This window comes from Ruegeria sp. AE4, from assembly GCF_056542185.1.
This window is the reverse complement of the sequence record NZ_JBQFZK010000015.1, coordinates 1-57,036: the sequence shown is the minus strand read 5'-3', so window position 1 is coordinate 57,036 and position 57,036 is coordinate 1. Positions and strand designations below refer to the sequence as shown.

The 57,036-nt window shown below is 56.5% G+C and carries 53 protein-coding genes and 1 pseudogene (1 of these 54 only partly in view); 19 read left to right on the top strand and 35 right to left on the bottom strand.

The window, feature by feature from the left end; translation table 11 throughout:
* From ACR0EK_RS16215 to ACR0EK_RS16175, 9 genes are all read right to left on the bottom strand, one after another.
* A protein-coding gene (locus tag ACR0EK_RS16215; protein ID WP_480900635.1) for an SDR family NAD(P)-dependent oxidoreductase crosses the window boundary here: on the bottom strand, window positions 1-553 show its 5' portion. 215 nt of this gene lie to the left of the window's left edge; the window shows 553 of its 768 coding nt (coding positions 1-553); the start codon lies at window positions 551-553; the stop codon falls past the left edge of the window.
* 1 nt (window position 554) lies between these two features.
* A complete protein-coding gene (locus tag ACR0EK_RS16210) occupies window positions 555-1,604 on the bottom strand; it encodes an ester cyclase (protein ID WP_480900637.1) in 1,050 nt (349 codons plus the stop codon).
* An 83-nt stretch (window positions 1,605-1,687) separates the two neighbouring features.
* The gene (hisD, locus tag ACR0EK_RS16205) at window positions 1,688-3,028 is read right to left on the bottom strand and encodes a histidinol dehydrogenase (RefSeq protein WP_480773470.1); all 1,341 of its coding nucleotides are present in this window, start codon (window positions 3,026-3,028) and stop codon (window positions 1,688-1,690) included.
* Between the two features lie 11 nt (window positions 3,029-3,039).
* On the bottom strand, window positions 3,040-3,570 hold the full coding sequence (locus ACR0EK_RS16200; protein WP_480773471.1) for an ester cyclase: 531 nt from the start codon (window positions 3,568-3,570) through the stop codon (window positions 3,040-3,042).
* Window positions 3,571-3,702: 132 nt separating this feature from the next.
* A complete protein-coding gene (locus tag ACR0EK_RS16195) occupies window positions 3,703-4,731 on the bottom strand; it encodes an ester cyclase (RefSeq protein WP_480900639.1) in 1,029 nt (342 codons plus the stop codon).
* 179 nt (window positions 4,732-4,910) lie between these two features.
* On the bottom strand, window positions 4,911-5,792 hold the full coding sequence (locus tag ACR0EK_RS16190; protein WP_209507350.1) for a carbohydrate ABC transporter permease: 882 nt from the start codon (window positions 5,790-5,792) through the stop codon (window positions 4,911-4,913).
* A 1-nt stretch (window position 5,793) separates the two neighbouring features.
* Entirely contained in the window at window positions 5,794-6,822 is a 1,029-nt protein-coding gene (locus ACR0EK_RS16185; RefSeq protein ID WP_480833447.1) for a carbohydrate ABC transporter permease, read from the bottom strand.
* Between the two features lie 65 nt (window positions 6,823-6,887).
* A complete protein-coding gene (locus tag ACR0EK_RS16180; RefSeq protein ID WP_480773473.1) occupies window positions 6,888-8,114 on the bottom strand; it encodes an ABC transporter substrate-binding protein in 1,227 nt (408 codons plus the stop codon).
* Between the two features lie 82 nt (window positions 8,115-8,196).
* Complete coding sequence (locus ACR0EK_RS16175) at window positions 8,197-9,246, bottom strand: ABC transporter ATP-binding protein (protein ID WP_209599329.1); 1,050 nt, start codon at window positions 9,244-9,246, stop codon at window positions 8,197-8,199.
* A gap of 160 nt (window positions 9,247-9,406) precedes the next feature.
* On the opposite strand from ACR0EK_RS16175, the gene ACR0EK_RS16170 reads away from it, so the two are divergent.
* Both ACR0EK_RS16170 and ACR0EK_RS16165 read left to right on the top strand, forming a co-directional pair.
* Window positions 9,407-10,408, top strand: a complete 1,002-nt coding sequence (locus tag ACR0EK_RS16170) for a nuclear transport factor 2 family protein (RefSeq protein ID WP_480967944.1) — start codon at window positions 9,407-9,409, stop codon at window positions 10,406-10,408.
* Window positions 10,405-11,289, top strand: a complete 885-nt coding sequence (locus ACR0EK_RS16165) for an amidohydrolase family protein (protein WP_480900642.1) — start codon at window positions 10,405-10,407, stop codon at window positions 11,287-11,289. Before ACR0EK_RS16170 ends, ACR0EK_RS16165 begins: the two co-directional genes overlap by 4 nt.
* A 75-nt stretch (window positions 11,290-11,364) precedes the next feature.
* Here ACR0EK_RS16165 and ACR0EK_RS16160 read toward each other — a convergent pair whose 3' ends face one another.
* From ACR0EK_RS16160 to cuyA (ACR0EK_RS16125), 8 genes are all read right to left on the bottom strand, one after another.
* Entirely contained in the window at window positions 11,365-11,553 is a 189-nt protein-coding gene (locus ACR0EK_RS16160) for an integrase core domain-containing protein (protein ID WP_480484748.1), read from the bottom strand.
* Between the two features lie 304 nt (window positions 11,554-11,857).
* Window positions 11,858-12,901 carry an IS110 family RNA-guided transposase gene (locus ACR0EK_RS16155; RefSeq protein ID WP_480871577.1) on the bottom strand — a complete coding sequence of 348 codons (1,044 nt, stop codon included), beginning with the start codon at window positions 12,899-12,901 and terminating at the stop codon, window positions 11,858-11,860.
* A 136-nt stretch (window positions 12,902-13,037) separates the two neighbouring features.
* Window positions 13,038-13,721: an IS6 family transposase gene (locus ACR0EK_RS16150; protein ID WP_480773478.1), complete on the bottom strand. Its 684-nt coding sequence runs from the start codon at window positions 13,719-13,721 to the stop codon at window positions 13,038-13,040.
* Window positions 13,722-14,215: 494 nt separating this feature from the next.
* A complete protein-coding gene (locus ACR0EK_RS16145) occupies window positions 14,216-14,944 on the bottom strand; it encodes an amino acid ABC transporter ATP-binding protein (protein WP_480484725.1) in 729 nt (242 codons plus the stop codon).
* On the bottom strand, window positions 14,941-15,597 hold the full coding sequence (locus tag ACR0EK_RS16140; RefSeq protein ID WP_480484726.1) for an amino acid ABC transporter permease: 657 nt from the start codon (window positions 15,595-15,597) through the stop codon (window positions 14,941-14,943). Before ACR0EK_RS16140 ends, ACR0EK_RS16145 begins: the two co-directional genes overlap by 4 nt.
* A gap of 3 nt (window positions 15,598-15,600) precedes the next feature.
* Window positions 15,601-16,317 carry an amino acid ABC transporter permease gene (locus tag ACR0EK_RS16135; RefSeq protein WP_480484727.1) on the bottom strand — a complete coding sequence of 239 codons (717 nt, stop codon included), beginning with the start codon at window positions 16,315-16,317 and terminating at the stop codon, window positions 15,601-15,603.
* A 76-nt stretch (window positions 16,318-16,393) separates the two neighbouring features.
* On the bottom strand, window positions 16,394-17,257 hold the full coding sequence (locus tag ACR0EK_RS16130; RefSeq protein ID WP_480484728.1) for an amino acid ABC transporter substrate-binding protein: 864 nt from the start codon (window positions 17,255-17,257) through the stop codon (window positions 16,394-16,396).
* Window positions 17,258-17,287: 30 nt separating this feature from the next.
* Window positions 17,288-18,334, bottom strand: coding sequence for a D-cysteate sulfo-lyase (gene cuyA / locus ACR0EK_RS16125; protein ID WP_480484749.1), 1,047 nt, complete (start codon window positions 18,332-18,334; stop codon window positions 17,288-17,290).
* A gap of 129 nt (window positions 18,335-18,463) precedes the next feature.
* On the opposite strand from cuyA (ACR0EK_RS16125), the gene ACR0EK_RS16120 reads away from it, so the two are divergent.
* The gene (locus ACR0EK_RS16120) at window positions 18,464-19,351 is read left to right on the top strand and encodes a LysR family transcriptional regulator (RefSeq protein ID WP_480484729.1); all 888 of its coding nucleotides are present in this window, start codon (window positions 18,464-18,466) and stop codon (window positions 19,349-19,351) included.
* Between the two features lie 57 nt (window positions 19,352-19,408).
* Here the strand turns inward: ACR0EK_RS16120 and ACR0EK_RS16115 are convergent, their stop codons facing one another.
* Window positions 19,409-20,302, bottom strand: coding sequence for a LysR family transcriptional regulator (locus ACR0EK_RS16115; RefSeq protein WP_480484730.1), 894 nt, complete (start codon window positions 20,300-20,302; stop codon window positions 19,409-19,411).
* A 181-nt stretch (window positions 20,303-20,483) separates the two neighbouring features.
* Here ACR0EK_RS16115 and ACR0EK_RS16110 point away from each other — a divergent pair, with 181 nt between their 5' ends.
* The 3 genes from ACR0EK_RS16110 to ACR0EK_RS16100 all read left to right on the top strand — a co-directional run bounded on the left by ACR0EK_RS16110 (window position 20,484) and on the right by ACR0EK_RS16100 (window position 24,764).
* The gene (locus tag ACR0EK_RS16110) at window positions 20,484-21,881 is read left to right on the top strand and encodes an aspartate ammonia-lyase (RefSeq protein WP_480484731.1); all 1,398 of its coding nucleotides are present in this window, start codon (window positions 20,484-20,486) and stop codon (window positions 21,879-21,881) included.
* Complete coding sequence (cuyB, locus tag ACR0EK_RS16105) at window positions 21,878-23,311, top strand: cysteate racemase (RefSeq protein WP_480773482.1); 1,434 nt, start codon at window positions 21,878-21,880, stop codon at window positions 23,309-23,311. Before ACR0EK_RS16110 ends, cuyB begins: the two co-directional genes overlap by 4 nt.
* Window positions 23,312-23,447: 136 nt before the next feature.
* Complete coding sequence (locus tag ACR0EK_RS16100) at window positions 23,448-24,764, top strand: dicarboxylate/amino acid:cation symporter (RefSeq protein WP_480488911.1); 1,317 nt, start codon at window positions 23,448-23,450, stop codon at window positions 24,762-24,764.
* A gap of 232 nt (window positions 24,765-24,996) precedes the next feature.
* Here ACR0EK_RS16100 and ACR0EK_RS16095 read toward each other — a convergent pair whose 3' ends face one another.
* Window positions 24,997-25,893, bottom strand: coding sequence for a LysR family transcriptional regulator (locus ACR0EK_RS16095; RefSeq protein ID WP_480484734.1), 897 nt, complete (start codon window positions 25,891-25,893; stop codon window positions 24,997-24,999).
* 121 nt (window positions 25,894-26,014) lie between these two features.
* Between ACR0EK_RS16095 and cuyA (ACR0EK_RS16090) the strand changes: the two genes are divergently transcribed.
* A complete protein-coding gene (cuyA, locus tag ACR0EK_RS16090; protein ID WP_480484735.1) occupies window positions 26,015-27,031 on the top strand; it encodes a D-cysteate sulfo-lyase in 1,017 nt (338 codons plus the stop codon).
* Window positions 27,032-27,110: 79 nt separating this feature from the next.
* Entirely contained in the window at window positions 27,111-28,097 is a 987-nt protein-coding gene (locus tag ACR0EK_RS16085; protein WP_480900647.1) for a YeiH family protein, read from the top strand.
* A gap of 53 nt (window positions 28,098-28,150) precedes the next feature.
* Here the strand turns inward: ACR0EK_RS16085 and ACR0EK_RS16080 are convergent, their stop codons facing one another.
* From ACR0EK_RS16080 to ACR0EK_RS16070, 3 genes and pseudogenes are all read right to left on the bottom strand, one after another.
* A complete protein-coding gene (locus tag ACR0EK_RS16080; RefSeq protein ID WP_480967943.1) occupies window positions 28,151-29,110 on the bottom strand; it encodes an IS5 family transposase in 960 nt (319 codons plus the stop codon).
* Between the two features lie 71 nt (window positions 29,111-29,181).
* Window positions 29,182-29,346: pseudogene (locus ACR0EK_RS16075) on the bottom strand (IS110 family transposase); the annotation flags it as partial.
* Window positions 29,347-29,704: 358 nt separating this feature from the next.
* Window positions 29,705-30,100, bottom strand: a complete 396-nt coding sequence (locus ACR0EK_RS16070) for a GFA family protein (RefSeq protein ID WP_480484739.1) — start codon at window positions 30,098-30,100, stop codon at window positions 29,705-29,707.
* Between the two features lie 806 nt (window positions 30,101-30,906).
* Here ACR0EK_RS16070 and ACR0EK_RS16065 point away from each other — a divergent pair.
* Complete coding sequence (locus tag ACR0EK_RS16065) at window positions 30,907-31,539, top strand: hypothetical protein (RefSeq protein ID WP_480900651.1); 633 nt, start codon at window positions 30,907-30,909, stop codon at window positions 31,537-31,539.
* Window positions 31,540-31,920: 381 nt separating this feature from the next.
* On the top strand, window positions 31,921-32,166 hold the full coding sequence (locus tag ACR0EK_RS16060; protein ID WP_480560612.1) for a hypothetical protein: 246 nt from the start codon (window positions 31,921-31,923) through the stop codon (window positions 32,164-32,166).
* Between the two features lie 349 nt (window positions 32,167-32,515).
* Here the strand turns inward: ACR0EK_RS16060 and ACR0EK_RS16055 are convergent, their stop codons facing one another.
* The 3 genes from ACR0EK_RS16055 to ACR0EK_RS16045 are packed head-to-tail and all read right to left on the bottom strand — an operon-like array spanning window position 32,516 to window position 36,375.
* Window positions 32,516-34,234, bottom strand: a complete 1,719-nt coding sequence (locus tag ACR0EK_RS16055) for an alkaline phosphatase family protein (protein ID WP_480900653.1) — start codon at window positions 34,232-34,234, stop codon at window positions 32,516-32,518.
* Window positions 34,235-34,289: 55 nt separating this feature from the next.
* Complete coding sequence (locus ACR0EK_RS16050) at window positions 34,290-35,291, bottom strand: DUF1214 domain-containing protein (protein WP_480833496.1); 1,002 nt, start codon at window positions 35,289-35,291, stop codon at window positions 34,290-34,292.
* A gap of 16 nt (window positions 35,292-35,307) precedes the next feature.
* On the bottom strand, window positions 35,308-36,375 hold the full coding sequence (locus ACR0EK_RS16045) for a DUF1214 domain-containing protein (protein ID WP_480623897.1): 1,068 nt from the start codon (window positions 36,373-36,375) through the stop codon (window positions 35,308-35,310).
* Window positions 36,376-36,450: 75 nt separating this feature from the next.
* Here ACR0EK_RS16045 and ACR0EK_RS16040 point away from each other — a divergent pair, with 75 nt between their 5' ends.
* Complete coding sequence (locus tag ACR0EK_RS16040; protein WP_480529167.1) at window positions 36,451-37,470, top strand: helix-turn-helix transcriptional regulator; 1,020 nt, start codon at window positions 36,451-36,453, stop codon at window positions 37,468-37,470.
* Between the two features lie 467 nt (window positions 37,471-37,937).
* On the opposite strand, the gene tcuB is transcribed toward ACR0EK_RS16040, so the two are convergent.
* From tcuB to ACR0EK_RS16025, 3 genes are read right to left on the bottom strand one after another with little or no spacing between them, the layout of a single operon-like run.
* The gene (gene tcuB, locus ACR0EK_RS16035) at window positions 37,938-39,017 is read right to left on the bottom strand and encodes a tricarballylate utilization 4Fe-4S protein TcuB (RefSeq protein WP_480484173.1); all 1,080 of its coding nucleotides are present in this window, start codon (window positions 39,015-39,017) and stop codon (window positions 37,938-37,940) included.
* Window positions 39,007-40,401, bottom strand: coding sequence for an FAD-dependent tricarballylate dehydrogenase TcuA (gene tcuA, locus ACR0EK_RS16030; protein WP_480900655.1), 1,395 nt, complete (start codon window positions 40,399-40,401; stop codon window positions 39,007-39,009). Before tcuA ends, tcuB begins: the two co-directional genes overlap by 11 nt.
* A gap of 11 nt (window positions 40,402-40,412) precedes the next feature.
* Window positions 40,413-41,093, bottom strand: a complete 681-nt coding sequence (locus ACR0EK_RS16025) for a GntR family transcriptional regulator (RefSeq protein ID WP_480505573.1) — start codon at window positions 41,091-41,093, stop codon at window positions 40,413-40,415.
* Window positions 41,094-41,171: 78 nt separating this feature from the next.
* Between ACR0EK_RS16025 and ACR0EK_RS16020 the strand changes: the two genes are divergently transcribed.
* Entirely contained in the window at window positions 41,172-42,236 is a 1,065-nt protein-coding gene (locus ACR0EK_RS16020) for an AbrB family transcriptional regulator (protein ID WP_480900657.1), read from the top strand.
* Here the strand turns inward: ACR0EK_RS16020 and ACR0EK_RS16015 are convergent.
* From ACR0EK_RS16015 to ACR0EK_RS15995, 5 genes are all read right to left on the bottom strand, one after another.
* A complete protein-coding gene (locus tag ACR0EK_RS16015; RefSeq protein ID WP_480900659.1) occupies window positions 42,205-43,185 on the bottom strand; it encodes a D-2-hydroxyacid dehydrogenase family protein in 981 nt (326 codons plus the stop codon). The two genes, ACR0EK_RS16020 and ACR0EK_RS16015, sit on opposite strands and share 32 nt — an antisense overlap.
* Entirely contained in the window at window positions 43,182-43,418 is a 237-nt protein-coding gene (locus tag ACR0EK_RS16010; RefSeq protein ID WP_480487414.1) for a hypothetical protein, read from the bottom strand. The genes ACR0EK_RS16015 and ACR0EK_RS16010 overlap by 4 nt, the downstream gene beginning before the upstream one ends.
* 51 nt (window positions 43,419-43,469) lie before the next feature.
* The gene (locus ACR0EK_RS16005) at window positions 43,470-44,558 is read right to left on the bottom strand and encodes a 4-oxalomesaconate tautomerase (RefSeq protein ID WP_480487412.1); all 1,089 of its coding nucleotides are present in this window, start codon (window positions 44,556-44,558) and stop codon (window positions 43,470-43,472) included.
* Window positions 44,559-44,568: 10 nt separating this feature from the next.
* Window positions 44,569-46,599 carry a tripartite tricarboxylate transporter permease gene (locus ACR0EK_RS16000; protein WP_209194861.1) on the bottom strand — a complete coding sequence of 677 codons (2,031 nt, stop codon included), beginning with the start codon at window positions 46,597-46,599 and terminating at the stop codon, window positions 44,569-44,571.
* A 74-nt stretch (window positions 46,600-46,673) separates the two neighbouring features.
* Window positions 46,674-47,762, bottom strand: coding sequence for a tricarboxylate transporter (locus tag ACR0EK_RS15995; protein ID WP_480505561.1), 1,089 nt, complete (start codon window positions 47,760-47,762; stop codon window positions 46,674-46,676).
* A 139-nt stretch (window positions 47,763-47,901) separates the two neighbouring features.
* Between ACR0EK_RS15995 and ACR0EK_RS15990 the strand changes: the two genes are divergently transcribed.
* From ACR0EK_RS15990 to ACR0EK_RS15975, 4 genes are all read left to right on the top strand, one after another.
* Window positions 47,902-48,570 (top strand): response regulator transcription factor, encoded by a 669-nt coding sequence (locus ACR0EK_RS15990; protein ID WP_480505559.1) that lies wholly within the window; start codon window positions 47,902-47,904, stop codon window positions 48,568-48,570.
* Complete coding sequence (locus ACR0EK_RS15985; RefSeq protein WP_480900662.1) at window positions 48,567-49,934, top strand: sensor histidine kinase; 1,368 nt, start codon at window positions 48,567-48,569, stop codon at window positions 49,932-49,934. Before ACR0EK_RS15990 ends, ACR0EK_RS15985 begins: the two co-directional genes overlap by 4 nt.
* 433 nt (window positions 49,935-50,367) lie before the next feature.
* Window positions 50,368-51,087 carry an NYN domain-containing protein gene (locus ACR0EK_RS15980; RefSeq protein WP_113789668.1) on the top strand — a complete coding sequence of 240 codons (720 nt, stop codon included), beginning with the start codon at window positions 50,368-50,370 and terminating at the stop codon, window positions 51,085-51,087.
* Between the two features lie 631 nt (window positions 51,088-51,718).
* Window positions 51,719-52,855, top strand: coding sequence for an MFS transporter (locus ACR0EK_RS15975; RefSeq protein ID WP_480871540.1), 1,137 nt, complete (start codon window positions 51,719-51,721; stop codon window positions 52,853-52,855).
* Window positions 52,856-53,242: 387 nt separating this feature from the next.
* Here the strand turns inward: ACR0EK_RS15975 and ACR0EK_RS15970 are convergent, their stop codons facing one another.
* On the bottom strand, window positions 53,243-53,545 hold the full coding sequence (locus ACR0EK_RS15970; RefSeq protein WP_480609275.1) for an SH3 domain-containing protein: 303 nt from the start codon (window positions 53,543-53,545) through the stop codon (window positions 53,243-53,245).
* A 102-nt stretch (window positions 53,546-53,647) separates the two neighbouring features.
* Window positions 53,648-54,040, bottom strand: coding sequence for a GFA family protein (locus ACR0EK_RS15965; RefSeq protein WP_171722476.1), 393 nt, complete (start codon window positions 54,038-54,040; stop codon window positions 53,648-53,650).
* A 287-nt stretch (window positions 54,041-54,327) separates the two neighbouring features.
* Between ACR0EK_RS15965 and ACR0EK_RS15960 the strand changes: the two genes are divergently transcribed.
* The 3 genes from ACR0EK_RS15960 to ACR0EK_RS15950 all read left to right on the top strand — a co-directional run bounded on the left by ACR0EK_RS15960 (window position 54,328) and on the right by ACR0EK_RS15950 (window position 56,978).
* A complete protein-coding gene (locus ACR0EK_RS15960; protein ID WP_480900666.1) occupies window positions 54,328-54,597 on the top strand; it encodes a WGR domain-containing protein in 270 nt (89 codons plus the stop codon).
* 518 nt (window positions 54,598-55,115) lie between these two features.
* Window positions 55,116-55,526, top strand: a complete 411-nt coding sequence (locus tag ACR0EK_RS15955) for a DUF3768 domain-containing protein (protein ID WP_480900668.1) — start codon at window positions 55,116-55,118, stop codon at window positions 55,524-55,526.
* Between the two features lie 324 nt (window positions 55,527-55,850).
* Window positions 55,851-56,978, top strand: a complete 1,128-nt coding sequence (locus tag ACR0EK_RS15950) for a ParB/RepB/Spo0J family partition protein (RefSeq protein ID WP_480967942.1) — start codon at window positions 55,851-55,853, stop codon at window positions 56,976-56,978.
* The last annotated feature ends 58 nt before the right edge of the window (window positions 56,979-57,036 follow it).

Sequence of the window (57,036 nt, the reverse complement as noted above, 5' to 3'; positions counted from 1 at the left end):
CCCGGATCTTTGCCGGTCCGAACTCAAGCGCCATCGCCTTGGTGAAGCCTTCGACCGCGAATTTCGACGCACAATAAACCGCGCGTTCGCGACCACCAACATGGCCCATCTGGCTAGAGATATTGATCAGCGAACCGGGGCGGCCAGCGTCGAGCAGGCCTTTGGCAACAGCCTGGGTCAGGAAATAAGCACCTTTGACATTGACGCCTATCACCGCATCGAAATCTTCCGGCTGTGTTTCCACGGCCTTGCTGTGTCGGGCAAGCCCGGCTGAGTTCAGCAGAATATCGAACGGCCCAATTTGCGCCACGGCTTCAGCGGTTGCCGCCACATCCGAAACATCCAGTTCCAGAACTCTGGCAGACCATCCCTGCGCCGACATTTCTTTTGCAATATCCTGAAGCGCACCAGCACGGCGCGCCGCCAAAGTGACCTCAGCACCATGTTCCGCCAGCGCCACAGCGCAGGCCATGCCTATGCCCGACGAGGCTCCGGCGACCAAAGCTCGCTTGCCGCTCAGGTCGAAACTGGGGGTGCTGGGAAAATGTGGCATATCAGACCTCGCCGACCGGGAATGGGATGGTGCCGGGTACACGTGCCTTATTGAACTCACGCAGTCGGGCAAAAACATCTACGCCCAATTGCCGATACACATCCAGCAGATCGACCAACACCCAATTCTCGCGGATCAGCCCACTTTCCAGACGCCAGAAATCAAGTGACTTCAAAGTGATCCGTTTGCCCGAAGGCGCAATCCCCATCCAGCCGTCATGGGTGACGGTCTGGATCATGTTCGGCCAGCCGGTCACAGCGGCGTAGTCGCCATCACCAAAAAAGTGAAAGGTGATCTCGTCGGCATACTGACCACGATCGGGCGTTCCGTTGAGGAAGGGAATCTGGTGCCAGTTGCGGAATCCCGCGATACCGCGCGCTGTCCCGATCCCTGCGGGACCGTACCAGTTCATGCGCGGATGCCAGAACCGCTCCATCTCCATCACTTCGGGCCCACCCTGGCTGGGGTGTTTCTCAAGATGTTTCAGCATGTCGACGATATGATTGCACGAGGCCAGAGATTTCACCTCATCCCACGGTCCGGACACAACGCCATCCAGAGTCGCCGGGCCGGGAATGCAGAACTCCAGCCCCAGAGACGGGGCCATTGGCCAGGCATTCGCCTGCATCATGACTTCGGGAACGTCCCAGAGTGCCTGAATCTCGACAACCTTGCCATTTTCAAAGCGGTAGAATTCGTGGAACCGCATGTGGGTCAGATGCCCGGTCGGCGGGATGTCCAGCCAGGGGGCGACGAAGGTGCCGAAGTAGTGGCCGCCGCAGCCAACCCAGTCGTTGCCCTGTTCTGTCCGACCACCCATGACGATCCAATCGCGACGCTCAAGATCGGGCATGGATTTCAGAAGTGGCGCGTAACAGGTGTCATAGAGTTCCTGCGGGCCGGTCAGATCTCCGAATGGATACAACATGTGGATGGCAGCATCGGGCGCGATCACCGCCTCCAGCGCCGCTCGTACTCCGGCTTCGTCGAATTTATACATTGCCTCGCGCAGGGGCGCGATCAGGACCTTGTGGGTAGAGTGAGTATCCATTGCGAAATCTCGCATTATTTTAACTTCTTATCCAAAAAATTCTGTAGGGCCCCGGTCGAATCCCTGCGCAAGATTCGTCACGCTTACGAAGTCGCATCGGCCGTCTCGCGGTATGGTGCGCCTTCACCATAGGGCACGTTGATGCCCCCATAACGCCGGACACGGATGTTGCATTGTTCGGCATGGCCGACAAAGCCTTCCAGCATACACAGACGTGAGCCGTATTCGCCGATCATCGCTGCGGCCTCATCAGTGACGACCTTCTGATAGCTGTGGGTTTTCATGAATTTGCCGACCCAGAGCCCGCCGGTATAGCGCCCGGCCTTTTTGGTCGGCAGTGTATGGTTGGTACCGATCACCTTGTCGCCGTTGGCCACGTTGGTGCGCGGACCAAGGAACAGCGCGCCATAGCAGGTCATGTTTTCCAGGAACCAGTCGTCGCGGTCAGTCATGACCTGCACATGCTCTGACGCGATGTCATCGGCCACTTGAAGCATCTCGTCATAGGTGTCGCAGACGATGACCTCGCCGTATTCCTCCCAACTGACCTTGGCAGTGCCGGCGGTGGGTAGGATCTCGAGGATACGGTCGATCTCGCTCAGTGTCTCTTCGGCCAGTTTGCGCGAGTTGGTGACCAGAACGCAGGGGCTGTTATAGCCATGCTCGGCCTGTCCCAGCAAATCGGTCGCACAGAGCTCCGCATCCGCTGCGGTTTCGTCGGCGATGACCATCGTCTCGGTCGGACCCGCGAACAGGTCGATGCCCACCCGGCCAAACAGCTGGCGCTTGGCTTCGGCCACAAAGGCGTTGCCGGGGCCAACCAGCATGTGAACCGGATCAATGGTCTCAGTCCCTATCGCCATGGCACCGATGGCCTGGATACCGCCCATAACATAGATCTCATGCGCGCCTCCTAGATGCATCGCTGCGATCACGGCCGCATTGGGTTTGCCTTGGAAGGGTGGGGTACAAGCTATGATGCGCGGAACACCGGCGACCTTGGCAGTTGCCACTGACATATGCGCCGAAGCCACCATCGGGAATTTGCCACCGGGGACATAGCATCCCACTGACTGAACAGGGATGTTCTTGTGACCAAGGATCACTCCTGGCAGAGTTTCAACCTCGATATCCAGCATCGAGTCGCGTTGTGCCTGCGCAAAGTTCGTCACTTGCTTCTGCGCGAATTTGATATCGGCCAGTTCGCGTTCAGTCAGCGAGTTGATCAACTCGTCGATCTGATCCTGGCTCAGGCGGAAGCTTTCCGGCGAGTAGTTGTCGAACTTCTCTGACAGCTCGCGCACAGCGGTATCGCCGCGGGTTTCGATATCCGCCAGCGTTGCTTCGACAACAGCTCGGGTTTTGGCATCGTCTTCCGCCCGATCAGCTTCAGGTTTGCCGCGTTTCAGGTATTCAATAGCCATTGTCTCTATCCTCAGTTTTCGGGCCGGGGTGGAGTTTTTTCTCCCCGGTCAAATGCTTCCCAGCCTTCGCCATTGAACAGATCAACGCCAAGCTGCGCGGCGACATGGGCGAAATCGACGTTCACCCAGTTGTCAACGATCTTGCCATCGACGACTTTCCAGAAATCCATGTACCGGATCTCGACCCGCTTTCCCGTCGGAGCGATGCCCAGGAACTCGCCCGAATGAGTTGCCTCCTGTCGGCCAAAGGCCGCAGCCCATTCGCCCATGTAAAGCCGGGCCTCATCGATGCAAATCTTATCAGAAAACGCTGCCTGGAACGGGCGTTGCCAGTTGTTCTGAAACTCCTTGAGCCCAGTTTTGGTGCCGCAGCCCCGGTTGCCGATCCAGCGGAACCCTTCTGCGAAGAATTCGCCGATATCGTCGATGCGGTGATCGTTCAAACCATCGACCATCCCCTCGATCACGGCGCGGGTCTCGTCGGTTTTTCTCATGTCCGTGTTACGTGTCAGCACGGCCTGTTCGGGGCGGGAGCCCTTCATGTGTCTTTTCCTTTTATGGTTACCAAGGGGCTTTCTGTCTGGACGGGGAGGGTTGGTCGGCCGTCAGAAAATCCCTTGGCATCCGGTTGAGCGCCGGGTGGCGCGCAATGGCGTTATGTCTGGCGGAACAGCTCATCGGGTCTGTTCAGAAATTTGGGCAAAAAGGTCGTAACCCAGTTGCAACAGCAGATGTGGAATATCGAGCATGCACCAGTTCTCGATGATCTTGCCGTCTGCGCAGCGCCACCAGTCGCAGTCACGCATAAAAACGCGCTTTCCCGTTGGCTCCAGGCCCAGGAAGGATTTGACGTGGACGCCGGTGATCTGCGGCCAGCCGCACAGGAATGCATAGTCGCCATCCCCGGCCTTGCAATTCGAGCCGACCCCGGTGACGCCTGCGTCCCTGCCGTCACCCCAGCCTTCGAACGTGTCCTCGAAGGGGGATTGGAAATCGGCGAAGGCATCGACCGTGGCATAGGATCCCAGCCCGCCGGGACCGTACCACACCATTCGGTCATCCCAATAAGGCCGCCAGCTTTGGTCCTCGGTCGTTAGCTGTTTTAACATGTCCTCGACCAGATCTGCTGTGGCGCGTGACTGCGCTGAGTCTGAAGGCCCAATGACGATGCCGTCATGCGTTGCCGGACCCGGCACGACACCTTCATAGCCCTGCAGTTCCAGCGGCCAGAGGCCAAGCGCGATGATCAACTCGGCAAAGCCGAGAAAGACATAGGATTCGACGATCTTGCCATCTTCCATTCGGTGGAATTCACCAAAGCGCAGAAATGCCAGTTTGCCGCTGGGTGGAATACCACAAAGCGGTCGCTTGAAATGACCGTGGAAATACCCGGTCGAGGTGACCCACTCGCTTCCCAGGTATTCGCCACCTGTGACCACATAGTTCTGACGGGTGAGCCCCTCGAACGCCTCTGAAATCGGCAAGATGACAGAGCTGACGTAGCCGTTGCCATCAGGGGCTGCATTGATCGGATGGCTCGCTTCGGTAGTGGCCGTTGCGGCGAAGATCTCGCTAGCGGCCGTCTCCATGGTTTCGCCGAGGCCCTTATCAAAGCTTTCGAGAAACTGACGATAAAGCTGTTTGTTTTCAAACGTGGTTTCGGTAGCGATGCCCATGGCGGGGCGGTTTGAGCGTGCGTTCATGCCGCTGTCCTTTTTCAAACGGATTCCAATTTGCGTTGATGCTGTGCTGGCACGAGGACCTGCGCGCATCAAGGCAAATGGAATTCGTCCCGGCCGTCGGGCCCGGCGCGCAGCCAAGTTCAGGCTGGCTGCGTGCGCATGGGCAGATACGGACTGAGGATGAGTGCGCCCCATTTATGTCAGCCTTTCACAGCCCCGGCGGTCAGGCCGCCGACGATCTGACGCTGGAAGAACATCACCAGTATGAACAGCGGAACAGTGGCTGAAACCACGGCTGCAACAGCGAACATCACGTTGCCCTCGGTTTGCGTTGTACCGAGAAACGCGGCAATGGCAGGCACCATAGTACGGTTGCTTTCAGACAGCAGCATCGCCCCCACGGCAAAGTCGTTATAGGCCAGAAGGAACGAGAACAGCCCGGTCGTGATGACGCCTGGCCACATCACCGGAATGATCACACGTCGGAAAGCCTGAAACTGGTTGCATCCGTCGACCTTGGCACTTTCATCCAACTCGCTCGGGATGTTCTTGAAGAAGGAATGCAACATCCAAAGAGTGAACGGTTGGTTGATCGCCACAAGCACGATAATGGTGGTTGGAAGAATTCCCCAAACATTCCATTCAAAGAAGGGTAACAGATAACCTGAGACCAGAGTGATTGGCGGCATTGCACGGAAAATCAACGCTGTGATCAAAAGCCAGAATGTGTAGTTGTAAGTAGACCGCGAAAGGGCATAGCCCCCTAAAGTCCCGATAGTCAGTGAGATGGTAACAACAAAGAAACAGACGATCCCGGTGTTCAGAACATTTCGCCAGAACTCTTCCTGAATCCAAGCACCCTCATATCCGGTGGTGGTGAACGGCGAGCCATAAACCGCTTCGGTTCGGGCACCAGTCAGGGCGTTGGTCCAGTCAGCGATCGAGAAGAAATCCAGTTCGACCTTGAACGAGCCCCAAACCGTCCAGAGGAACGGAAAGGCAGCCAGGATAAACCATAGGAGCACAAACAGGGATGAGGCGATCCGAAGGCTTGTAGGCATTCTTTGTGCGCGGCTGGCCATATTATCTTGCTCCTTTGAAATCGCGCCAGGTGCGGACAAGCACGGGCGACAGAAGAATGGCGACCCCAATTATCGTCATCACAGAGGTAGCGGCAGCGGAAGACAGTTGCCGAGTCTCGCCACCGAGATCGTAAAAGATGAAGGTGCTGAGTGATTGCGCATGCGCTTGTGCGCTGAAGCCGATGATCGGTTCAAACACCTTGAAGTTGTCCATCAACTGGATCAGCGCAACAAATGTGACCAGAGGCATGAGGTGAGGAACAACCACAAATTTGACCTGTTGCCAGCGCGTCGCCCCGTCTATCTGAGAGGCCTCAATCTGGTCTTGGGGCAAGGTTTGCAGTCCAGCATAGAACACGACAAAGGCAAAAGGCGCAGCGTGCCAAACACCATAGACCATCAGAGCTACCCACATCAGCCCTGTTGATGCTTTCAGGCTGAAATCCGGATCTCCAGCCAGATATACGAGGGCGTTGCCGATCACCCCGCGACTGTCAATCATCCAAAACAGGATGAGCGAGCCGATCAGCGGGGTCACGATCATGGGCAGAAGAGAGAAAAAGATCATCAGACCTTTGAGTTGCCTGTGCAGGGAGTTTACTGCCAACGCAATCACCAGCCCCAATACAATTGTGAGCGGTGTCACGACAGCAACGAAGGTCAGCGTGAATGCCATCGCCCGGTAGAAGGGTAGATTACCAAGCTCGGTGAAGAAGCCGCCCCATGTTTCATTCGCGGCCCAGATTTGACCAATTTCCTGTATCGCCAGATGGCCTCGGTTAAAGTAAATGTCCAATCCCACAAATCGGCCCAGAGGTTTCTCGGCGCGAAGTGCTGCAGTGGCCTCTTGATCAACAGTGGTCTCAGTTGTGCATCCGATAAGCGGGGTGCAGTTTTCGACCTCTAACAGAACGGCCGGGTGGGGCGCGAAGATCGATTGAGTCACCACCGAGACAATTGGCATTGCAATGAACAGCAGCATCGCGAGTCCTGTGGGCAGGAAGAACCAAAGGAATGTCTTATGGCGCATGTTGCAATCCTCGCGTGAGTAGGATTGCGCGGGTGGGTATCAAAGGCACCCGCGCAATGGGCTTCTTATTGCAGATAGCCTTGCTCGATGGCGGCGGCACGATAGGCGGCTTCTACATCAGCCAACGCTTGTTCCGCGCTTTCCTTGCCCTGCATGAAATCAGCAAGTTCGTTGCCAAGTGCGCTGTGCATGAGCCCCATGTAGGGTAGCATCGGATAGGGTGGTGTGCCCATTTTGGCCGCAGCAAACACGCCCTCGGCATCTTTTCCCGGCTGGTAGCCTTCAATCAGCCAGACCGCCAACGGAGTGGTTTCATCGTTCAGCATGTCAGGACGGATGCCATGTTTCATTGCGATGAAGGTGGCCTCGGCCTCTTCATCTGAGATGTTCTTTCCGACAGTCCAACCGTCCCACCACAGGGTCGTTGCAGGGATATCTCCGCCACCAACTGTCAGCGGCGCGCCAATCGCATGGCCGTCGATTACCTCCTGCAACACACCTTCGGTGGTGGTTTGCTGCGATGCGCGCGAACCCCACATATTCATGATTGCAACGTTGCCAGCACGGTATTCGGCATTGGTAGCGTTGGAGTCATGAGTCAGGAAGTCGGGATTCATGTATTCCGACAAAGCCTTCATCATATTCAAGGCGTTGACACCGGCCTCAGAATTCACGTTGGGTTCGGCCGTACCGGGTTTAAAATGGCTGCCGCCATAACCAAGGAACATATTGTTAAATTCCTGCGCCAGGTTCCAACCCGATGCATAGGCTCCACCAACCGGGTTTTGCATAATACCCTGCGCACGAATGGCCTCGGCCACCTCGAGCATCTCCTCATAGGTAGTCGGGACTTCCACACTGGCTTGCTCAAGGATGTCCTTGCGGTACATCAGATGCTGCGCGTTCGCCATGAAGGCGATAGCCATGATGTTGTCGCCAATCTTGATCAGCTGCCCAGGCTGCAGGTCCTGACCATACTTTTCCACCAGATCATTGAGCGGACGAATAACGTCTTCGTTCATCAGTGCCACAACCGAACTATTGGCGATGATTGCGGTCGTGTATTCCGACGGATTGCCCGACAGGCCAGCCACGTTGATGGTCTGGTGCTCGGATGTCAGGTTGGATTCTACCGACGCCCCGGTGCATTCCTTCGCTCCGGCTGCGACGGCCTGGATGGCCGCAAATTCATTGCCGACTATGTTGACACGTGCGCCGATTTCGCAGGCATATCCCGCGCTTGCGGCAAAGGCGGCTACCGAGCCGGCCAATGCAATTTTCTTCAGAAACATCAATATTCCTCCCTAGATGGATGGTGCATCTTCGAAGTCTGCACCCAGATTACCCCGTCCCAACGGGTGTTGTTTGCGGTTCTCAGCCTTCCAGGCGAGCCCCGGTTTTCGCATCAAACAGATGGCAGTGATCAGTATGGATATGAATCGAGACCTGATCGTCGATTTCGGCCCGATAGGTTTTGTCGGCCTTGACCGAGACCAGCGCACCACCGATCCGAACCGAAACCATGGTGCTGTCGCCCAACAGCTCTTGCGTATAGATCGGCGCGTTGATCTCGCCGCCACTTTCCACGACATTTGCGTCCTCGGCGCGAAACCCCAGCGTGATAGGACCGTCCGGCGCGTTCAACCCGTGCACCTCTGTGCTTTGGGCGCGGAACACGCCACCCTGAACCTCGCCATCGACAAGGTTCATTGCCGGGTTGCCGATGAAGCTGGCCACAAATGTATTTGCAGGTTCATCGTAAATATCGGTTGGGGAGCCAACCTGCTGAACCACACCTTGCTTCATGATCACCACCCGATCAGCCAAGGTCATTGCCTCGATCTGGTCGTGGGTCACATAGATCGTGGTGACCGCCAATTCGTGGCTCAGGTTCTTGATCTGCGCGCGGGTAGAAACGCGCAGTTTTGCGTCAAGGTTAGATAGTGGCTCGTCCATCAGGAACACGTTCGGCTCGCGCACAATGGCACGAGCCAGGGCAACCCTCTGACGCTGACCGCCAGACAGTTCCGCCGGTTTGCGGTGCAGGAAGTCATCCAGCTCGACCATAGCCGAAGCGCGCCGCACTTTTTCGTCATGGGTAGCAGGGTCAATACCGCGAACTTTCAGCGGGAAGCGAATGTTCTCATATACATTCATATTCGGATAGAGCGCGTATGACTGGAACACCATCGCGACATCGCGGTCTTTGGGCTCCATGTCATTTACTCGGGCGCCATCGATCAGGATATCGCCCTCAGACGCGTCCTCGAGACCAGCAATCATGCGCATTGTCGTGGTCTTTCCGCAACCTGACGGCCCAAGAAGTACCAGGAATTCCTTGTCGGCTATCGTCAGGTCAAAATTGTCAACTCCAACAAACGATCCCCAACGCTTTCCAACATTGCGAAGTTGAATTTCGGCCATTCTGTCCTCCCTGCTGCACTCATCGTGCATACGCTTGCAAAACCATAGACAACAAAAGAAACATCTGGCAAGCTTTTTTTGCATGCGTGTGCAAACATCGACTTCATCTTCTTCGCAACTCGCCCCATGACAGCGACTAAAGAACTGAAAGAAAGTAATAATGTCCCATGAAATCCAAAAAGCGATCATCTTGGATTACTACTCGGCGCTCAGCAGCGTAAAAGAATCGGATATCGCCAACACGTTGTCTGAGTTCTGCACAGAAGACTACCTGTGGCGCGGTTTCCACCCGTTTGATGAGCTTCGGGGCACCCATGACGTAGCACAGGCATTCTGGCGTCCCCTGAAGCAAAGTCTAAGGAAAATGCAGCGCCGGATGGACGTGTTCATGGCCGGGAAAAACGAGATGGACGGATTCACCTCGGTCTGGGTTGTTTCAATGGGGCATCTGATGGGCCTGTTCGACAATGCGTGGCTGGGCATCGCCCCCACGGGCAAGATGGCGTTATTGCGCTATTGTGAGTTCAACAAGATCGAGAATGGCAAGATCGCCGAAACGGCGATGTATTTCGACATCCCGCATTTCATGATGCAGGTCGGGTTGCAGCCCTTCCCGCCTCAAACTGCAGCCCATCTGGTTCAACCCGGACCGATGACGCATGACGGGTTGATGTTCAGCCCGCAGCCTGCCGAAGAAGGCGAGAAAACTCTCGACACGATCAATGCCATGATTTCCAATCTCGGCCAATGGAACAGCGGCTTGAGCCTTGAGGAAGAATTGCGCCAGACATGGAGCGATGACATGATTTGGTGGGGGCCCGCCGGGATCGGTGCGACCTATACGATTGAGCGTTATGCAAAGCAGCACTCAGGCCCGTTCCGCGCATCTTTAACGGACCGCTCGAAGACCAAGCACATTTGCCGCTTGGCTGAGGGTCACTATGGCGGCTTTTTCGGCTGGCCGAATTTCACGGCGCGGCCCACCGGCGGGTTCATGGGTATGCCCGCCACAGACAAGGCCGGTGAATTCCGTGTGATCGACATCTATCGTCGCGCGGGTGACAAGCTGGCCGAGAACTGGGTTTTCATTGACCTGCTGCACTTCTGGAAACAACAGGGTGTCGATATTTTGGGGCGCATGTCGAAAGTACCGCGAACATGACCGGCTGGATCGATGCCCATCACCACCTTTGGGACCTTGAAGCTGTAAACTACCCCTGGCTGATGGCGCGCGGGGTGGAAAGGTTCTTTGGCGACCCGACGCCGATTCAACGGGATTATCTGCTGCGCGAGTTCCGGTCCGAAGCCGCGCCCTGCGGAGTCGGTGCCTCGATCCATATCCAGGTGGGGGCCAAAAACGGTCTGGACGAAGCCCGGTGGGTTCAAGCTGTCGCCGAAACCAATCCAGACTGGCCAATGGCGCAGGTTGTGTTCTGTGACCTGACCTCGGCTGACCTACACGCCCAGCTTGATACGTTTCAGGCCCTTCCAACTGTACGCGGTGTGCGCCAGATCGTCGGGCGCGCACCCGGAGAGGACGCGCAGACGGGAACCAATTTCCTGTTGGACGATCCGCGGTTTCTGGACGGACTGAAGGAGGCTGGACGGCGTGACCTCAGCTTTGATCTGCAGCTCATTCCTGATTTGATCGTAAAAACCGCGCGAATTCTCGCTCAAGCCTCGAATACACGAGTCGCTCTATGCCATGCCGGATCACCATATGACCGCACTCCGGCGGGCCTGAAAAGCTGGGCTCAAAGATTGCGCGCGCTGTCCGATCTGCCGCACGTCTCATGCAAGCTCTCAGGTCTGGGCATGTTCGATCACAACTGGACGCCTGACAGTATTCGCCCGATCGTGGAGATTTGCCTTGAACAATTCGGACCTAAAAGGGTCATGTTTGGCTCGAATTTCCCGGTCGACAAACTCTATGGCAATTACACATCGCTGGTAAAGGCTTACCGTGATCTGGTTCCGGCTGAAGCACAATCGGCGGTTTTCAGAGAAACCGCCGCACACTTCTATGATCTCGAGGTGCCCTGAGAGTGATATTCAATGACTCGGCCCCTTGATCCGGGCCGATCGGATGTAGAATCCGTTCCCGTTTCTTTCTCGTGATTAGGTTGCGGTCAAGGCCTGCTGAGCGGAACCGTTGCGCAACTCAAGCGAAGCAGGCCGGGCGGTACGGTTAAGATTAGCGTAAACGGCTGGTGCCAGTCCGCCGAGAGAAATGTGCGGTCGCTGTGTATCGTAGTCAATCCTCCAGTTTTTGATGATCTTTCGGGCTTCAGCCAGGTTGCCGAAGATATGTTCGTTTGAGCGCTAGCAGAAATGCGCTCGAACTGACAGTTGGGAGCAAAATTTGCGACATGTATGGACATCCCCCTTTGGGCAAGAAGAATCTTTGGTTGGCAATTCGCGTAGTCGGGTGCTGACATGTATGCGGCCTCATAGTGCGGCCTACACATGCCGCGGGCCCGTATGGAGTTCTCGGATCAAGTCCAATTCAGAACCACGTGCTGCAGGCACTGTGTCGCAAGCTGGTTTTCCTGATCTCGTCTCTTCGACTGTTGCGCCTTACCTTCCGTTTGACCTTCCCACGCCTCCGAGATCAGATCGTTTGCACGGCTCTAACGTGTAACGATTGATCCCGGTATTCTTCGCCATGTGCCATCAGCGCCCAGACGATACGCGCCATTTTATTGGCCAGTGCTACCCTGATTAACATGGGTGGCTTGCGCTCCAGCATCCTTGCGAGCCAGGATCCCGGGACGGCTCCTTTTTGTTCAGCCCACCTAACCACGGCACTGGCGCCAATAATGAGGAGGCGTCGCAACGTCCGGTTTCCCATTTTTGACGTGCGCCCCAGGCGCTGCTTGCCACCAGTCGAATGCTGGAGTGGGGTTAAGCCTACCCATGCTGCAAAATCGCGCCCCCGTCTGAATGTCGAAGGGGGTGGCGCAAGTGCAGCAAGCGCGGTCGCAATTATCGGGCCAACGCCTGGTATCGCGGTCAACCTCTGACATGTTTCATCTTCCCTGGCACGCTGTGCGATTTGCGCCTCCAGCTGTCTGATGCGGCCATTCAAAGCGTCAAGCGTATCGACAAAAATGCTCAGGAGAGGGCGGGACATCTCCGGCAATTCAATGGTGCCGTCTTCGACTGCAGAAACAAGTTTACGGACGTGTGTTGGGCCTTTGGCAACCACAAAACCGAACTCGGACAGGTGGCCGCGCAAGGCATTGATGATCTGCGTGCGTTGCCGGACCAACAAATCCCGCGCTTTGAATGCCAGGGCCGCAGCCTGATTGTCTTCGCTGCGGACCAGCACAAACCGCATCGTTGGTCGCAGGGCTGCCTCACAAACGGCTTCAGCGTCGATCAAATCACTCTTGCTGCGTTTCACAAACGGTTTGACATATTTGGGCGCGATCAAACGAACCGTGTGTCCGAGTGCTTCAAATTCCCGGCCCCAATAATGGCTCCCAGAACAAGCTTCCATCGCAATGGTGCACGCTGGCAGTTCAGCAATGAACGTCAGAAGTTTGTGGCGTCTCAGCTGTTTACGAAACACCACCTCGCCCGTGGAGCTGCACCCATGAAGTTGAAACACATTCTTCGCCAGATCTATGCCGACAAGGTCCAAGTTCGCCATTTTGCTACCCTCCTGATGGTTTCCATCTCCAAAACCTACCAGATGAGAGATCAGGGGATGTCCATTCCATCAGAACCTGGAACGGTTGTGTTGCAAATTTTTGGAACGATCAAAGTAAGCGTCTTACCAGGCACACTTATCCTACGATCTCAGCAAACACCCGAAAGCCAGAGGTGGCTGCGCTGAAGAATTGCTGTTTCCGGATCATGTTGACGACTTTGATGCCATCCAACGTAGCGGACGCGGATGCGAATGATTTGAACCCACACATATGTCGAACACGCCGTTTTATGAACCGATGATCCTGCTCGATCATATTGTTCAAAAATTTGGACCTGATTGTCTGCACCTTGGCTTGGCAACCAAACCGCTTCAGAATCCTGTTCACTTCTCGAATGCCGGCTGCGTTGGCTCCGCTCTTATCGATGACGACTTTGTCTGGGATTCCGTTTGATGACAGCGCTTTGGTAAAGAACCTGGTTGCTGCGGGACCGTTTCTTCGCTCAGACAGCATAAAATCAAGGGTGTTCCCTGCTTTGTCGACGGCCCGATAGAGATACACCCACTTACCGCGCACACGGAGGTAGGTTTCGTCCATTCTCCAAGATTTCTGTGTTGGACGCTTTTTCGATTGCGCCCGCGCAGCGATCATCGGAAAATATTTTACAACCCATCTATTCAACGTGGCGTGATCGACGGAAACGCCCCGTTCAGCCATAATTTCTTCAAGGTCGCGATAGGAAACAGTGTGGCGCAAATAGAAAAACACAGCGTACAAAACCACATCCTTCGGGAAGTGGCAGCCTTTCAAAGAAACCATTCTGAAACCTGCTCGCGATTGATTTGAAAGCAACAAGCACCAGGGCACGCGATTTCGTCAACCTCGGTCAAAATTCGCGACACAACCAAATTTCCTATCGACAACTGCGTTCCGGAAAGACATCCCAAATTTGAGCTCTGCAAGGTCTCTACCCGGCTCTCCAGTTTCAAAAAACCAATCCAAGGGGATTGCTAGGCGCTTTCCAACCTGAGCTAAAAGCTCGGCCCTGGGCACCGAAGTTCCGGCCAAGTATCGGCTCATTTGCGTACGGTTCACACCTGCAACATCAGTCAAGAATTTCACTGACCCAACCTGTTTGGCGAGGTGGTTTAGTCGTGCTGCCAGCGCGTCCCGCATATCTGATTGGCTGGCCGTACCCCTTGTCATTTTCAACCTCTTTTCCAGCGAGAGCAGGGGAAAAGTTTACTCATCAACACGCTGTGTGTCTCCTATAATCTGAAACCAGTTTCAAACGCTTGCCCGGCATCGCAGGCCTAGTGGTTCAGAATCTTGCTCAGAAAATCCTGCGCTCGATCACTTTCCGGGTTGCCAAAAAACTGCTCGGTGGGACGGTCTTCAATTACCAGACCGGCATCCATGAACACCACCCGATCCGCCACCTTGCGTGCAAAGCCCATCTCGTGCGTGACAACCATCATTGTCATACCGTCCTTTGCCAGTTCGACCATCACATCCAGAACCTCATTGATCATTTCCGGATCAAGGGCCGAAGTCGGTTCATCAAACAGCATCGCAATCGGGTCCATAGCCAGCGCCCGGCTGATGGCGACCCTCTGCTGCTGTCCACCTGAAAGCTGCCCGGGAAATTTTTCGATATGTGGCAGGAGCCCAACCCGATTGATCAGAGCTTCAGCTTTGGCGTTGGCCTCGTCACGTGACCGGCCCAGGACTTTCTGCTGACCCAGACAAAGGTTCTCGCGCACGCTCATATGTGGGTAAAGCTCAAAGTGCTGGAACACCATACCAATGCGCGAGCGCAGCTTGGTAAGATTGGTGCCTTTTGCGGTGACATCCACGTCTTCAACCTGAATGCGGCCCTGCTGCACCGGCTCCAACCCGTTAACGCATTTGATAAGGGTGGACTTTCCTGATCCGGACGGACCGCAGACCACTACAACCTCGCCTTTTTTGACGTTGGTGGTGCAATCGGTCAGCACCTGAAAGTTGCCGTACCATTTAGAGATGTTTTCAATGCTGATCATGCTGTTTTGGCCTTCTGAAGGTGCCGGACAACAAGTGAACCGGCGAAGCAAATGCTGAAGTAGACAAGGGCGGCGAAGATATACATCTCAGCAAGCCGGCCCTCGGTTCGGGCGACAATAGATGAGGCGGTCATGAAGTCGCGCAAGCTGACAACAAAGACAAGGCTGGTATCCTGGAACAGAATGATGCCCTGCGTCACAAGGATCGGGATCATGTTCCGGAACGCCTGTGGCAGGACCACATAGCGCTGGATCTGCCAGTAGCTGAGGCCAGTGGCCTGTCCGGCATGCACCTGTCCTTTGCGGACTGACTGAATGCCTGCCCGGATAATTTCTGAATAGTAGGCCGCCTCGAACATGACAAAGGCGATCAGCGCTGAATAGAAGCCGCCAATCGGCCGACCCAAAGCAAGAGGCACCAGGAAGTAGAACCAGAAGATCACCAAGATCAGCGGCACCGAGCGGATCAGGTTCACATAACCTGCGGCGAGGAGAGCCAATGGCGCGATACCAGATAGCCGCATCAAGGCAAGGCCGGTCCCCAAAATGATACCGCCGATCACAGCAAGAAAGGTAAGCCATAGCGAGAGCTGCAAGCCCTGCCACAGAAATGGAAGATTGTTCCAGATGACGGAAAGATCAAAATCACCCATAATTCAGCCTTTTCCGACGAAACCCGGGATGCGGGTGTATTTTTCAAGAGTCTGCGCGATGACTGTCGCACCAAGAGCGATGACGACGTAGATGACCGTCGCTGCGGTAAAGGCCTCAAATCCCTGAAAAGTGTATTCCGCGATCTGCTGGCTTTGCGCCGTCAGTTCAAGAAGGCCGATGGTCAGCGCCAGTGAGGAATTCTTGAAGATAGTCAGGAATTCAGAGGTCATCGGCGGCACGATCAACCGGAAGGAAATCGGCAACAACACGTAGCGATATGTCTGCGCAGTCGAGAAGCCATTGGCATAGGCTGCGCTGGTCAACCCGTGACCGACGGCATTGATCCCGGCACGAACCTGTTCGGCAACGCGGCTTGCGGTGTAAAGTCCTAGACCGATAACAGCCGTAACATACTCGGGATTTGGCATGTCCCGCTTCATCCAACGACCCAGATCGTCCGGAACGATCTCAGGCATGACGAAGTACCACAGGAACAGTTGTACAAGAAGCGGCACATTACGAAAAAGTTCAACGTAGGTGGTGCAAAGTAAGGCAACAGGCCGCGATGGCAGTGTGCGCCCGACGCCAATTAGAACACCGACGGCCAGCGCAAGAACCCAGGCCACAAGCGCGACCGCAAAGGTCCACCCCAGCCCCGATATCAGCCAGCCAAGGTATTCCTCTTCAAAGAGGACACCCCAGTTCCAGTTGTAGTTCATGCTTTCTACCCTGATAAGAATGGTGCCGGGCCTCCCGCGCACGGTGCAGGCCCGACAGTGTTGCTACAGGAGGAGGTTATTCCGGCAGCGCATTAAGCTGGAACGCAGCCTTCAGCAGGTCTGTCTGACCGACACCCAGCGGATCGAACCACTTGGCATAGATGTCGTTGATCTCACCCGAGCGGAACACATCTGCCATAGCCTTCTTGCCGATCAGTTCAAAGGCGCTGTCGTCGCGGCGCACCATCAACGCATAGGGATCGAAAGACAGGAAATCACCGACCACCGCGAAATCTTCGGGGGTCTTGGATTTTGCAATGAGCCCGAACAGAAGGATGTGATCCGTGGCATAGACATCCACACGATCAGTTTCCAAAGACAACATGCCCTCGGCATGATCCCGCACCGGAAGAACCTTCACGTCCAGCCCCAGCTCTTCAATTGCCGCCTTGACGGCACGCTCGTTGGTGGTGCCCTGCGCCAACGCAACGGCCTTGCCGCCCAGATCTGCAACCGAATTGATGCCGGAGTCTTTACGGACCATCAGTTTGGTACCGGTGATGAAGGTCGTGGGCAGATATTCGACCTGCTCCTGACGGGTCAGGTTGTTCGTGGTCGAGCCGCATTCAAGGTCAATCGTGCCATTGGCCATCAGTGCAATCCGGGTCTTGGGGTTCACCGGCACATATTTGATCGTCAGTTCCTTACCCAGCTCGGCGGAAACCGCTTCGACCACCTTCATGCAAAGGTCGATCGAATACCCAACCGGATTTTGGTTCTCGTCCAGATAGGCAAACGGAACAGAGCTTTCCCGGTGTCCAATGACAATTTCGCCCGAGGCGTCAATCTTGGCCAAAGTTCCCGTGCGATCCTCAGCCACAGCCGGAGCAGAAAAGGCCAAGGCAAAAGCCAATACGGCCGCTGGTTTCATATATTTCATGGTTTTCTCCCTTAGTTTCTGTTGCTTTTGTTAGTCCTGATAGCCCGGCAGATCGAAAATGCCGGAATATCCAAATAACGCTGCACTTCCACCGGTGTGCAGAAACACAACATTATCCATTCCTTCGAAGTAGCCTTTGCGAACTTGATCAATCAGGCCATCGAGCCCTTTGCCCGAATAGACCGGGTCAAACAAAAGCCCTTCGAGTTGAGCCAGTTTCAGAAGCGCCGCACGCATGCCGTCGGTCGGCAGGCCGTAGCCTGGGCCAACATAATCACAGTTCGCGCGCACCGAGGTACGTTCAATCACGGCCCCCATTCCAAGGTAATCCATGGTCTTGCAGGCCAGGTCATAGACCATGCCTTCCTGTTTCCCCTGAGGTGCCCGAACACCGATCCCAAGCAAGTGAATGTTGCTGCCAAGGGCAGCAAGTCCCGCCACCAGCCCTGCTTGGGTTCCCGCACTGCCGGTGGCATGGACCAGGGCGTCAATCTTGAGACCGATGTTTCCGGCTTGCTCTTCCAACTCGGCGGCACAATTCACATAACCCAACGCCCCAACGCGATTGGAGCCGCCGCCCGGGATGATGTAGATCTTGCGGCCCTGATCTTGCAGCGTGCTGGCCAAGGCTTCCATTTCAGCGTTCATGTCGGCACCACCTGCTCGTTTGGAAACGGTTGCGCCATGTAGCTGATCCAGCAGAACATTACCGTTGAAGTTATAAGTCTCGTCATTCGACCCGGTGCGATCCTCAAGCAGGATATGGCAGTTCAGCCCCAACCGGGCTGCTGCGGCTGCTGTCTGTCGTGCATGATTGGACTGGGTGGCGCCTTGCGTGATCACTGTGTCAGCACCCAGCTTCATGGCGTCGGCCATCAGAAATTCCAGTTTGCGAGTCTTGTTGCCGCCCGACGAAAGGCCCGTGCAGTCATCGCGCTTGACCCAGATGCGCGGCCCGCCCAGCTCGTCACTCAACCTTTCCAGCGGCTCCAACGGGGTCGGAAAATGACCAAAACGCACACGTGGAAAGTTCTCAAGCGCGCGCCTTACAAGCGCGAGGTTGCCGCCCACTGCCATAGCACTTTCTGCCGCTGCGGTTTGCATTGTGTACATTCCCTTTACGTATTCTAAGTAAGGCTAAACGCAAAAAATCGTGTTGGATAATGCCAATATTGCAGTGTACCCGTACATAAGGTATGGGTAAGCATGGATACACGCCTTCTAGAAGACGCTCTGATCCTGTTGGAAGAGCGCAGCTTGACCGCCGCTGCCGCGCGCAGGAATGTAACACAACCCGCCTTTTCACGGCGCATTAGATCACTGGAACATTGGATCGGAAAAAGCTTGCTGGTCCGTGAGGCCAACCGGGTAGAGCTGTCTCCGACGCTACTACAAAGCGAACCTCAAATCCGGTCGCTGCTCGCGCATTTGCGGCAATTGCATGGGCATCTTAATAACCCGGAAGGCATCGGAGAACCGCTGGTGATGGCGACGCAGCACTCGCTTTCGGTGTCCGTCGTTCCAGAGATTCTTCGCAAACTCCGCGCACGCAGCGGATTGCCGCAAATCCGATTGCGCACGCAGAACCAGGTGACAGCAATGTCCACATTCCTGCGCCATGAATGCGACATTCTGGTGAGCTATGAATTCCGTGAGCTGCCCCAGGTGCCTTTCGATGACACCGTTGATCGTTACATTTGGCGGCGGGACACTTTGCTTCCGGTCGTCGGAGGCGCACTAAAATATGAGCTGCTGGAAGGTCAGATCCTACCACCGGAAGCCCCCTGCATTGATTTCCCCGCAGACAGCTTTTTTGGGCAGATTGTGTTACTGCATCAAGCTAAAGCGGACCGTGCCTGGACGGGAAGATCGGCTGTGGAAAGCGCGTTTTCGGTGGGGATCTCCCAGATGGTTTTGGAAGGAAGCGGCGCTGCCTGGGTTCCTCACTCGCTCATCCAGAATCACATAATTACTGGCGATGCTGTCATCCTCTCTCCGGAATACGGCCGCCTGCCGCTGGATATTGTTCTATACACCCACGTTTCCAACCCGCGCGGTACGAACTTCAGAAAGATGGTCGCCGAAACAGAGTAAGGGCCAGGAAACCCGCCGTAAGCATCACCCTTCTCCATTACAGACTTGCGATGTGCCTTACAGGTTTTGAGCCATCATCCAAAAGCGTTCCAACTCTGCTCGGGACCTCTCGATCGAACGGTAGAGTTTGATGTCGATTGAAAGCTCGAATTCTGGTTGGCTGATCTTCTGCAAACTCCCGTCTTTCAACTCTCGATCCGCCGCGCTTTCGGGAAGGAATGCAACGCCAATTCCCGCAAGACAAGCGGACTTAAGCGCCTCGGCAACGGAGTTTTCATAGATGGGGCTCACAATGTGACTCAGACCTCCGCGATCCAGACAAACCTGGGACACGCGGCCCAGAAAACTGTCAGGAGTGTATGACAGGAACGGAACCGGGTTTTTCCCTTCGAGGCTGTATTTGGCACGCCCATCAGCATTGACAACGCTGACGGCTATGATCCGGTCTTTTGCAATGGTCGAAGACGGGTATCGGTTTTCATCTGAAATAGTGGGCACTGTCGGATGGGAATAGCACAACATAAAGTCTGCGCTTCCGGATAAAATTGCCTCGGCGCAGCCGGAGAAGTTTTCCGCGACCAGCCTGGTTTTGGTGGGACCAAGATGGCTGGACATTCGTGTCAGCCAGTTCGGGAAGAAGGAAATTGCCAAAGAATGAAGCGCGACGAAATCAAGCACCGATGCTTCCTGGCGAGATAAGCCACGGATATCGCTTTTGGATTGTTTTAATGCGGCAACCGTGTCGATTGCGGTTTGCTTGAATGCATGACCTGCTGACGTAAGCTCAACCGGGTGTACGCTCCTGTCAAACAATGGGGTACCGGTCCAGTTTTCCAAGTTTTTGATCCGCCGCGTGAAAGCCGACTGGCTTATGTTTCGCGCATCCGCCGCGCGGGCAAATACCCCAGCAGTTGAAAGTGCCAAGAAGTCTTCCAGCCAATCGATCTCCATCAAAATTCTCCAATTGCAGAAACTTCACACGGTAGAAGCATGTTGCAAAATTCGCAACACCTTTGCGAAAGTTGTCATGGGTGGACGGACTTGATGGCGGTACGGTCAGACCAACACACTCACAGAGTCTCGGCCCCTCGCATTTGATGCAGGCCGCAAGACCACAAAAAGGTCTCAGATCATGAAACAACACAGAACAGAATCCGACAGCCTTGGCCCGGTAAAGATCCCGCTGGCAGCGACCTGGGGCAGCCAGACCCAGCGGGCACTGGAAAATTTCCCGATTACGGGGGTGGCGATCAGCCACTATCCGGAATTGATTGTCGGACTGGCGTCGGTCAAAAAGGCCTGTGCTATGGCCAACAAGGACCTGGGCGTCCTGCCCCACCGGAAAGCGTCGGCCATTACGGATGTCTGTGACAAGATCATTGCCGGGGGCCATCACGATCAGTTTGTTGTTGATGTCATGCAGGGTGGTGCTGGCACATCGACCAACATGAATGCCAATGAAGTCATTGCAAATCTTGGGCTGGAAAAGCTTGGGGCAGATCATGGCGATTACAGCCAGCTTCATCCGAATGATGATGTGAACCGGTCACAATCCACAAATGACGTTTACCCCACAGCAATCCGTCTGGCTGTTCTGTCCAGGATCGCGCCTATGATTGAAGCAATGCATCTTCTAACCAAATCCTTCGACCAAAAGGCATGTGAGTTTCAGCATATTATGAAGGTCGGGCGTACCCAACTTCAGGACGCTGTACCCATGCCACTTGGTGCGGAGTTCCGGGGGTTTGCCACAACAATCAACGAGGATGCCGACCGGTTGAGGGACCTGTCGCGCCTTCTGACAGAAGTGAACCTTGGAGGCACGGCCATTGGCACCGGCATCAATGCCCCCGAAAGGTTTGGCGAAGTCGCTTTGGCGCATTTGCGCGACATTACCGGCGAGCCACTTAAACTGGCCCCGGACCTGATTGAGGCTTCATCTGATCTGGGTGCCTTTGTGATGTTCTCAAGCACGCTCAAGCGGGTTGGCATCAAACTGTCTAAGATCTGTAATGATTTACGCCTAATGTCCTCTGGGCCGCGGGCTGGGCTTGGAGAAATCATTCTGCCCGCGGTTCAGGCAGGATCGTCCATTATGCCCGGCAAGATAAACCCGGTTATTCCCGAAGTTGTAAATCAGGTTTGCTATCAGGCAATCGGAAATGACCTAACCGTCACAATGGCCGCCGAGGCCGGCCAGTTCCAGCTCAACGCGATGGAGCCGGTCATCATCCATAAAGTGTTGGAAACCATGGGGTCTCTGACCAATGCAATGAATGTGCTGCGCACCCGCTGCGTGGACGGTATCGTTGCGGATGAGAAAAGATGCGAGATGTTGCTGAGCAACAGCCTTGTACATGTCACCGCACTGGCCCCGGTGATCGGATATGAGGCTGCCACCAAACTTGCAAAATATGCACAGGCGCATGGCTTGAACCTGCAAGAGGCCGCAAAACCCGCTTTGCCAGGAGAACTTGCCGAGACTGCATTGCAGCACATGCACGGCAGGGCTCCGGAGATTGCCCAATGAACAAAAACCAATCTTTACGCATAGGAATCGTTGGCGGCCTGGGCGCCCTTGCCGGAGCCGACCTGCTGAACAGAATTGTTCAAAGGACACCGGTCAGGTCGGAAGAAGACCACAGGGAATTGATATTTCACCAGAAACCGCTGCGCGAACCAGCCTCCCCCAAAGAGCTGAGCTACAGCCCAACACACCGAAAACTCTATGTTTTTGACACACTGTCCCGCATGGAACGGGATGGATGTGACGTGGCGCTGCTTCCATGTTTTGTCACCCATAGCTTTCTGCATGAACTGCAGGACGAGCTTGAACTGAAGCTGATCAGCATGACAGAGGCGATCGCCGCCGCCGTTACCAGACTGCGTCCCGAGCCGACAAAGATTGGTGTCATCACGACGCCTTTTGTCAGGAAAACTGGTTTGTTCGAGAACCTGTTTGGCAGGGAAATACAGATCCTCCATCCCCGGGAAGATCTGGAAAGTGCCGTCATGGAGGCCGTATATGGACGCATCGGTTTCAAAGCAGGACACTGCAATGAAGACGTTCTGAAACCCATAAATGCCGCCCTGACCAACCTATTCGAACAAGGCGCGACCGTGTTTGTGCCCGGTCTTTCTGAACTGCCCTTGTTGCTCAACCAGCTTGACCTGCCAGACAACATGACGGCCATAGACACGGCAGCGGTTTACGCGGATTACGCCCTGCAAGAGACCCAGCCAGACCGCCGTCACCGGTTCAAAGTTGGAGTGGTCGGCGGTGTCGGACCTGCCGCAACCGTAGATTTCCTTGCCAAACTGGTCAAAGGGACCGAGGCTACCCGCGATCAGGATCACATAAAAGTCTTGGTTGAACAGAACCCGCAGATTCCTGACCGCACTGAAAATCTGGTCCGCGCAGGCACCGATCCAACTGTCGCCCTCTATTCTACCTGCAAAAAACTGGAACGCGGTGGTGCTGATATGCTGGTCATCCCTTGCAACACCGCCCACGCGTATGTCGATCGGATTCAGCGCCACCTTGATATTCCGATCATCAGTATCCTTGCCGCGACCACTGAACACATTAAAGAAACCGCCCCAGAGACGCGTGTGGTCGGGGTCCTCGGCACGGATGGAACAATACAAAGTGGCTTGTATCAGACAGCACTTGATGAGGCAGGCCTTGCCCACATCATTCCCGATGACGATCATCAAAACCTAGTCATGGATTCAATTTATGGCCCGTTTGGCGTCAAAGCTGGATATACCGACGGCCTCTGCAAAGAACAGATTAGCCGGGCCTTTTCCCATCTGGTTGCGCGCGGAGCCGAGGCAATCATTCTCGGCTGTACGGAATTGCCGCTCATCGTGACTGAAAGCGCAGACGCATTGGGGGCGCTTCCTGTCGACCCGACCGATGTGCTCGCCCGCAAATGTGTACAGCTCGCAAAATTCTAGGCGCCACCGAAACTTTATCCGACAGAAGAAACGGTATTGCAAATATTGCAATGCCGTTTCTCTATTTGCGCAACCATGACCGGCACGACGGTGTTACCTTGCGGCGACTGCAGGCAGCTCATTCCAGTTGACTGCCATGGAAAGGGAGAACCTATTGATGAATACCAGTCGCAAAACAGGGTTTATGGCACCTTGGAGGAATATGCTTCTTTGGAAGCAAATCGTGATCGCGCTTGTTCTTGGGGTGGTTACGGGCGTGTTGCTGAACGCAACCGGAAACGCAGCAATTGCGGGCATGATCAAGAACATTGGAACCCTGTTCCTGTCGCTTATCAAAATGCTGATTGTCCCGTTGATCTTCGTATCGCTCGTTTGCGGTATGACATCGGTCAGCGACATGGCCCGCATGGGGCGAATTGGCCTGAAGTCGATTGTATTCTATCTGGGCACAACTGCATTCGCGATCACGATTGGACTCGCTTTGGGCCTGCTGTTGCAACCCGGCGCAGGAATTGATCTGAGCACCGCAGCCGCAATGGAACCCAAAGCATCTCCGCCTTTCATCCAGCAACTTATCGGGATCGTTCCCAAAAACCCAATCGCCGCTGCCGCGGATGGCAACGTGCTTCAGATCATTTTCTTTGCGATTATGTTCGGTCTGGCCATCAACCTGGTGGGTGACGCTGGAAAGCCGGTCAGGGATTTCTTTGAAGCCCTAAATTCCGTCATCTTGAAACTGACTGAGATTGTGATCAGTTTTGCACCATATGGTGTGTTTGCACTAATGGCCTGGGTCGCCGGAACCTATGGTCTGGATCTTCTGTTGCCTTTGGGAACCGTGATTGCTGCGCTCTATATTGGTTGCGTTCTGCATGCCGTCATTGTTTATGGCGGGCTCGTTTCGATCTTTGCGCGTTTGAACCCAATCCGCTTCTTCCAAGGCATCATCGAGCCGCAGATCGTGGCCTTCACCAGCACGTCCTCTTCGGGGACACTGCCGGTCACGATGACGGCGGTTCAGCAGAACCTTGGCGTGAACCGGTCGGTTGCAAGCTTTACGCTGCCGCTTGGCGCGACAATCAACATGGACGGAACCGCCATGTACCAAGGCGTTGCGGCTCTTTTCGTGGCACAGGCCTTTGGGATAGAGCTGGGCATGTCGGAATATGTCACAATCATTCTGACGTCGACACTTGCCTCCATCGGCACCGCTGGTGTGCCGGGTGCCGGGCTGGTGATGCTGTCGCTTGTTCTGAGCTCGGTTGGCCTGCCTTTGGAAGGTGTTGCCATCATCGCAGGCATCGACCGCATTCTCGACATGGCACGTACATCGCTCAACGTTACGGGCGACGCAGCCTGCACCGTTATTATTGCGAAATCCGAAGATCAACTGGATCTGGATGCCTACGATACGCCCCATGTGCTAAAATCACCCGACGTTTCGCGGGCGTAAGTGACAAAGCACATCACAGCGGCCGCCCCGAAAAGGGCGGTCGTTTTTCTGCTCAGGACGTCGCCTGGTTAATGCCGTCACCCTCCGCCCTTATCCCAACGCGTAAATTCAATTAAGTTGATCCCCGGTAATGACACAGGTTGGCGGGGAAAATTGGCCGGCCACGCTGACCCTGTCCTTGTTCTGCTCGCTTGAGCGTCTGGACAAAACCGGCGAGCAGGTCTGGAACGCGCTATAGTCCCACGGACGGTTCGGGAATATTTGTCAGATCAGACCAGATTTGCGCGGTCCCCTCGCCCTGTTGATCAGAGAGGCGGATCAGCATGATGCCCAGATCCTGATGCGGCAGGTCATGTAACCGCCGCAGCCGCCCTTCGGTTAAATGCCGCTTGACCAGGGTCAGCGGCAACCACGCCACCCCAATGCCATCCAGCGCGTATTCACAGGCGGCAAGCGTCAGTGCAGTTTCCGCCTTTGGGGACAGCATCACGCCTTCGGGCAACAGGGGCAGAATGCTTTGGCTGAACAGGCGCCCCAGGAAAACATCTGGGGGATATGAGATGAACGGGATCTCGGGGTCATCAACGTGGAGCGCAAGATCGGGTGACGCCACCGGCACCAATGTATCGCCGCCCAGCCGCCGCATTTCAAACGCCTGTGGCACCGCAGGGCCGGGGGCCTCCGGGCGTTCATATGTCATTGCGAAATCGGCCTCGCCGGACAAAAGCAGCATCAGGCAATTGTCCCGATTTCCGGATCGCACCCGCACGGAAATGTCCTGCGATTGGGTCAGTTGCCGCACCACCCACGGCGAGATTGTGGTGGTGATGGCGTGCTGGCACACAAAAGTCACATCCCGCTTTGCGCCCTCTGCGGCCGCTTTCAAGTCGTGTTGCAGGCGACGCAGCCGCGCGCCAAGCTCTCGCAGTTCTGGTTCCGTCGCCTGCACGCCGGGCAGGATGGTGACCGGCTTGCAGGACCGGTCAAACAGGGGTGCACCGATGCGCTCTTCGATCAATCGCACGCGCCGCGTGAACGCCGATTGGGTCAGAAACCGCCGCTCTGCCGCCCGTGTCAGGGACCCCGTGTCGATCACCGCCAGGATGTCATCAATCCAATCCAACTGCATGATGTCACCATAGCGGCACACTGATATTATGCAAGATGTGCATTTTATAGCGCATATTTCGAATTAGAATAGTGGGAATGACCTCCATAAAATGCGAGAAAACCAATTTAGGAGTTTTCCGATGCATCTCTCCCGTTACCCCCGCCGCTTCATCGCCCACCTGCCCACCCCGCTTGAGCGCCTGGACCGTCTGACCGCAGAGCTCGGCGGCCCGGAAATCTGGATCAAACGTGACGATTGCACCGGCCTGTCCACCGGCGGCAACAAGACCCGCAAGCTGGAATTCCTGATGGCCGAGGCCGAGTTGCAGGGCGCAGAGATGGTGATGACCCAGGGGGCAACCCAATCAAACCACGCGCGCCAAACGGCTGCTTTTGCGGCGAAACTGGGCATGGAGTGCCACATCCTTTTGGAGGATCGCACCGGCTCCACCAACCACAACTACAATTACAACGGCAATGTTCTGCTGGACCATCTGCATGGCGCCACCACCGAAAAGCGCCCCGGTGGTCTGGACATGAATGCCGAGATGGAAGCGGCTGCCGACAAGCTGCGCGCAGATGGCAAAAAAGTGTACACCATCCCCGGGGGCGGGTCGAACCCGACCGGTGCGCTGGGCTATGTGAACTGCGCGTTTGAGATGCTGGCGCAAGCCAATGATCGCGGGTTGAAGCTCGACCACATCGTTCACGCCACCGGCAGCGCAGGCACGCAGGCCGGTCTGATTGTGGGTTTGAAAGCAATGAACGCACAGATTCCTCTTCTGGGCATCGGCGTACGTGCGCCCAAACCGAAACAGGAAGAAAACGTCTATAACCTCGCCTGTGCCACCGCCGAAAAGCTGGGCTGTGCCGGTGTCGTGCAGCGCGAAGATGTGGTCGCCAACACCGATTACGTCGGCGAAGGTTATGGCATCCCGACCGACAGCGGCATCGAGGCGATCCAGATGTTTGCCGAGCTGGAATCGATCCTTCTCGACCCGGTCTATTCCGCCAAGGGGGCCGCGGGTTTCATTGATCTGATCCGCAAAGGTCACTTCAAGAAAGGCGAACGTGTCGTCTTCCTGCACACTGGCGGGTCGGTCGCGCTCTTTGGTTACGACGCGGCCTTTGATCACAGCAATCGCTGGGTCGGCTGACGCCAGACAGTACCAGGTGTGTGCGGCCTGACACAGGCTGCGCGCGCCAATTTCACATTCCCGCAGTCAGGAGCGAACCATGGTGTCGCTGATCAGGTCCCGCTGGGACACCCACTTTGGTGGCATTCTTCTGGTGTGCGTGATTGCCGCCGCCGCGACCTTTCTGTCCGAATATTACGGCGCGCCTGCGATGCTGTTTGCACTGCTGATCGGCATGGCGTTCCACTTTCTTTATGACGATCAGAAATTCACCCCGGGGCTGGAGTTTTCCGCCAAAACGCTGTTGCGATTCGGGGTCGGCCTGTTGGGCCTGCATCTAAGCATTGGGGATGTGGAAAGTGTCGGGCTGGGCGCGGTGGGCGCGGTTGTCGGCTTTGTCATGGCAACACTGGCCTGCGGGGCAATCCTGTCCTTTCTCTTCGGTCGCAAACTGGCCTTTGGCCTGTTGGCGGGCGGGTCTGTGGCGATCTGCGGGGCCTCGGCCGCCCTTGCCATCACCTCGGTTCTGCCCGCGAAAGATGACCGCGAACAGGATACGCTGTTTGTTGTGATCGGCGTCACCGCCCTGTCGACCATCGCAATGATTGCCTATCCGGTCTTGTTTGCGGCCCTGGGGATGAGCGATCTGGAAAGCGGATTTCTGATCGGGGCGACCATTCACGATGTGGCCCAGGTTGTTGGTGCCGGATATTCGATCAGTGACGAGGCGGGGGTGATTGCGACCTTCGTCAAGATGGTGCGCGTGGCCTTGTTGCCGGTGGTGATGATTGTGGTCATGGCGAGCTTTCGCGGCGCACAATCCCAGAAGATCATCCTGCCGTGGTTCCTTGTCATGTTTGTCGCGCTGGCGATTTTGACAAATACCGGGCTGGTGCCGCAGGTGATCACCGATGCAATCGCCACCCTGTCCGGCTGGTGTCTGGTCATCGCGATTTCTGCCCTTGGGGTGAAAACCAGCCTTGCCACCATTCTGCGCGTCAAGCCCAGCTATGGCCTTATTCTTGTCGTCGAAACCCTCTTCCTTCTTGCGATTGCCGTGGCATTTGTCATGGGCTTTGGCTTTTAAGACTGTGTTGCACGAATAGCGGCTGGGCCGCATTTGCCCCTTTCCCCGGTTCGTTATGCGACACGTTCATAGGTCGCACGACCGAGATGGGTCATGCGGTTGAGAGCTTTGACAGCGATCTTGGTTTCGGTTGTCTGACTCTCCATTTTGCGGCTGCGCAGCTCCGGTCCGATGACCTGTTTGTAGCGCCCGATCTGGGCCTCGCCGCGTGATCTTTGGCCATAGCCAGTGGCCTTCTTCCAGGCCATACGACCTCCCTTGGCGATCATGTCGATATGGGCGTTGCGTGTTTTGCAATCCCCTGGGACGGCATTCTTCGGCGGCGGTACGATCAGTTCGACATCCGATCCCAACGCCTGCCGGATCGTCGCTGTGGTCGGCGCACCATCATAGGCGCCGTCGCCGATGATACGATGAACAGGACCTGCCACATCAGCCAGCAATTCGGGCAGTGCGCCGGCGTCTCCGATGTGCTCGGTTGTCAGGCAGGAGGCCATAAGCTCCGCGCTCTCGGGAACGAAGCCGATGTGCAGTTTGCACCATGTTTTACGGGCCTTCGGTAACCCGTGTTTCTTCTGCATCCAGTCTCGACCGCTGTGAACGCGAAGCCCTGTGCTGTCTACGATCAGCGTCACTGGGCCGTTCGTGGGCCGGGTGTTCGGTGTGATCCGAAGCAATTGTGCGCGCCGGCAGAGCGTGGAAAAATCCGAAACGGGAACGTCGATCTGCATGAGCCGTAGTAGGCTTCGTACAAACCCTTGCGTTTGCCGAAGCGGCAGGCCGAAGACGGCGCGCAGGGTCAGGCAGGTCTCAATCGCCAGGTCAGAATACTGCCGCTGACCACCACGTTTCCCCGACCTTGGGGCGCACCACCCGGATACCGCATCCTCGCTGAACCAGATCGTAACATCACCACGCTGGCGAAGCGCCTCGTTGTACTCAGGCCAGTTCGTGACCCGGTACTTGGCCTTCTCAAACTTGTCCCGCCGCGTCGCGTTGTGCTTGAAAGGCATCCCGCCATCCCGTCATTAAATCAAGCAACTCGCTACGCCGATGAAACGATCCGTGTAACACGGTCGGATGAACCGCAGGCATCCATGCCTACGACGCAGGGCGGAAGCGTCTCAAAAAAGGCCAGTAGCTTCGCGCGCTTGATCGGCTTGTTGAAAATAACCCGGCCGCTCTCAGAAATGCCGTGCACTTGAAAAACGTCCTTGGCCAAATCGAGGCCGACGGTCTTTACTGTCATTGGGTGGCTCCTTTCCTAGCAGTCGTTGATAACTGCACTTTGGCACATTCGATGCCGGTGGAGCAGGAGCCACCCACCTCATCCGCTTTGGTGGGCGCACTGCAGCATCTGTTAGGAATGGTGAAGGTCAGCAATGGGTCGTCCCCGATGTATCATCTCGCCGTGCGACAGCTAATACTGCGTTGCCTCTGATGTCGGCACGGATGAATGAAAAGCCCAAAGGGTGGAGCATTCAGGTCAACGGAACTGACTTCTCACTCTCGCCGCGGCGAACGATTTGCATATCATCCGCCCTGCGGGACGACGACGAAAAGGGCCTTCGCAGCAGTCGCTCCAAAGTCCGCTGCCTGGAAGCACGTCAAAACCACATGTCCTTTACAGTTCGGCTATCACGAGGAAGTTCTCGAAAGCTGTCGTGCCCCTCGAAGTGACGGATTGGAATCTCACTGATTGGTGAAGGATCAGACATTCGAACATTAACCGCGGACAGTTTGCGGCCGTTTTCGTCCGAGAAATACGCAACGTAGTGCGTCACACACCCGCAATTGGCGCAGAAGTGGAAATGGATATCCCCGCTATCGCGACGCAGATATGTACTTGTTTTCCCGGTAGTTTGAATGTCATAGCCAATGTGCCCGTAGGCCCAAAGGGCACCGTAACGCCGACAGATTGTGCAATTGCAGGCCGTGACCGACTTTGGCACAGCATCGAGAGTCCAGCCAACTTCGCCGCAGTGGCAAGTTCCTTTCAGCATGTATCAATCTCCGCTCTCGGCACTGACGGCATCATGACGACCGACTCAAGTGCTTTGGCCCAGGCGCGGATCGCCGCTTGGGTCAAGCTGCACTTGTGGCCTTCCCTTGAACAGCAGTTAGCCGATTTACATTCACGGCGATACACAGCTGGGTCACAGGACCACTGGGCGGAAATGCGTGACTGGCTGGTTCGGAATGACGTTCCTGCTCCAAAAAATCTGTCGGGGTGGCCAGAAAAGGAATAAGGGCTGGCTGAGGGGGTCGAGGCCAGCCCCTATCTTCGTCACGAGGGGGTAAGTGGTTATTCTGATCCCAATCTATCCAACTCAAGCAAAGCCCGAAATTGGGGGATTCCCGTAACATTGCAAACTTCACCGAAAAAGTTTGTTTCCTAAAGGCGAACAGTGAGTTTCAAAACGAGATGTGGACACAATTTCGCCACAATGCGATCCTCTATCCGTGGATGGCGCGTGTTGATTTTAGAGCGTTCCAGTTTTTCCATCTGGATTTGAGGGGGTTGTTGAGTTCGGCGCGCCGCCCCAAGAGTACTTCATCGAACCGCCAGAGTATTGAACTGCACTTTCCGAGTGCCGGAGCGCCAACGCACTTTTCATCTCATGGACGCAATTTGAACACTCTCCGCAAATATCAGTGCGGAGCGGCGCGTCTTGATGGGGATTATGATTTCAATGAGGGGGTACGAGTTCGGCGCGTCGTACCACCACTGCCGGATATACTCGTTGTCCTTTGATTTGTTTAAATACTATCTTTTGATCCAGTTTGCGATTTTGAGAATGGGTGATTAGTGGAAGAGAATGAAGGCGTCTGGTTTAGCCAGGTCATGTATGACCCAACCTTGATGAAGCCCATTACCTCCGAGCAGGCTTTAAATGACTTGCCGACCGCAGGTGCAGTTACAGAAAGAAACAAAGCCGGGATAGTCCAATCCCGTTGCGCCTTTCCGGATATGATATTTGGGTTGTACCCGTATAAAAAGCTCAAGGCACTTCCCGACATATTCAACGGGCCTGCTGGTCCCGTCATATCTCGCGCGGTAGCGGATGTACTTCGCGAAGCAGAGTTGGGAAAAACGAAAATCTATCCTTTGAACGTTTGCCAACACGACCGTGTGACACCAGTTGAAGGTGAGTATTTTACACTCGCCCTTGGCAAACAGAAAACGGCGTTTGTTCCGGATCGGTCGAAAATGGTCAAACCTTTGGGTAACAAACCAGATACTTGGATCAAACGGGGTATGAAGCCCAAAGACTTCGACTTTGTTGTTGCAGACATAGCCTTAGTGGGGCCCGATTTGTGGGTTGATCCATGCCTAGCGTGGAGCCTGTTTTTCAGCGCCCGTTTGGTAAAGGCGTTGAAGGCAACGAAGCTCACACGCCGCTTCGGGCTGAGTAAATGTAAGGTTGTTTCCATTCACTAAAGGGGTACGAATTTGGGGGTGACGCATTATCGATACCGGCCAAATCATGGGAAAATCTGGCTGGTTGTTAGTGTCCTATTGGAGGCGGTTTGAAATCTATTTCAGTGCAGAGTAGCGGCCCGGATTTTTGGCTCATCGCCGGAATACTTCTGGGCGTCATCCTACTGTATTTGACCTTGCGATTGATGCTCCGCGTATTCGGGGCAAACAAAGAGAAAGTCTCGTGCCGCTGGAAGAGAGAAACCGCGCAGGACAAGGAAACTCTGTGCGCTTGGAATTGTCGGGCATGCGGTGTTACAGCATATTCTGGAAACGGACGGAAACCCACAGGCTGTCGCAAGTCCGCCAAACCACAGAGTTTATAGTCAGGATGGCACGGACATGAATGTAGATGAACCGAAGCTGGTGATGTCAGACAGGTGCAAGGCTGTGCTTTTAGACGGGTATCGGTTTGAAATCGAAATCTACCGCTTGGACAACCAGGACAAATGGACGTTGGAAGTGGTGGACCATGAAGACGCCAGTTATGTCTGGGACGACAAGTTCAATTCGGACCAAGCGGCCCTTGATACAGCAATTGAGGTTTTGAACAACGAAGGCGCGTTGGGCTTCATGGGGAAAGAGTAGAAACCTTAGGGTAATCTTAGTGTGGCTAGTGCCGAAACCAAACCAGATATCCATTGGATCTTTACACTTCCTGAGTGCTTTTCCTGACTTTCCTGCGCGCCCTCGCTGACCGTTTTCTACACCCCTCAGAGCAATACCGCGCTTCAGTCCTGCGATAGTCGGGCAGGTCATCCCCACACCACCGACAAACCCAAGTGCCTTGCTTCACACAGCGTAGCATCGCCTTTGCCCGCTTTAAAACCGGAAAGCGGTCCATCTCTGCTACCGCGAACCTGTCAGCGCGAAAAGCTGGAAGCCGACATTCAATCCGACCCAGTTACTGTCTCCGCTTTGCATTACCGCGAGGCGCCTAGTACCCGACGACTTCCCCCAACACTTCTCCTGCGGCGCCGTCGGGTGGGCGCGTATCTGCGACCGCGGCAAGCGTCAGCGCCAGATCGACTGTATGCACTCGACGCGAGACCCGCTGTGGCGCGAGGCTGAAACCGGCAAAAGCTATGGGCACGTGGGTGTCATAACGCCAGGGCGAGCCGTGGGTGACTGTGACCGAGAGACCGTCGAAATCGTTGATGAACCAGCCGGGGCTGGCCACCAGATAGATGTCGCCCGAGCGGTCGGGGTTGTAGTTGTTGGCCACGGCGCGCATCAGCGCATTGTCGGGCAGGGCGCCCGTACGAATGCGGGACGAAGGCACAGCGAAGGCGATACCTTCGAAGGTCGACAGTTCTTCGGCGATGGCGGTTTCCAGCGCGACAAGGTCGATGTCGTCGCGACTGTGCACCTCTTCCGAGAGGGTGAGGTAGGGGTGGTCATAGCCGGCTATCAGCGGATCGCTAAGGCCAAAGCGCGCGCGGATGCGATCGGCGGCGGGCTGGGTCGCCCAGTGCTCGGGGTTGACGTAGCCGCCCATCTCTCCCAGCTCGGCCAGGTATCCCGGCGCCTCGGGCGTGCCGTGATCGGCGGACAGCGCGATCAGGGTGTTCTCGAGCCCGATCTCGGCGTCGATAAAGGCGAAGAGATCGGTCAGGGTGCGGTCGAGCCGGAGCAGGTTTTCCTCGGCCTCGAGGCTGGAGGGGCCGAAGCCGTGGCCAATGTAATCGGTCGCCGAGAAGCTGACGGAGAGGTAATCGGTGACATCATCCTGCCCCAGGCCCTCGGCTGTGATCAGGGTCTTGGCGAAATCGGCGGTGATCTCGTCCCCGGCAGGGCTGAAGGTGAGCAGCGTGGGGAAATAGGGATCGTTCTTCCACGAAAGCGGATCGACGATCGAATAGGGGTGCGGGAAGGTGCGCCCGAACCCGGCAAGATCGGTTTCCCAATCCTGATCGTCGCGATCGCCAAAAAGATAGCTATCGATGGGATGGGTCAGCTGCCACGAGGTGCCGAGATAGTTTTGCAGGAAATCCTTAGCGTTCCAATCGGTCACCCAATCCGGGTAGCCGTCGTAATAATAGCTGGAGGTGACGAATTCCCCGGCGGATTTGGAGAACCAGAACGCCTTGCCGGTGTGGCCCGCCATCGAGACGGCACCACGATCCTTGACCGAGACGCCAAAGACCTTGGCGCGGCCCTGGGTGGCGATGGACAGCTCGTCGGAAAAGGTGGTGGTCAGGATGGCGCGGGGCGAACGGCCATCGGAACTGGCGGCAAGCTGGGTGGGGTCGACCTCGGTGTTGGGGTTCACGTCCGCGCCCCGAGTGAGGAGTGGATAGTCGGCGTCCTCGACATTGTAGATAGTGCGCCCCGTGGCGCGGTCGTACCAGAGGTTGCCTACCATGCCATGGGCCGACGGATGCGCGCCGGTGGCCAGCGTGGTATGGCCGACGACGGTTTCGGTATTGGCGTGGGCGTGGTGGGCGTTGTCGTAGTAGACGCCCTGATCCATCAGATAGCGGAATCCGCCCGAGCCAAATTGGTCGTAGTGGCGGAAAGGCAGGTCGCCCCGCAGCTGATCCACAGTGATCTGGAGGATGAGGCGCGGCTTATCCTCGGCTAATGCACTGTTCGCCAAGGAAAACGCCAGGAAGACGGCGCAACTGGCCGTTTGGACAGGTGGCTTTTTCAACATCGAAGGCTCCTTCCTCTCGTCGATCGGCCCACGCGGTGCGCGGGCCGTCGCGTCATCAGTTTAGGGGCAGGACATCCGGGAAGGTCCAGCTGCCATCGAGGATTTCGGCGCGTGGCTGGTAGAGCCGGACCGTGTAGTTCCAGCCCGGCGTAAGAGGGATGCAGTTGATCCGGTCATCCTCGCAGCCACCGAAATGGATGGTGAAGGAACCATCCTCATTCGGGGTGGCCGAGGTGTTGTTATAGCTGTTCCGCCCCAAATCGTTGGGCGCGAGGAAGCCGTCAGCGTCGTAGACGGTGATCGACCAGAACGCGTCCACCGGCACGTCTTGCAGCGTCACGGCATGGGGGGTCGCGCCGTCATTCCTATCGACGGCGTCGACAAAGGCGCTGGCCGTCGTGGCCGGCTGCCCCGCCCAGCCCGCCATCCCGATCAGATGGCCCAGCGGGTCCACCTCGTCGCGGCGGCCAAAGGCGATGCTGGCATCAAGGCCGACGGCAGCGGCGAGGTCACTGACCGCCTTCCGTGCAGCGGCAAGGGCGTCGAGATCCCAGTCCGGAGCCTCGAAGGGGCCGGTTCCGCCGCCTTCGAGGCGAATTCCGTCCTGCACCGCATGGGCGCGCGCCGTATCGTCGGGATCGCCCGCGTCGATGAAGGTGCGGAACAGGAGCATCGCGAAGCGGGTCCCGACCTCGTCCTCGGTCAGCTCGTATGCACCGGGTTCGGCATAGGCAAAGTTGTAGTGGTCCTGGCTGATCACCAGCACCGACTGGAACCGTCCGTCGCCCTCCGGCAGCGTCACCGTCACCGGCTCGGACAGATCGATGAGGGCGGACGAATACAAGGTGTCCTGGTTGGGCCGGATGACTGGCTGCGGCTTGTCGGCGGAGGTTACCTCGCGCTCATGGGCGATCTCGCCGACACCTGTTCCGTTGTTCTTCATAGTGAGCCGGAACATCGTATCGCTCTCGGCGCGCATGAGGTTCCGGATCGTGATATCTTCGGCGAGAACTGGTGCGGGTGCGCAGAGGGCAGCGGCAAGGAGAAGGTGTTTCATTTTTCTGTCCTTTCTGTCAGTTCGCGGGCTCGACACCCGGGAAGACCCAGCTTCCATCCAGCACTTCCGGCGCTGCACGATAGAGCCGCACGGTGTATTGCCACCCCTCGACAAGCGGCAGGCAATTCACGCGCCCGTCCTCGCAGCCGCCCAGATGCACGGTCATCGAGCCGTCCTCATTGTACGTCCCGCTGACGGAGTTGATGACATAGGCGTCCATCGCGTTCGGCGCGAAATAACGGTTTGCATCATAGAGGCTGACCGACCAGAAATCCTTGACGGGCACGTCGGCCGGCACTTCGATCTTGTATTTCCCGACCGGCAGGTTCGGCGAGATCCCGAGATAAAGTGCCTCATCCTCTGGCAACCCACCCCAGCCACCGGCCGTCCCAATGAAATGCCGCACTGGATCGACATCCTCCTTCTTGCCGAACATGTGGAAACTGTCCGGAAGGTAGGCGCCGACACCGACGGCGGCCCTTACGAGCCCTATATAGTCCTCTTCGTCATAGGGCGGGACGATGAAAGGTTTGGACGAGGCAGCGTCGATCGACATCTGGTCCTGGATTGCGTGCACGGCGGCCAGGTCCGCGGAATCGGTGGCATCCAGCAGGACGCGCAGATAGACGGCGACATATGGCGTGTCAAACGTGTCCATATCGAGTGTATAGGCGCCGCCACCGTGCAAGACCTTGTTCAGGTAGTGGTCCTGGTTGATGACCATCGCCGACATGTAGCGGTCGCCGACATCCGGAAGGGTGACCGTCGCGCCCTTGCTGATATTGATGATCGCGGCGCTATAGAGAGTGTCCCGGTTCGCGCTGATGGTGGTCTGAGCATGGACGGGCATCATTTCGCGGAAGTGGTAGAACTTGTTTACCCCTCCAGCGAGGGCAACATATTTGCCGAACTCGATATCTGTCGCGGCACGGATAAAGTTGTCTACCGTGACTGGGATTTCCCTGCTGTCGGCAAGTTGGTCCACTGTGGTGTCGAAGTTTTGGGCATGAGCGGGACCAGAGACGATCGCGGCCAGGAATGCAAGAAACAAAAATATGCGGTTTGCCAACTGTTTACCTTTCATGAGTCGCCCCTCAAGTCTTCGTTTTCCTGGCGTTTTATCATAGTGCGACCGGTCATTTTGTGACAAAGAGACGCTATGAGACAGAAGTTGGTCAACATCATCGAACTGGCGCACGTCGTGGACATTCTTGACAGCTTCGTCCCGAAACACGTCGTCGAGAGTGCGCTCCGAACGGCTGGTCTCGACCGTAAGATGCTGTCAGAAGGAACCGGGTTTGTTTCCTACGCTGCTGAGGCCGTCATTCTGGAGTCCGTCGCCCGCATGATAAGCGATCGCCATCTGGGTGCCAGGGTTGGCTGGGCCTTCGACTACTTGGCTTACGGAGCTTATGCGAACTACGTGCTGGGCGCACCGGATCTGCGATCTGCGCTTGACCGCGGGCGACGCGCGCTGTCGCTGACGCATCCTGGCTCTGAAATCGTGATCCGACAGACTGACACGCACGTTGTCGTCGGACGAGACTCGAAAGGCTTCTCGGTCGTCGGCCACCGACACCTCGACGAAGGGGCGCTGTTCGTTATTTCCAAGGTGGCCAGGCATTTCCTCGGCACGGACTGGCAGCCCGATTGGTTTGAACTTCCCGATGGCAATGGTGACGACAAGTCAAAGCTTGCAGATCTGTTCGGCGCACCTGTTAGGACGGGAGCCCAGTCACCGTCCGTCGCGCTTCGGCTTTGCGACCTTGACACGCGAAACCCGCACCCCTTGCAGTCTCGGAAGACTATTACATTGGGGGACCTGGGTGCGCTCATGGGGGTTGAGCCGGTTCAGTCCATTGAAGGCGCGGTTTTGCAAATCATGCGCGCTCATCTTCCGACAAGTGTGCTTTCCGAGAGCAAAGTTGCGGCCCATCTTGCGATCGGCCCCAGGTCACTTCAGAGGGCCCTTAGGGCGGAAGGGACGGCATACAGGACAATCCGCTCTATGCTCATCGAGGAGCAGGCGCGCGAAATGCTTCAGAAATCGGACATTCCGGTCGAACGGATCGCCGAAATGCTGGGATACAAAGAGCCGAGAAGCTTTCGCCGTGCGTTCAGGGAGTGGACCGGCTCTTCACCAAAGAGCTTCCGGGGAAACCGAAACACAAACACTTGAGTCGTTGCCGCTGATCACATTCGCATATACACGATGGATTTTCTGGAAACCCAAGGCGTCCCGAAGTCTGCCAAAAAATTTCGAATTTCCCAGACCTGCGCTTCGTCCGCTCTGCCGGCATTTGCCGTTCTTGAGAATGTGCGGCCGCAGCGAATGGCAGGTCCGGCGACGCCGCACTGCGGAGACTGCAAGCGGGGAGAAGGGCCGCAAAGGGCCGTCCCTGTTTGGGTTTGTGGTTCTCGATGGGTAGAATGCTGCAACTGACCCAATGACCGCGAAGAGCCCAGAGTGCAAATTGCTGCGGTCGGCCCAAATACGTGCGAAGCGTGCGTCGCTGCCGTTGGTCCTACAATGGACGGCCCATTCCGGACGTTGACCGCCACTCGAAGTGCCGCAACGCAGAGTTCTTCACAATCATATTTGATCCTATTGCATGTTCTTTCTGCTCACTCAGACGCGACGGGCTGTTAACGGACCATGGACGCATCTCTTTTTCGTTGTGCGTCTCGGACCAGCGCCGCAAGCCGATAGAAGCCGTGTGCCATTTTTGTGTAGGGCGTCAGCAGGAAGAAGGTCAGGACCGATCCGAGGTGGATGGCCAGCAGTGCGGGCATCAGAGGTGTTGAACCGAGGGCGTAAAGAACCAGCCCGCTGAGCCCCACAAACCCGAGCAACAGGATGAAGCCGATATCCCCGCCCCAGGCCGACGGATCGCCGAGGTCTCGGTCTGACTTTAGCTTGAGCAGCGCCATCGCACCGCACCCCACCGTCAGCAGAAGCCCCCCGGAAATCCCGAACAGTTTCGGCAACGACCAGAACCCGTAAGGCGCGTACATTCCGAAGACATAGTGCATGATCGTCGCCACCGAGGTCGACGCAAAGCACAGCAGAAAACCATACATAACAGCGTGGTGGATGTGACGTCGGCCCTGACTGAACCGGTCTTCGTCCTCGAAGTTACAACCCTCGCCATGGCCTGCGGCCAGATCCTGCATCTTGCCCGCGCGTTTGAGCGCAACCGTCAGATCAGACATCTGGATCGGTTTGCCACCAACCTCTGCCCAATAGCGCCTCAGGCTGAAGGCGATACTGAACAGAGGAAGCAGGAATGCAGGCGCAAAGATCGCGACCATCGCGTTGTGGGACAGGACGGCATAAAACCCTTCGCCTCCACTGGAACCGATGGCGCGGGTCGCCCAGAACAACAGGGCAAATCCGACCACCAACGCCAGGGCGATGGCTCCGCCATGGGTGTGGAACCGGCGTGCCAGCGGCTGCGGCCAGGCGAAGCTTTCCCAACTGTCTCGCCGCACTTCAGCCAGCGCCTTGGGCAGGTTCAGGTCAAACGCGTGCGGGGCGGTGTACTGACAGGCGTAGTAACAGCCCCGGCAGTTGTGGCACAGGTTGGCCAATTGCGTGATGTCCCCATCCGAGAACGCGCGCTCTGCGTGCAGCGACGGGAAGACCGAGCAATAACCCTCGCAATAGCGGCAGGCGTTGCAGATCTCGGCCTGGCGGCGGGCTTCCTGAATAAGATCAGTTTGCATAAGCGGCGGCCTCTCGTCCTGCGATGCGTCCAAAGACAGTTCCGATGGTCATGCCAAAGCCCGCCAGATAGCCTTGCCCAAGGATGGACCCGGCCATCGTTTCCCCGGCCGCCCAAAGGTTTTTGATCTTGCCGCTTGGGGTCGAGCACTGGGCTGTCTCGTCAACCTTCAACCCAAGATAGGTAAAGGTCACGCCGGTCCGCATCGAGTAGCCGTAAAACGGCGGTTCGGTAATTGGGCGCGCCCAGTTGGTCTTGGGCGGGATCAGGCCCGAGGTCGCCACCCCGTCCAGTTCGGTCGGATGAAACCCGCTGGTGTCACCGCAGGCGGCGTTGAATGCGCTGACGGTTGCTTTCAGTTTCTCCGCGGGCAGGCCCATCATCCCGGCCAATTCGTCCAACGTGTCCGCCTTTAGCGGAGGGAACACGGACGGCATGAACAGGTTCAGCGATTTGGCGTCGATGATGGCATATCCCACCTGATCCGGCTGCGCCGCCACCAAACGGCCCCAGATCGCGTAGCGTTTGGGCCAGACGTCTTCGCCCTCGTCATAGAACCGCTCGGCATGTTTGTTCACGACGATGGAAAACGGAACGCAGTCCAGACGGGTGACGATGCCGCCGTCGAATTTCGGCGCGCGCCCGTCGATGGCAACGGCGTGGCATTGGGTCGGGTCGCCAACGCTTTCTACTCCTTGGTCCAGTAGATCAGACAGGACAACGCCTCGGTTGTAAGGCGTTCCCCGGATCAGGAAGTTCTTGGCAGGTTCACCCCAGGCTCGGGTGAGCCAATCCGTGTCGGCCTGAAAGCCGCCGGAGGCAACGATGACCGCCTTGGGCGCGATGCGATGAGACTGGCCTTCATAGCTATAGTCGACCCACTCGATCCGATCACCATTCAGTTCCAAATGCGTGACGGCGGCTTCGTACAGCACATCTACACCCAAACCTGCCGCCGTGCGGTAATAGGCATTCACCAGAGATTTGCCGCCCCCCATGAAAAACGCATTGGTCTGTGCCAATGACAATGTGCCGGAAAGCGACGGCTGAAACCGGACCCCGTGTTCTTGCATCCAGGGAAGGCATTCTTCCGACGTGCGGATCGCCAACCGGGCAAGATGTTCATCGGTTTTTCCACCGGTGACTTTCAGCAGATCCGAGAGGTATTCGTCTTCGCTATACGCCTCGACGAGCGGACCCAACGGGCCCGAATGCATGCAGCGAAAATTGCGCGTATGGCGTGAGTTTCCGCCGCGATAAGGTTTTGGCGCCGTTTCAAGGATCAGAACACGGGCGCCTGCCTCGGCTGCAGTCATCGCAGCGCAGAGAGCCGCATTGCCGCCACCGATCACAGCGATATCGTAAGCTTCCTTTGGGGTGGCCATATCCTGTCTACCTACTGGCTTTCGTCGATTGAGCGGTCGCGGTCCTGCAACGCGCGGATGCGCATCCGCTGCGCAGCCTGAATATGCGCGCGCATCTCTGTCTCGGCCGCTGCGCCATCGCGGGCCTTCAAAGCCGCCATGATGCGCCGATGCTCGGCCACTGCGGCCTCGGCGCGGTCGCTATCCAGCAATTGCGAAGGCCCCAGGATCAACAGCGCCTTTTGCAAGGAGAGCATGGATTTTGCCAGAAACCGGTTCTTGGTCGCATCCAGAAGTGTTGCGTGAAAGACCCTGTTGATCCGCGCCGCGTCCGGGCCGGTGCCTGCTTCTGCCAGCCGGTCATTCAGAACCTCAAGCTCATCCAGTTCAACATCCGATGCCGCGCGGGTTGCCAGACGGGCCGCTGTCCCTTCAAGCACCGCGCGCATCTCATAGAGTTCCATGACCTCAGCGTAATCCAGGCTGCGCACGGTGGCACCTTGCCGTGGCACATGTGTGACCAGCCCGTCGGCTTCCAACTGCCTTATCGCCTCGCGCACCGGGGTACGGCTGACGCCCAACCGTTCCGAGAGCTCAATCTCGCGCAGCCGGTCGCCGGGCAAAAGAGTGCCCTCGCGAATCTCGCACAGCAGGCGCTGATACGCAGAATTGCCTTGTGGGCCAGGTTGTAACGGGTCGTCCTGAAGGGTCATCGCAGGCTCTCTTGTCATCTTGCGTCCAGTTGTATACACATGGATACATTATAAGTCAACAAAGCTGGAACGCTTACCTTGCACAGCCAAACCGATACCCCCTCTCTTCTGACGAAACGGGCCGTCACGCTCGGCCTGGCGGTGTCGGGCACTGGGGTATTTTGGGCGCTAAACCTGCCGCTACCTTTTCTGTTCGGGCCAATGAGCGCATGTTTGATTGCAGCTCTTGCGCACGCACCGATGGAAGGCTTTGGAAAGGTCTCGGTTGCCGCCCGCACTATACTGGGCGTGGCGGTAGGGGCATCGATTACGCCGGCTCTGTTTGCTGAATTGCCAAAAATGGCCGCGTCAATTGCGCTGATCCCGTTCTTCATCCTGCTAATCGCGCTGGTAGGTGTGCCATTCTTTCGCAAATTCTGGGGCTTTGACTCCACAACGGCTTTCTACGCAGCCATGCCGGGCGGTTTGCAAGACATGATCATCTTTGGCACTGAGGCGGGGGCCAATCCGCGTACCTTGTCCTTGATCCACGGTACGCGCGTGCTGATCATCGTGACGTTGGCCCCCTTGTTCCTCACCGTGCTCTATGATGCCCAACTCACCAATCCGATTGGCGAGCCCGCGCACAACCTGCCAATACATGAATTGGCGCTGATGGTTCTGTCCGCCATTATCGGCTGGAAAGGCGGGGAGCGGATCGGCCTGTTCGGGGCGTCAATCCTGGGGCCAATGATCCTTACGGCCGCCTTGTCACTGGGCGACTTCATTCATACCCGACCGCCTCGCGAGGCCATACTTGCAGCGCAGTTTTTCATTGGCTGCGGAATTGGTGTGAAATTCGTAGGTGTCACATGGGTCGAACTACGCCGGGTAGTGGCAGCGGGCTTCGCCTATGTCATTGTCCTTGCCGTCCTGGCAGCCACTTTCACCGCCGTTGTCACCACCTTGGGACTGGGCCAACCTGTCGAGGCGTTTCTGGCCTTCGCGCCCGGTGGGCAGGCAGAGATGACGGTGCTGGCCATCGTCTCGGGCGCGGATTTGGGCTTTGTGATCACCCACCATCTGACAAGGATCGTGCTGGTGATCATTGGTGCGCCCATCGCCGCGAATCTTATTCTGCGTTGGTCCAAACCTCGGGGTTGATCATGTGGACCGGAGCGCCTTCGGCATAGGCGTTCACCTGATCGAAAATATCCGCGAATTGCAGGTCGAACTCGTCTTCAGTGACAAAGCCGATATGTGGGGTCGCGATCAGGTTGGGATGTGACAAAAGCGGGTCGGTCGAATCAATCAGTGGCTCGGAATCAAACACATCAATCGCCGCTTTGCCGGGGCGACCGACTTTCAGCGCCTCAAGCAAAGCACCAGGTGCGATCAGCCCGGCTCGCGAGGTGTTCACAAACAGCGCCTCCGGCTGCATCTGTGCGAAATCCGATGCGGTGATGATCCCGCGCGTATCCGGTTTCAAGCGCACATGGACCGAGACAACATCGCTGCTGCCAAAGAACGCTTCACGGCTGGGCGCGACCTGTGCGCCATCCGCCTGCGCACGCGCCCGGCCTTCTACGGATGACCACCAGACCACATTCATCCCAAAGGCCTCGGCATAACTTGCAATGGCGCGAGCAATGCGGCCATAGCCATAGAGCCCCAACTGACGCCCCCGCAGCGTCTTGCCCACGCCCGCCTGCCAGTGCCCTGCTTTGACCGAGGCCATTTGTGCGGGCAAATCCCGCATCCCGACCATGATTAGCACCCAAGTAAGTTCAGCTGCAGCATAAGACGGCGTTCCGCCGTGCATGTTTGAGCACAGCAGCACGTCTTGATCTGTACAGGCTTCGACATCGACATGCGGATAAACGCTGCGCTGGCTGATAAGTTTCAGGTTTGGTAATTTCTCCAGCAAGGCGCGGGTGACTTTGGTACGTTCGCGGAACAGGACAAGCACCTCCGCGTCATGCAGTCGTTCGGCCAGAGTGTCAGTTTCTTCGACATGATCCGTCCATAACGTCACCTCATGACCGGTGAGTTTCTCAAAACAAGGCAGGCCACGCAGCGTGTCAAACCAGTCATCAAGAATGTGGACCTTCATCGGCTTTCTATACCCTGCTCGGTGTTCAGTTTTCTTGGCGTCGGCACAAAATGACATGTGTTGAGAGCGGAAAGTGCATTGCGGACCCGTTCGCTTTGATCCAGCAGATGGTTGAACTGCTCATCGCAGCCAGCAATCGGTGTCGGGTAGTCCGCGATGTCCCGCCGTAGGGCCGACTGCGCCAACATGAGTTCCTGACGCGCGATATCGAGGCATTCCGAGTAGTTGTCCATCGTGTCACTCCCACTATGTATACAATAGTATACTATTTGGGTTGCACTTGATCAACTCCCGTTCCAAACAGACTCAGGCACATAAACATGCCCGTCCGCCAACTTGCGCGCGGTCCGCACCAAACCCGCCGCGTTCACTGTGAACCCGTCGGTGGTGGAAAAATCCACCAACACGTCGATATTGCCCGAGGCGTGTTCCAGAACGACTTCAGCCGGGCTTGTCGTGGGGCGATCCAGCAAACCGTCGGCGACGGTTCCGGGAGTCAAAGCGCAAGACGCCATGCATTGCGCGCCGGTGACCGCCATGGTCGGGTGGGTTTTCCACGGCATGAAATACCGCACTGCGAGCGTTCCGCCTTCTTTGGCCGGAGCAACAAGGCCGAACTTAGGGGTGACCGATTTGGACACATCCCCCATACCCATCCGCTGCCCTGCTTCGATCCTAACGGCCTCCATCCGGTCAAAGAACGCGCGGTTTGCGTCCAGCTCATTGGCGCTCTCATAGCCCGTCAATCCGAAGTCTGTGGCGCGGGCGATAGCCATCGGCATAGCGACATCCATGCAGGTCAGTTCGACGCCCTGAACTGCATCGCGCAGGTTGCCCGTAGGCAGGAACGCTCCGGTGGCCGAGCCCACCACGCCCATGAAACTCAACTGCACCGGCGCTGAATGACCGGGAACGCCGGCGATCTCCGCATCACCCTCATAGGTCAATTCGCCCCCGGGTGTATTCACCTTGGCCACGATCCGAGCCCCAGTGTTGACGGCCCGAATGCGAACTTCAGTTTCATCACCCTGCGGTTTGAACAAGCCCATCTCGATGGCAGCAGGGGCAACGCCAGACAGGATATTGCCGCAAGTGGGTTTGAAATCGACCAGCTTGTCCTCGACCGAGACCTGCGCGAAGAAATAGTCGATATCGGCCCAGTCATCCTCGCCGACCGACAGCATCGCGACCTTTGTGGTCACCGCCGCGCCGCCGCCGATGCCGTCGATGTTCAGCGACTGCCCGGACCCAAGAGCGGCGATCAACACCTCGGCCAGCGCGTCCAGATCCTCAGGCAAATCCGAGCGGCGGAAATACGGGCCTTTCGACGTGCCGCCACGCATCAAGATATAAGGGATTGCGGTTTGAGTCATTTTGAACCCCTCACTTCAACGGCCAGGGCAGGCTGACCATGTCCTGCAACAGACCTGGCGGGAAATCGCGGTTCAGAGCGCCCGCCATCAGGCACATGAACCCGATGCCGCAGGCGGTCAGGATCAGAGTCATCTGCCAGCTGGACCCGGCGCGGATACGGAGAAAGGCGATCAGGAACCCTATCAGGGCGAGGATGAAGCCCACCACCCACGTGGCCGCGATCAAACTGGCGAACCACGCCAGAGTGGACCACAGACCGTGGGGTGCGCTGGCGTCTTCACCGGCGATTTCCTTGTCGGCAAAGATCACGTCGCCTTCGGGACGTCGCATCATCTGGATCAGAAGGATCACGCAACAGAATAGCGAGACGCTGCCGATAACCAGCGGGATGATCTTGTCGGTCATATTGTAGTCGGGGATCATGTTGGCGTTGACCAATGCGACGATCAGATAGGCCATGATCACCAGCAGAAAGATAAGCGGCGCGCGTTTGGTACCGGCCTGAACATCACCCTCGGCCATGATCATCTTGGCCTGCCGGATACCCAGAATGACCGAAACAACCGTGACCACGATCAGCACGATGACGATAGGGCTGAAGACATATTCCATCCCCTCGCCAAAGCTTTTGCGGAACCGGAATGAGGCGATCTGGAACGCCTGATTGGTGAACTTCTCAACCGGGTTCGACAGAACGAAACCGATCAGGAAGGCCGGGCGCGACCAGTCGAAACGGCGTAAAAAGATGCCGATCAGGCCGATCACGAACAGGGCCAGCAAGTCTTCGAAGTTTTGGCCGGATTGGAACGCCGCAAAGCTGATCAACATGAACAGGAACGGCGCCAGATAGGTGAAGCGGATCGTGGTCAGCTTGGCGATCCCGCCCGATGCCGCGATGCACAGGATGGTCCCGACGACGTTGGCCAACGCCAGCAGCCAGACGATCGAATAGGTGATGTCGAGATTGTCCTTGAGCATGCTCGGACCGACCTCGATATCGCCTGACCCCAGCAAAGCCACCGCGCCGATGAAGATCGCCATCGAGCCTGAACCAGGGATGCCAAACAGCAGAGTTGGCACCAGCCCTCCACCCTCTTTGGCGTTGTTCGAGCTTTCCGGGCCGATGACGCCGCGCACTTCGCCTTTGCCGAAATTGCTCTTGTCCTTGGTGGATTGCACCGAGTGACCGTAGGCGATCCAGTCGACAACCGAGCCGCCGAGGCCGGGAATGACTCCAACAATCACGCCAATGATCGAACAACGCACCGACAGCCATATATTTGCGAACCAGTCTTTGACGCCGTCCAGCCAACCGGCGCCCAGTGAGGCCCCCTTGGCAATCGACCGATCTTGACGCAGCAGCGATACGATCTCGGGCACCGCAAAGATACCCAGGCCAACGATGACCAGCTTCAAACCGTCCGTCAGATAAGGAATGTCGTAAGTTGCCATGCGCAGCGAACCGCCTGCATCCGCCTCACCAATCGTGCCAACCATCAGGCCCAGACCGGCGGCGGCGACTCCTTTCAGCGGGATCCGCCCGGCCAAAATGGCGACCATCGACAGGCCGAGAATTGTGATCATCAACATCTCGGGCAGGCCGAAGGCCAGAACGATGGGTCGCGCGATAAGTATGAACATGGTCAGGAAGGTCGCGCCGACGAGCCCTCCGAATAGGGACGAGGAAAAGGCTGCTGACAAGGCCCGTGCAGCCTCGCCCTTTTTCGCCATCGGAAAGCCGTCCAGCACGGTGGCCTGCGAAGCAGAACTGCCGGGGATGCCCATCAAGACGGACGCAAACGTGTCCGAGGTCGGCACCACCGCAACCATCCCGATCATCAGCGCCAGACCAAGGATCGGGTCCATTCCGAACATGAAAGGCAACAGCAGGGACAGACCGGCAATACCGCCAAGCCCCGGAAAGACGCCCACAGCCAGCCCCATGACGACGCCGAGAATGAGATACCCCAGAACGATGGGTTGCAGGATCAAACCCCACGCGTCACCAAGCGCAGGTAGAGCGGTGGCGAAAACCTCCATAGCGGCCGCCTTTCATAAACTGTTTTGTATGTAGAGAAACGCACGCCCTTCGTTGGGCGCGACGACGTGTCAGCTTAGTTCAGCTCGACGCCGTAGGCCTCTTTCAGCCAGTTCAGGACGTATTGCTTGGCATTGTCATCCACATTGGTCGCCGTCTGCAGAGCAGATTTCGAGCCGTCGCCGACGAACACCGGATACTTGCCGACGTGCTTCGAGGAGATATCAGCAAAATCACCCCGCTCGGTCACTGCTTGAAACGCTGCGGTATAGGCGTCGACGACCTCTTGCGGCGTGTCACCGGGCAGGAAGGCCAGCTTTTGAACCGGGAAACCTGCCACGAAGAAGGCTTTCCATGCGTCCCATGCCTCACCACTGGTTTCGCAGCCATCGGTGGCCTCGCAGACCTCCTTGAAAGTCGGAATGCCCGGGAAGGTCGGGTCACGAACGATATTGCCATCAGCATCCAATGCGCCCCAAGTCATCATGGGAACGGCCTGACCGGCTTCGACCAGCGGGACCGAACCACCCAGATAGCCCGAGGACGTCTGGTAATCGATATTGGCTTCACCACGTTCAAACATCAGCCGACCATCCCCGCGGCCTTTGATCCCAAATACCGGTTCCACATTCATACCCAACATCTGCCAGGCCAGCAGAGGCACAAGGTCCAAACGGGTTGCACCCTGCGAGCCGTAGATGAAATTGGTGTCCTTCAGCGCATTGGCAGAGCCGTCAAACTTGGCTCCGTCCTCGGCGTTCAGATACGCAACACCACCCGTTCCAGATGCCATTACCGGAATCCAATCGTTGTATTCATAGCGTACGCGGGGATCGCTCAGCAGATACGGGAACTGAGTAGACCCGGACGTGCCAAACAACAGGGTACCGTCATCATGGCTTTTTTCCTGAAACCAGTTCGCGCCTTTGGTTGATCCCGCGCCCGGCATGAACTTGACCACAACAGTCGGCTGACCGGGCAATGCCTCGGATAATAGTGGCGCGAAGAAGTTGGCCCATTTAGCCGACCCGCCCGTTTCCGAGAACGGAATGACCCATTCGATGGTCTTGCCCGAGAAATCGACCTCGGCAGCGGCAGGTGCAGCGAATCCGGCAGCGGCGATCAGCCCCACGACGGCACGACGAGTGAAGTTGGAAATGGCCATTGGTTCCTCCCTGTTGACCAGACAACCACGTCGGCGCCCTCCGCGCCACCGTGATTGCAATTAGAACTGCGGGGTTGATTCCCCCTCCCATCTGGCAATCATGGGGCGCCAACCTTGCGCGAAACTTGCGGGAGACCTGATGCGGATCGTCATCGTCGAGGATAATGAGACCCTTGCCAACGCCATTGCCTATCGCCTGCGGGATCGGGGCCATGCCGCTGACGTGCTGACAGATGGCGGCGCGGCCGATTTGTATCTGGAGCAAGAAGGCGCAGATCTGATCGTTCTGGACATCAACCTGCCGGGTCGGTCTGGGCTTGAGATTTTGCGGTCCCTTCGCAACCGGGGTGACAGCGCGCCCGTCATCCTGCTGACCGCGCGCACCGAGACCAGCGACCGCGTTTCGGGTCTGGATATGGGCGCCGACGATTACTTAGTGAAACCCTTCGAGATGGATGAACTCGAGGCCCGCATCCGTGCCCTGTCCCGCCGCAAACAACTGGATTACGGTGCGCGCGAAACGATCGGAGACCTGGAATTCGACCGCACCGCCCGGCAGGTGAGCGCAAAGGGCCAAGTTCTCGATGTGCCGCGTCGGGAAATGGCTGTGCTTGAATGCCTGCTGGAACGTCGCGGCAGGATCGTCCCCAAAAGTCAGTTGATCGACTACGTCTACGGCGTGGGAGCCGATGTCGACGATTCGGCCGTCGAGCCGCATGTGTCACGACTGCGAAAACGCCTTCAGAACCTTGGCATCCGGATCAAGACCGCCCGTGGCCTTGGATATCTGCTAGAGGTGCAGAAGTGATCCGGCACGGCTCACTCAGGCTCAGGCTTTTCATTCTGATCCTGACGCCATTGGTGCTGCTCGCAATCCTGCTTGGATACTGGCGCTACACGGTTGCTCAACAAACGGCACAGGAGCTTTTTGACGACAGCCTATTGTCCGCCGGTCTGGCCATTTCTCGCGATGTGGCGGTGTCAGAAGGCGATGCCCTGTCGCCCACCACGCGCAGCTTGATCCGCGACGCATCGGGCGGAGAGATTTTTTATCACGTGACCGGACCCGGTGGCATCTACGTCACAGGGTATGCATACCCTCCGGCCGCTGCAAACCCGTCTGAGCAAGACGCGTACCAGCCGAGGTTTTTCGAGGCGATCTATCGGGATGAGCCGGTGCGCGTACTGAAAATGACCGAGCGCGTCACACTTGATAACCTTGTGGGCGATGCGACAGTAACAGCTTGGCAACGCGTTGCGGATCGCAACGCCTTTGCCAACGAACTGTCGATCCGCGCCGCGATCCTGATGGGTATCCTGCTGGCCACCCTTGCTGTTGTCGTGTGGTTCGGCGTCGCGCGAGGGCTGCGGCCCTTGCTGGATTTGCAGGATGCGATCGACCTACGCTCACCTGACGACCTGAGCGAAATCAAACGCCCGGTCCCGGTCGAGGTTCATGGCATTGTTCAGACCTTGAACCGGCTGTTTGGACAGGTCGAGCACAGCATCAACGCCCATCAGGTGTTTATCTCAGAAGCCGCGCATCAGCTGCGAAATCCGGCGGCAGCGGTCCAGTCCATGGCCGAGGCGTTGCGGGACGCAAAATCGGATGAGGACAAGGACAAACGGATTATCGAGCTTGTGTCGGCAGCGAAAAACTCCGCCACGGTGGCCGAGCAGCTATTATCGTTGGAGCGGTTGCGGCAACCTACGCATCAGGATCAGATGGACAAGATTGATTTCCGTGCGGTTGTGGAAGAAGCCTGCACTGACATGGGTGTACAGATCCTCGCAAAAGGGATCGAGTTTGATGTTACGATGCCGGACTCGACAATTCCGGTTTCAGGAGATCAGGTTTTTTTAACTGAGGCCATCAAAAACCTGCTGGACAACGCAGTTAAGCACGGTGGGACTAAGTTGAGCCAAATTTCAGTCGCGCTGCGTTCTGATGGCGAGAACGTAAAGCTTACCGTATCCGATGACGGAACCGGCCTTTCACCCGAACAAAGCGAAGCCGTTTTCAGTCGATTTTCGCAGCTGGAATATTCCGAAGGCAGCGGTTTAGGGTTGTCGATTGTCTCAGCTGTAGCGAAGCGCCACGGAGGAGTGGCCGCGATCAACCAAGTCGAAAAAGGAGCCAGCGTCACGCTTCAGCTTCCCATAGCCCTGTAGTTTGTTTCAATTTCTGCTCGGAACCCGAAACCTGTCACAATCAAAGAGAGTTTTTCGATTACAGCGAATGACCGGTTTCCACCCCAGGTGCCGGGCACGGTGGTCTTGATACGTCTTCACCGGACTTTGAAGCCTTTTGCAGCGAAATGGCGCTTGGTCCCGCTGCCCTGCCATCTGAGAAGCGCGTGGGAAGGTCCGGTTTGCGTGGTTTAGAGCCTTCTGCGCGAGCAAAAACTCAAAGTGCAGTTAAGGTCCGGTTGGGGCTCATAGTACCAATTCGGGCTTGTCGCAGAGAAGGGCAGATGCGAGCCTATCGCTGACCGCTAAGTAAACTCCAGGTCTCTGTTTTTGTGAGTGTTCTGGTTTTCGTGTCGGCAGTTCGATAAGTAGCGACAAGTTAAGACAAGAGTAGACAAATCATGGTGCCAACCAGATGACCGAACGTGCTCAACCGTTATTGGCGACGCTGATTGATGCCGACAACGTACCAGCCAAATTTGCGGAAGCAATTCTCAAGGAGGTCGCTTCAATAGGCGAACCCGCGCTTAGACGAGTTTATGGCGATTGGACCAGTAGTCGGTTGAAAGGTTGGTCCGAGGTAATCTTATCGCTGGGTCTTGTTGCACACCAGCAGACCGCCAATACGTCGGGTAAGAACGCATCCGATATTGGTCTTGTGATAGATGCGATGGACATCCTACATGGAGGTCGGTTCGACGGGTTTGTCTTGGTTTCTTCCGACAGTGATTTCACCAGTTTAGCCAATCGTCTCAGAGAGGATGGCTTAATGGTGATTGGCATCGGAGAGAAAAAAACTCCGGAGCCACTTCGGAACGTGTGCAACCGGTTCATTTTTATTGAAAACCTTGTAGCAGACGAAGGCGAAGCCAAGAAACTAGCTTCTGCAAAGGAGCAGCCCCAAAAAGCGGCAAAGTTACTCTTGGATGCCATGGCACGTATCCAACAAGATGACGAGTGGTTTCACCTTGGGCAACTTGGCCAGTCAGTAGTCGCTGCACATCCAGATTTTGATGCTCGGACCTACGGAAAGGGAAAACTGAGCGATCTCGTAGCTGCGATCAAAGGCTTCGAAACGAAGAGACAGGGCAACAGCCTCTTCGTTCGTTACGTCCAGCCAAGGGCAAAGTCCTGAGAATATCCACTTACCTTCAACCTGACTGACCGTTTTGTCCCGCACACTTTCAGTTTCTTGCGTTCTTGATTTTGCGGTTGCAGCGAATGGCAGGAATGGCGGGCCGCACCGCGGCGCAACCGCGGGTGGATGAACTGTGGCTAAGGGCCGTTTGGATATACCGTGGAGAACAGGGCAGGGACTTGTGCTGCTTCTGCACTGAGGTCGGCAAAGAGCCCAGAGTTCCAAGTTTCTGTTTCGCAGCTAAAGTCCGCTTTGTTGGGCACTTGGAGTCCCGGTTGGCGATCAATCTCGGATAGTGGTCTCAGTTCCGAGTTTACTTTGAACATGTCGAGAACTACGGTCCATTCTGACAACTCCGACGAGAAATTCTCAGACAATGCCCGTGACAAGCTACATCTTCACTGTTTCCCCCCCGCCGCGCGCCTAAGCGTGTCTTTTGCCGCGCACGCGTGCGCGCAAGACTGACGCAGGCGCGAGACGTCGCTTAAATCGCGGCCTCCTGTAGGCATACAGGGTTAGGTTGCGTGCGCCTTTTCGCCTCCAAATCTCGAAACTTCCCACCGTGATGCAAACGCCTTTTGGGCCGTGACAGCATCATGGTCGTCTGGCTGTCTGGAGGCCAATACACATGAATAAACTTACTCCACTCTTCATTCTCAGTTTGTCAGCAACACTTCAGATGATCGGTGTCGGCATGATCGTCGCACTTCTTCCACAACAGGTTCATGCAATGACCGGATCACTTGAATGCGTCGGTCTCGTCGCCTCGGTTTTTGCGTTTGCCTATCTGCTTGCGCAACTGCCGATCAGCGCTCTGTCAGACCACCTGGGCGCAAAGCGTTTCCTGGTCACTGGTTATTTACTCTGCGCAGTGTCTGGTGTTGTCTTCTTTTTCACCGAAACCGCTGGGGGCATCTTCTTGGGTCGCGCCGTACAGGGCATCGGTGAAGCTCCGATCTGGGCGCTCGGGCCAGCTATTCTTTCACTGGCCTATCCGTCAACCAAGGGGCGGGTGATTGGCATCTACAATGCGGCAATTCACATTGGCCTGACGGCGGGTCCGTTATTGGGTTTGCTCGTCGCGCCGAACGGCCAAGGCAGTCTGCCGTTTCTGATTTTTGCAGTGCTGTGCCTGTTCGCAGGACTGTGTGTCTTTTTCTTTCTGAAACCCGTTGCCGTTCCTCTTGGACAGTCTCGACCGAGCTTTGCACAATTTATCAGGCTGTTGCGCCAAAGGCAGACGTTGATCCTGTTGTTGGGTGTCCTTCTGTACGGCGCTGGATACGGTGTTTTCCTAACGGTTTTGCCCGTTTCTTTGGCATCCACACATAGGTTTGGCGCAACGGCCATCAGCCTGCTGTTCGTGGTGTTCTATGCGGCCATCAGCCTGTCGCAGATCGTTGCAGGAGCACTCTCTGATCGGTTCGGACGGAAGGGGTTTCTGATCTGGGGTATGGCGTTGGCGGCTGTTGGACTCGCGGCATTCCCGCTCTTTTTAGGGCTTTGGGCCTATATTCCACTTGGATTTGCCAGCGTTGGATTGGGAATTTTCTGCGTGGCATCCATCGCTGAATTGAACGAGGAAGCCCCCGACACACTCAAAGGGGCCATATCGGGCAGCTACTATCTCTTCTGGTCTGCGGGCTACGTGCTTGGCCCACTGTCTATTGGCGCAATCAGCTCGAACGTTCCATTCATTGGGTTCGGAACGCTCGCTGCCTTGCTTGGTGTTCAAGCCTTGGCGTTGGTAAGGGTTCAAAGCTAACCCCCACTCAACACACAGGCATCTCTTCTACGTTTGGGATGCCTGCTTTACGACTTCATTGCTGAGCCAGCCGCCAATATTGACCTCGCTGGGTCGTAGAAGTGGCAGGCTATTGGCAAAGCGGACTTTGGGGAAACGGTGCTGAACGGCAGGTCTAGTCCCATGTAGCGAGTTCAGGCAGCCTTTGTTTTGCGCTCGCAGCGAACGGCAGGTTCGACGGGGTCGCAGTGCAGTAACATTGACCAAGGTCGAACGGCAGGAAAGGGCCGGAAACACGATCGTGGTTTCCCGCTTGATCCCATCACCGGCAACAAGAAAGCTTCACTGCGGCCTTTTCTGCCAGCATTCTATTATAGCAGTAAGATGGCATCGCTGATCATCGTCGTATTAGATTTTCCGCAAGTATGCCCAAGAGACATACCCCTTTAGTCTACGAGCACGCTCCAATGAAACGCGGCACCAACGTGTGCCACCGGTCTGCTCGCAGCTGTGAACTCGTAGTGCGGTTCCATTTGGAAGACCAACGATCACATTGAACCCTGTTCCAGGTCCGCTGCGCATTTTTAGCATGTCACCGTCTTCGACTCCAAAAACCTCATATGGTCCCAGTGACGCCGCCGCAGCCGGCTCAACGCCCATGACGACCCCTAGGAACAAAGCCGCTAAGGGTGAGAAGATTGCATTGCGCATCTTGATGTCCTGCTTGTTGCCTCAACTACAATCGTAGCAATTCGGGTCACCAGAAGGAACAACTCCCAGAAAGAAATGTACGTGATACCAAAGCCTAAACCCCTACATATCTTCCAAGTGGTGGGGAACTCTGGCCCAGTTGGGGGCATCTTTCGCAAAAACCTTTTTCGATGGGCTGAAGTTGTTTGGTTCATCCAGTGTCCCAGCTGCAATGCTCGTCAATCCGAAGGCTGTCACACCCCACAAGCCTGACCCGCAGGTACCGCAGAAATGCTTGATAACAGGTCGGCCTTCCTTTGAGGTCTTCTCAAAGGTCCGTGGTTTGCCCTTCAGTAGCTGTAGATTTTCTGACTTTATCATGTACCCGGCGTAGCCATCTGTACCGGTCATCGATAGGCAATCTCTGCAAAAACACATGAGTTGCAGTACCGCTTCACCGGTGATCCGGTAGCGCACTTCACCACAGAAGCACCCACCTTCCAATGATTGTGCCATGTTCGTTCATCCCTCTATGTCCACTGGGAAGAGTAGTGAACATCGTATGCGCCCTAATCTGAGGCGGCAACATTTCCACATTACTTTTGGCTATCTCACGCGGAATTTCATCATCTGACTAAATGCGGCAGTTTCCGGCCGTGAAAAATTCTCTTCTGCGTGAGTACGGTCATTAAAGAGAGAAAACTGTGCGGATGTCCGCTCAGTAAATGTAGGTCCGTTCCATTGAGGATCAGAATCCATTCCGACGAATGGATCTTGCAAAGTCATTGGACAGACGGTCTGAATTGACCGACAATCGGATCATGGAGCTGACGGCAACCACACCTGTCCACCTGATCCATGTGGATCCAGACGTCAACATGGCGCGGTTCTATGGAATAGAATTGCAGCCGACGTTGTTTGGAGAAGTGTCCGTCCTTCGGACCTGGGGACGAATTGGCACGAACGGGCAGGCCATGATGGTGACATATGACAATGAGGCCCAGGCTGCTGATGCCCTCCACAAACTCGAAATGCAAAAGCGCCGTCGGGGGTATGTCCCGGTCGGTGAGTGAATTCGGGCTGCAATCTGTTTCCCTGGCAAATCACGAGCCTTTCGGCTCGTGACCGGGCTCTAGGTTTCAGCCGGCATGCCGGCTTCCACCCAGAACACCCCAGCATGATCTCCCTGAGCCAATAGCCCCTGAACCGTCTCTTGCGCGCCGGGGCAGGGGCTTTGGGTCATGGTCGGTCCATACCGTGGTGATCTGCCCATTCGGGTGACGATCCCTTTTGCGCTTCCGCAGGATCGAAGATCCTTTGGCTTCTTTTGTTGGTCAGGCGGGATTTGGACAAGCCAAAAGCCACCCGACGTCAGGGGGAAGGCGCGGCCTCCCCCCTCGGACAAGACAAATAGACAAGACCGTGTCCTCGCGCGTTGCGCTGCGGGCCGCACCACTCTTGTCGATTTGTCCTGTCTCGCCCCTCTCCGCGTTCGCCACGGGGCAGGTTTTAGAGACGACGCCCTTTCAGGGCTCGGCTCAAAACCAGCACCGAAGGGGACCAGCCCCGGAGGTCGCACCACAAAGGAGAGATGGTTTTGAATCTTGAGACGGCAAAAGACATCGAGACTGACACCAGCCTTCAGGCGGCAGAGATCGCGGTCCAGAATGATCTGTTTCGGAAAGCCCTGATCGATCCGACTGCAGCGATTGAGATGCACTCCAAGGGCATTCAAGGTCAGGTGTTTGTCACGCCCGGCGTGTCAGGCGAAGGCGTGGAGTTCCAGACTGCGGCCCTGTCGGCGGTGGCGTCGGATGATCGGTTTGACGAGGACAATGACCCTTATGGCGATCACACATTCGGAACGGTGACGATCAGCGGCCAAAAGCTGTTCTGGAAAATAGACCTCTATGACGCGGACTACACATACGGGTCTGACCGCCCGTTTGATCCCGCAGTGACGCGCCGTGTCCTGACCATCATGTGCCCCAGCGAATACTGAGACCAGCCCTGTCCCAACGGGGCAGGGTCTGCAAGCGCAACCCGCGCAGGAAAGGTCCCTCTCGGGACATGCAAGCATGCCCTGCCGGGCAATGGGTGAACCTATGCCCGCAAAAACCTGAAAGGGGGTGATCACAATAAGTCAGGAAACTTTGCAGCAACGACGGCACGAAGCCGTTGAGCTGCTCAAGAAGGGAGGCCTGTCAACCAACATCGCGCTCCGCTTCTTGAAACAACACGCAGCCGCCTAAGCGGCCCCGCTCTACCCCGGAAGGGGTAGGGCACCCTTAACACAAAGCGAAACACTCAAACAAGGATTTGCCCCATGAGCAAAGTCGAAACATTCACCGCACCGGAAACCATCGAAGCTATCGCCCTGTCCGATCTCTACCTGTCTGATCTGAACCCGCGACAGGAGGTTGGTGAGGAAGGCATTACACTCTTGGCCGACAGTCTGGTTATGTGCGGCTTGATCCAGAACCTCAGCGGTCTGCGCGATGCAGATGGCAAAGTCGCCATCGTCGCTGGTGGTCGCCGTCTGCGGGCTCTGAACATCGCCGTGACCGAACGCGCTGATCTGGCACAGGTTCCGGTGAAGGTCACCGACAATCCCTTTGTGGCCGAGCAATGGGCCAATGCGGAAAACACCGCCCGGGAAGAACTGGACCCGGTGGACGAGGCCCGCGCCTATGGCAAAATGGCGGAGAAATCCCTGTCTGTTGCCAAGATCAGCAATGCGTTTGGCGTAACCGAAGCCCATGTGCGCCGCCGCCTCGCGTTGGCTGGTCTGCCTGCTGCAGTTTTGGATGCGCTCAAGGCGGGTGAGATCAGCATGGGGCTGGCCAAGGCCATGACAGTCAGCACCGAAGAAGAGAAAATTCTGGAGGTTCTGGAACAGGCCAAAGAGTGTCGGTGGTTCAGTGAGCATGATGTCAAACAGGCCCTGACGTCTGAGGCTGTCAGCAGCACTAATCGCAAAGCCGTGTTTGTCGGGCAGGAGGCCTATGTCGAGGCAGGTGGCACCGTCACCGCTGATCTCTTTGCCGATGAAACCCTGTTCAATGACGGCGAACTACTGGATCATCTGTTTGCTGAGAAACTGGTGGCAGAAGCAGCAAAGCTGCGCGAAGCGGAAGGCTGGGAATGGGTGGACACCCATGATGAAAGCTACATTCCATACGGGTTCTCGGGAACCGAAGGAATGCACCGTCTGGATATGGTGAGCCGGGATTTCACCGAAGAACAGGCCGAACGGTATGACGAACTGGCCGAACTCTATGAGGGTGAGGCACTGGACGCGGAGGGTGAAAAGGAACTGGCCGCGCTCGAGGACTATGCAGCACCCTTCTATTCCGACGATCAGCGCAAGCTGTCCGGTGTGTTCCTCTATGTCAGTAACCGTGGCGAAATCAAAACATCATGGACGTGTCGCGGTTTGCTGCCGCTCCTTTGATAGCATTTATTGCAGCAAAGGAGACGAACTATGGGACTGAAACGGACGGACGAATTTC

Coding starts and splice junctions, on each gene's coding strand:
- ACR0EK_RS16210 (WP_480900637.1), bottom strand. CDS start 1,604: ATGGATACTCACTCTACCCACAAGGTCCTGATCGCGCCCCTGCGCGAG.
- hisD (WP_480773470.1), bottom strand. CDS start 3,028: ATGGCTATTGAATACCTGAAACGCGGCAAACCTGAAGCTGATCGGGCG.
- ACR0EK_RS16200 (WP_480773471.1), bottom strand. CDS start 3,570: ATGAAGGGCTCCCGCCCCGAACAGGCCGTGCTGACACGTAACACGGAC.
- ACR0EK_RS16195 (WP_480900639.1), bottom strand. CDS start 4,731: ATGAACGCACGCTCAAACCGCCCCGCCATGGGCATCGCTACCGAAACC.
- ACR0EK_RS16190 (WP_209507350.1), bottom strand. CDS start 5,792: ATGGCCAGCCGCGCACAAAGAATGCCTACAAGCCTTCGGATCGCCTCA.
- ACR0EK_RS16185 (WP_480833447.1), bottom strand. CDS start 6,822: ATGCGCCATAAGACATTCCTTTGGTTCTTCCTGCCCACAGGACTCGCG.
- ACR0EK_RS16180 (WP_480773473.1), bottom strand. CDS start 8,114: ATGTTTCTGAAGAAAATTGCATTGGCCGGCTCGGTAGCCGCCTTTGCC.
- ACR0EK_RS16175 (WP_209599329.1), bottom strand. CDS start 9,246: ATGGCCGAAATTCAACTTCGCAATGTTGGAAAGCGTTGGGGATCGTTT.
- ACR0EK_RS16170 (WP_480967944.1), top strand. CDS start 9,407: ATGTCCCATGAAATCCAAAAAGCGATCATCTTGGATTACTACTCGGCG.
- ACR0EK_RS16165 (WP_480900642.1), top strand. CDS start 10,405: ATGACCGGCTGGATCGATGCCCATCACCACCTTTGGGACCTTGAAGCT.
- ACR0EK_RS16155 (WP_480871577.1), bottom strand. CDS start 12,901: ATGGCGAACTTGGACCTTGTCGGCATAGATCTGGCGAAGAATGTGTTT.
- ACR0EK_RS16150 (WP_480773478.1), bottom strand. CDS start 13,721: ATGGTTTCTTTGAAAGGCTGCCACTTCCCGAAGGATGTGGTTTTGTAC.
- ACR0EK_RS16145 (WP_480484725.1), bottom strand. CDS start 14,944: ATGATCAGCATTGAAAACATCTCTAAATGGTACGGCAACTTTCAGGTG.
- ACR0EK_RS16140 (WP_480484726.1), bottom strand. CDS start 15,597: ATGGGTGATTTTGATCTTTCCGTCATCTGGAACAATCTTCCATTTCTG.
- ACR0EK_RS16135 (WP_480484727.1), bottom strand. CDS start 16,317: ATGAACTACAACTGGAACTGGGGTGTCCTCTTTGAAGAGGAATACCTT.
- ACR0EK_RS16130 (WP_480484728.1), bottom strand. CDS start 17,257: ATGAAATATATGAAACCAGCGGCCGTATTGGCTTTTGCCTTGGCCTTT.
- cuyA (WP_480484749.1), bottom strand. CDS start 18,334: ATGGCAGTGGGCGGCAACCTCGCGCTTGTAAGGCGCGCGCTTGAGAAC.
- ACR0EK_RS16120 (WP_480484729.1), top strand. CDS start 18,464: ATGGATACACGCCTTCTAGAAGACGCTCTGATCCTGTTGGAAGAGCGC.
- ACR0EK_RS16115 (WP_480484730.1), bottom strand. CDS start 20,302: ATGGAGATCGATTGGCTGGAAGACTTCTTGGCACTTTCAACTGCTGGG.
- ACR0EK_RS16110 (WP_480484731.1), top strand. CDS start 20,484: ATGAAACAACACAGAACAGAATCCGACAGCCTTGGCCCGGTAAAGATC.
- cuyB (WP_480773482.1), top strand. CDS start 21,878: ATGAACAAAAACCAATCTTTACGCATAGGAATCGTTGGCGGCCTGGGC.
- ACR0EK_RS16100 (WP_480488911.1), top strand. CDS start 23,448: ATGGAAAGGGAGAACCTATTGATGAATACCAGTCGCAAAACAGGGTTT.
- ACR0EK_RS16095 (WP_480484734.1), bottom strand. CDS start 25,893: ATGCAGTTGGATTGGATTGATGACATCCTGGCGGTGATCGACACGGGG.
- cuyA (WP_480484735.1), top strand. CDS start 26,015: ATGCATCTCTCCCGTTACCCCCGCCGCTTCATCGCCCACCTGCCCACC.
- ACR0EK_RS16085 (WP_480900647.1), top strand. CDS start 27,111: ATGGTGTCGCTGATCAGGTCCCGCTGGGACACCCACTTTGGTGGCATT.
- ACR0EK_RS16080 (WP_480967943.1), bottom strand. CDS start 29,110: ATGCCTTTCAAGCACAACGCGACGCGGCGGGACAAGTTTGAGAAGGCC.
- ACR0EK_RS16070 (WP_480484739.1), bottom strand. CDS start 30,100: ATGCTGAAAGGAACTTGCCACTGCGGCGAAGTTGGCTGGACTCTCGAT.
- ACR0EK_RS16060 (WP_480560612.1), top strand. CDS start 31,921: ATGAATGTAGATGAACCGAAGCTGGTGATGTCAGACAGGTGCAAGGCT.
- ACR0EK_RS16055 (WP_480900653.1), bottom strand. CDS start 34,234: ATGTTGAAAAAGCCACCTGTCCAAACGGCCAGTTGCGCCGTCTTCCTG.
- ACR0EK_RS16050 (WP_480833496.1), bottom strand. CDS start 35,291: ATGAAACACCTTCTCCTTGCCGCTGCCCTCTGCGCACCCGCACCAGTT.
- ACR0EK_RS16045 (WP_480623897.1), bottom strand. CDS start 36,375: ATGAAAGGTAAACAGTTGGCAAACCGCATATTTTTGTTTCTTGCATTC.
- ACR0EK_RS16040 (WP_480529167.1), top strand. CDS start 36,451: ATGAGACAGAAGTTGGTCAACATCATCGAACTGGCGCACGTCGTGGAC.
- tcuB (WP_480484173.1), bottom strand. CDS start 39,017: ATGCAAACTGATCTTATTCAGGAAGCCCGCCGCCAGGCCGAGATCTGC.
- tcuA (WP_480900655.1), bottom strand. CDS start 40,401: ATGGCCACCCCAAAGGAAGCTTACGATATCGCTGTGATCGGTGGCGGC.
- ACR0EK_RS16025 (WP_480505573.1), bottom strand. CDS start 41,093: ATGACCCTTCAGGACGACCCGTTACAACCTGGCCCACAAGGCAATTCT.
- ACR0EK_RS16015 (WP_480900659.1), bottom strand. CDS start 43,185: ATGAAGGTCCACATTCTTGATGACTGGTTTGACACGCTGCGTGGCCTG.
- ACR0EK_RS16010 (WP_480487414.1), bottom strand. CDS start 43,418: ATGGACAACTACTCGGAATGCCTCGATATCGCGCGTCAGGAACTCATG.
- ACR0EK_RS16005 (WP_480487412.1), bottom strand. CDS start 44,558: ATGACTCAAACCGCAATCCCTTATATCTTGATGCGTGGCGGCACGTCG.
- ACR0EK_RS16000 (WP_209194861.1), bottom strand. CDS start 46,599: ATGGAGGTTTTCGCCACCGCTCTACCTGCGCTTGGTGACGCGTGGGGT.
- ACR0EK_RS15995 (WP_480505561.1), bottom strand. CDS start 47,762: ATGGCCATTTCCAACTTCACTCGTCGTGCCGTCGTGGGGCTGATCGCC.
- ACR0EK_RS15990 (WP_480505559.1), top strand. CDS start 47,902: ATGCGGATCGTCATCGTCGAGGATAATGAGACCCTTGCCAACGCCATT.
- ACR0EK_RS15980 (WP_113789668.1), top strand. CDS start 50,368: ATGACCGAACGTGCTCAACCGTTATTGGCGACGCTGATTGATGCCGAC.
- ACR0EK_RS15975 (WP_480871540.1), top strand. CDS start 51,719: ATGAATAAACTTACTCCACTCTTCATTCTCAGTTTGTCAGCAACACTT.
- ACR0EK_RS15970 (WP_480609275.1), bottom strand. CDS start 53,545: ATGCGCAATGCAATCTTCTCACCCTTAGCGGCTTTGTTCCTAGGGGTC.
- ACR0EK_RS15965 (WP_171722476.1), bottom strand. CDS start 54,040: ATGGCACAATCATTGGAAGGTGGGTGCTTCTGTGGTGAAGTGCGCTAC.
- ACR0EK_RS15955 (WP_480900668.1), top strand. CDS start 55,116: ATGGTTTTGAATCTTGAGACGGCAAAAGACATCGAGACTGACACCAGC.
- ACR0EK_RS15950 (WP_480967942.1), top strand. CDS start 55,851: ATGAGCAAAGTCGAAACATTCACCGCACCGGAAACCATCGAAGCTATC.